This is a genomic window from Streptomyces antarcticus (assembly GCF_026627255.1).
In the GTDB taxonomy this organism is placed as follows: Bacteria; Actinomycetota; Actinomycetes; order Streptomycetales; family Streptomycetaceae; genus Streptomyces; species Streptomyces antarcticus.
This window is the reverse complement of record NZ_JAPNLM010000011.1, coordinates 1-57671: the sequence shown is the minus strand read 5'-3', so window position 1 is coordinate 57671 and position 57671 is coordinate 1. Positions and strand designations below refer to the sequence as shown.

Below are 57671 nucleotides of genomic sequence, written 5' to 3'. Positions count from 1 at the left end.
TGAAACAGGCGGCGATCTCGCCGAGCAGCACGTTGCGCGAGACGAGGCAGGACTGGCCCTCCTTCCCCGCAACCGAGCCGGCGGTCCAATCGACGCCCCGGTGCGTACCAGCGGCCACCTTGTACACAGTTCCGTCCGGCACCGCGTCGTATCCGGGTAGCGGGGTGCCTGCGTCGATGGCTGCCGGCGGTGCGGCCACGCCGGACGCGCCCGTACCGTCCGGCGCCCGGGCGGGAAGCAGCAACGGGAGGGACACGGCCAGGGCGGCCACGACCGCCCCGGCCCCGGCGGCCGACAGCCGCCTACGGTTGCGGCGTCGCCGTACCCCCTCGGCGACCCTCTGGTATGGGTCGTGGGGCGGGAGGTATGTGGTGGGGAGGTTCCCCACGGCGTCCTTCAGAAGGTCTTCGGTGCTGGGCATCAGGCGGTCGCTCCTAGCGTGGAGGTTGCCGGAACCGGCAGGGCGGAATCGTTGAACAGGGGGAGTTCGCGGAGCCGGGCCAGTCCCCGGGACGCCTGTGATTTGACCGTGCCGGTCGAGCAGCCGAGGATCTCGGCGACCTCCCGCTCCGGCAGGTCCTCGACGTACCGGAGAACCACGATCACGCGTTGCTTCGCCGGGAGCCGGCCGAGCGCCCGACGCAGCAGGTCGCGGTCACCGATGGCGGCGCCGGGGCCCGCCACTGCGTTCTCCGGCAGGTCGGGCACGTACGCGGTGGCCTTCTCACCCCACCACCGGCGGCGGCGGGAGGAGATCGCGAGATTGACGAGAATCCGCCGGGCATAGGCATCGGGCTGTTCCTGGCGCAGCCGTGGCCACACCTTCCACAAACGGACCAGGCTCTCCTGTACCAGGTCCTCGGCCCTGCCCTCGTCCAGCGTGAGGCTGTGGGCGAACCGGATCAGCGGCACCCATCGCCCCCGCACGAAATCGGCGAACTCCTTCTGCGTGGCTGGATCCATGTTTCCTCCGGTAGTTGTCCGTCTCCCTCCTGACAACGCGGTGGAGAGGCAGTCACGTTGACACCGATTCATGCGCCGTTGTCCAACTTCCGCACGCCACACCGCCTGGGCAGGAGCGGCGACCGCATCACGGCGCCGTTCCGTTCAACAGAAGGGCCGCACTTACGTAGACGTCATCTCATTTGGCGAGTCTGCGGTGGCAGATGAGGGTGCAGGCGAGGAAGCGTTCGGCTTTACGGCGCAGGCGCGGCACCGGCGTCGTCGTCCGCAGGCACGCGCACGCCGACCCGACCCACGGCCCCAGCCCCGGCTCCGGCGCCCGCCCCGGTGGTGGTTTCCGAGGACGCGCGCCGTTACTGGGGTCCGCTGACCGAGGGCCTGCCCTCCCGTAACCGCAACCTCGACCTCGGTGTCCGGGACAGGGCTCTGGAGCAGCTCGGTGTCCGCCCGGCGGACCACGCGCGGATCGTTGCGATGGTCAACGGTGTCCCGGGCGAGCGGAACGGCGGCCTGCTGGTGGGATCCCGCCCGTGGCCGCCGCTGGCCACCCGGCCGCAGCAGTTTGGCGAGAGCGAAGGCCCGGCCGGCCGTCGGCGTACACCTGGCCCGACTGAACCGTGACGCCTCCTGGCGCTTGGGCACACCCGGCGAGTTCGCCCGCCGCATGGTCCTGACCACCCACCTGGCCCTCACCACCCCCCTCGACGTAGCCTTGACGACCACGCCGATGGTGTCGCCGGCCGCCCCCGCCGCACTGGCGGTCCCTGCGCACCGGCAGCAGGCCGCGCCGAGACGGAGGGAGGTCGGGCCGGAGCAGGTAACCGCTCCCGCTCCCGTCCCGGATCTGGGAACGCCGGGGTCCGGGGTGATACATCGTTCCCGTATAGGGGAATCGCGTGGTGGAAGGGACAAGTGGGGGGCCCCGGCCACACCTCCCGACGTTCCACCGCCAACCATGCACGAGCTCGTTAGGAGCGCGTTGCCTTCCCGCACTCGTCTACGGGGGACTCGCCTTGCCCGACTGGTGCGCTGCGGTCGTACGGATCGATCTTCGTGCCGGTCTCGTTCGCCTGGCGGTCCGCGCCGAAGGGCGGGGTGAGGTAACCCGTGGGGGTGCCGCAGCCGCCATTGGTCATGTCGTACTTGTACGAGATGATCGAGAAGGTGCCCGGCTCCGTGATCACCTTGTCAGGGTCGTCCCAGCTCAGGACCAGCTCGCGGCGCACAATCGTGCGAACGATCTCGTCCTCGCCGCCCGCGTCCGCGCGGGTGACCGGGTAGACGAAGGTGACGTCGGCGGTCACCTGGAGTGCGCCACGCTCGCCCTCCTGGTAGGTGAGCCTGCCCCGGGTCTTCACGACGTCGCCGACCAGCTGGGAGCGGGAAGTCTGGAAGCGGCTGAACAGGAGGAGGGGATCGTTCTTCTCGCTCGGGGTTCGGAATGCGATGTCCAGAAGCTCTCGGACGTCCCTTTGGTGCGGGTTGATCAGTGCGATCGCCTTCTCGGGGCGCTCGCCCCGCAACACCCCGTGGTCCAGGCTGGACGCGACGAGGAAGTCCCGGCTGCGGGCGAGAGCCCGCTCGACCTGGGCCGCACTCATCCAACCGACCGCCCCGGCATCCGGCACGGTGATCCCCGCCTCTCCGGCCGCCCAGCCCGCCGCCGGTGAGCCGCGGAACGGCTCGTCCATGGTGGGGCGTTGGGCCGCATCCGCCGGGGGTACCCGGGTCGGGCGGGACGTCTCGGCCGTCAGCGGCGCGGAGTCAGGCCCCTCGCCGGCGAACAGGTCCACGATCCGCCCCGGCGCCAGCGCCACCACCAGCAGCACCAGCGAGGCCAGCAGCCCGACCACGTACCAGCCGGGGTGCCGCCTGGGCCGCACGGGCGTATAGCTGCGCCAGCCCTCCGGGCCAACGCCGGGCTCGGCAGGCAGTCGCTTCGCCACGTCGCGGGCCCGCGCCGACGGCTCCTTCGGCGCGTCGGCAGCACCTGCCACTGACTCACGCAGAAACCGCTCCCACTCCTCGTCGGACCTCGACGAACCGTTCGGCTCCATGCCCGCACCCATCCCCAACCCCCTGGCAATCAGCAGACCGCGGCCCACTCCCCTGGGACACGTCCGAATAGTGACACAAGGGACTCACAGCGAGGTCGGCCGGGTGGAGGGTGTGGGCGCACACCCTCCACAACTGGCCAACTGAATGGTTCCGGTTGTTCAGCAGCAACCAGCGCGGCCAGCGAGCCCTCAGCCACGCCCAGAAGCTGACCGAACGCACCAGCCTCATTCATCGGAATCCAGTGGCAGGAACTCGCCGAGGTCCAGGAAGCTCTTGCTGCACCGTTCTCGACCGTACGGGGTAGGCCTCAGAGGACGTCTTCGACGGTCGAACATTGTGATCTTGGAGCTCAAGTCGGCGGCGTTGCGCGGAGACGTCTTGCGGACGTAGAGGCTGCCCCTGTTGGGTAGTTGGCGCATCCGCAGGCCGCTCGTGGGGAGTACCGTCCGGGGGAGGAGTCCAGAACGGAGAGGTGCCCGTCATGACCCAATCCCCGATACCGGCATCGGGGAGCGCGTGCGGCGCGCGGCGGAGCTTGTGAGCTCGGGCCGATGATGACGGCGGTGTCGAGCGTGCCGACCTCGTTGAGGAGTTGGCCCTTGCCGGGGGCGAGCGGTAGTTGCTCTCTTGACGGGTGGAGGCCGCGTACGTGGCCGGCGTGTGCGGCGAACCGCGGTGGGCCGTCACGGAGAGGTCTCCGGAGTCGTGGGACAGGCATCGATCCAGGAGGTGAGTTGCCCGGAGCGATGCGGCGTGATCGGTGTCGGTGAGAGCTGCTGCCGTTCCGGGAGCGCCATCCCCCTTCGTGATGTCGGAGATGAAAGGAGTCGCAGGTGTCAGCAACTGCAGGACGAGCGCCATCCGAGCGGAGCCCTGCGGAACGGCTCGGCTTCAAGCCGGGTCAAGTCGTCCAGAAGATCGGCTGGGACGAGGACACCGACGAGGAGCTGCGCTCGTCGATCGAAGCGGTCACCAATGCGGCGGTGGATTTCGAAGAGGACCAGGACCTGGCTCCAGTACTCGGGAAGGCCGTGGGTGCGCGGATCGGCGGCGAGCTGGTGCCGGCCGGTGCGCAGTTGCTCCTCCACGGCCAGGACCTCTCGTACGTACGGCCAGTTGTCGCCCTCCGGCATGGACGGGAAGGCCCATGCGGCGGGCTCGTAAGAGGCCGGGTCGGCGAGGACTTCCAGGGCCCGGGCGTGGTCGGGGTCGTAGAGGTGGAGGGAGCCGACCTGGTGGACGTACGAGCCGAGGGGGACGCCGAGTTCGCGGGCGAGCATCCCCTGAAGGAAGGTGAAGGAGAAGACGTCGCTGGTCATGCCGCGGTAGACGTCGTTGGCCCGCATGAACCCGACCCCGTGCAGTGCGCCTTCGCACAGCAGGAACTGCAGGCCGAGGGTGCAGGACACGTCCGGGTTGCCGGGGACTTGGAGTTCCTCGCCGCGGAAGATCTGGATGACGGCCCGCTTGGAGTCCGGATCCACGCGGAGGGTCTCCACGACAGCCGGCCACTGGTCGGGGCGACCCGCGGAGGCCCCGAAGAGGGCGCGGCCATAGGTGGTGCCGGTCAGGCGGTGTCCGTCGCCGGAGTACTTGCGGATGCTGGGGGCGTAGTACGCGACGTGATCCTGGCCTCCCCGGCCTGGCCGGACATGGCGGCCGCGATGGGCCGGCTCGACGCCTGCGGTATCGACGGCGCCCGGTTCCTCCTCGGCGCGCACGCGGCCGAAGCAGGCGTGACCAGGCCGTCGCTGCCGTCATCACCGCGGCCGCCGCACCCGCGGCCGGCCCGGTGGCGACCGCCGCCCCCGCTCCGGGGACCGCAGGCGCCGCCCGCGAGTGCGGACGCGGGGCGTTCCTGGGGTCCGCTGACCGAGGTGTTGAGCGTGCCCCGGGACCTGGACCTCGGCGACCGGGCGAAGGCGCTGGAACAGCTCGGCGTCAACCGGCGCTCCAGGGACGGAAACGGTGGAACGGGGCCCGTGAGGCCCGCCTCGCGGCCTTCCGATGGGCGACCCGCTACAACACCCGCCGCCGGCACTCCCGCCTCGGCCAGATCAGCCCGATCGCCTACGAGCAGCGATCAACTACGCTGGCCACCGCCACATAGCCACCGGTGTCCACGATCAAGGGGAAGCCCCCGACAGCAGTCGCGGTAAGCAGTGCTGCGGCTCGCTTGCGCATCATGAATTCCACTTGTGTCTCCAGTTCCAGCACGGCCGCTTGACCGTGTGCGCCGACGGCTGGGGCGCCGCACGCGTGCGGTCGGCACCCGCAGCCCGGGCTTGCTGTGCCCCGGCTACGGTGCCGCGCCGCCCGGCCGGCGTGGGGGCGGCCCCGCCTTGCTATGCCGCCGGTGCCGCCCGGGCTGATCGCGGTTCCCATGATTCCCGGCGCCGTCATAGCGCCCCGGGACGCGCCGGGTCTGCAGGAGCAGCCGGCCGCCGGGGCCGGCTGGGGTGAAGAGGATCGCGCGGTGGCCGTCGAACTTCTGCTCCTCCGCGAGGCCGCTCGTTGCTCCGCGCGCGGGACGCGGCGCCCCGTCACCGGACCGTCGGCGGGCCGGCGGGGGCCGGATGGGGCAGCGTGGGCCCATGGCTTCCGGAACGCGTCCTCTCGCCGTGGTGGCCTGCCTCTTCACGGCGGTGCAGCTCCTGCTCGTGGTACCCGGGTCCGGTATCGGATGGGACGAGGCGGTCTACGCCAGCCAAGTCAGCCCGTACGTGCCGGCCGCCTTCTTCAGCGCCCCGCGTGCCCGCGGGATCACCTTCCTGGCCGCCCCCGCCGCCGCGCTCAGCCAGGACCCGATCGCCCTGCGGGTGTGGTTCGCGCTGCTCTCCGGGGGCGCGCTCTTCGGGTCGTTCCGGGTCTGGCTGACGATCCTGCGGCCCGCGGTCGTGGTGACGGCGGCCGGGCTGTTCGCGAGCCTGTGGATCACCCTGCTCTACGGCTCGCAGGCCATGCCCAACCTCTGGGTGGCCTACGGGGCCGTCGTGGCGGTCGCCTGCTTCCTGCTGCCGCCCTCGCGCCGCACGCACACGGGCCTCGCCGCCGCCCTGGCCCTGGTCGCGCTCATGCGCCCCTCCGACGCGTTCTGGCTGGCCCTGCCCCTCGCGGCGGCTGCGCTCGCCGTCCGCACACCGGTCCGGCTGCTCCCGCTCGCCGCCGGGGTCGGGCTGGGCGCGCTGCCGTGGGTGGTGGAGGCGTACCTGCGCTACGGCGGGCTCGCGGCCCGGCTGCACCGGGCAGGGGAGATCCAGGGCGGTTTCAGCGGGCAGTTCGCCTTCGGCGCCCAGCTGCGGGCCATGTCCGGCCGTACGCTGTGCCGCCCGTGCAGCGACGTGGCGTGGGGCCGTCCCGAGCTCGCCCTGTGGTGGTTCGCGCTGCCGGTGGCCGTCGCGGCCGGGATCGCCGTCGCACGCGGCCGCCGCCGGCCGCTGGTGCTGGCCACCGCGGCGGCCGTCTCCGTATCGGTGCCGTACCTGTTCCTCATCGGGTACGCGGCGCCCCGCTTCCTGCTGCCGGCGTACGCGCTGCTCGCCCTGCCCGCGGCGCAGGTCCTCGTGCACGCCACCCGGACGTGGCCCCGGCCCGCCGCGGCCGCTCTCGCCGTCGCCCTGGCCGGGCACCTCGCCGTCCAGTACGCGGTGCTCCACCGGGCAGCGGACCGCTACCGGGACGTGCGCACGGCGTACGCGCGCACCGCCGCGGAACTGCACCGGCACGGCGTACGCCCGCCCTGCACGGTCAGCGGCCACGAGGCGGTCCGCGTGGCGTACGCGCTGGGCTGCTCCTCGCGGCAGGTCGCCGGCCACGACGGGAGCATCGACGCCGACGGACTCCGGGCGATGGCCTGCGGCCGGCCGGTGGTGCTGCTGATGTCCGGCGGCGCACCGCCTCCGGCGTTCGCCCGCGCTTGGCGTCCCCATGGCCTGAGCCCGCTCCCGGGAACCCGCTCCCTGCACGCCTACCTGCCCCCGGCCTGCGCCGGCCCGGGCGACCGGGGCGACCCGGCCCTGATCCGCCAGGACGAGCCTTAGCTACTACTGATCCTTTCGTAAGTTCGGTGGGTGTGGTGGGTGGATGGTCAGGCCAGCGTGGGTGAGGAAGGACCAGGGCAGTTGGGGGTTGTTGTTGATGCGGCGGATGCCTTGTTCGGTCGCGTCGGCGACATCGGCGAGGTGGTCGCCGGCGAGGTTGGCGAGTTCACGCTTCTTGAGCGAGGACCACAGCAGTTCCACCGGGTTCAGCTCGGGAGCGTAGGCGGGTAATCGTTCCAGGGTGAGCCAGTCCTGCTCGGCGACCCAGGCCCGCATTGCCCTGCACCAGCTGCTTCCCCTGGAGCTGCCCGCCATTCCCGGGCGCGACGCCGCCGGTGTGGTCGACGAGATCGGCGACGGGGTGCAGGGGGTGAGCATCGGCGACCGCGTCTTCGGGCTGGGCGGCGTCACCGGCGCGACCGCGGAGCTGCTCATCCTCTCGGCCTGGGCGCACACCCCCGCCACGTGGAACGACGAGCAGGCCGCGGGCGCCGGTCTCGCGTCCGTGACCGCGATGCGTGGGCTCGACGCGCTCGGCCCCCTCGCGGGGCGCACCCTCCTCGTCGAGGGCGCCGCCGGAGGCGTGGGCAGCGCGGCAGCCGAGATCGCCGTGGCACTGGGTGTCGGCACCGTGATCGGGACAGCCAGCGAACGCAACCACGAGTTCCTCACCTCTCTCGTCGCCGTTCCCACCACCTACGGCCCCGGCCTCGCACAGCGCCTCACCACCCTCGCTCCGCACGGCGTCGACATCGTGCTCGACACTGCGGCCTCCGCTCCCTGGACGACCTCGTCGCGATCGCGGGCGATCCGAAGCGCGTCGCGACGGTCGCCGACCACGCGGGCGGGCACCGCCTGGGCACGCATGTGGCCGACGCGGTGAACGACTCCACTCTCCTGTCCGCGGCGGCGGAACTGGGCGGGCAAGGCCGCTACACACCCCGTATCGAACAGGCCTACCCCCTGGAGCGGATCGCCGATGCCCACGCGCACGCCGAGCGCGGACGCACCCGGGGAAAGATCGTGATCTGCATCTGAACAGGCCGATCTGTATCTGAACAGGCCCACGAGGTAGGTAACTCGCAACGTGCGGGCCTGCGTGGCGAGCGTGCCCTCGATCGGTGCCGGCGAGCGGGCGGTCCGATGCGGGCCGATCTCCATGGCGCCTCGTCAAGCAGGCCGCCCCCACTCGGGCACCGCACTCCACCACGGTCGGGCGTCTCGTGGACGCGACCCTGCACTCCCTGACGACACCGCCCTCCACCCCGCCCTCCACCCCGGCCGCACCCGCGTCCTGCGTCCGCGTCTCCCCGACGGCGGCCCGCTCCCGCTCCACCACGACACCCGCCGCCGCGGCCCGACCCCAGGCCAGCCGGCCCCGGCGGAAGCCGCCGTCCCCGCCCACCGGCAGCAGGCGGCACCGGCCAGGGGCACGGGGCGTACCCGCTGACGGCGTCACCGGCACCCGGCCGCTGACGCCGCGAGCGGGGTGTCCGGGCGCGGACCGGGCCCGCGTCACCTACGGGCGGAACCCCGGGCATGGCCTTTCCGCCCCTCGTCAGGGGAAGCGGCCGCCCGCGCCGGCCGCCCGCGCCGGCCGCCCGCGAAGGGCCGGCGCTGAGGCGGTGTCCAGGGCGTTGGGCCGGGTGCAGCAAGGCGCCCCGGCCGGCTCGCCGCGCAGCCCGTGTCCATCCCGGCGGTGGATCCTCCTGTGTGGTTGAAAGTGACCAGTGAGTGGAATGGCGTAAAGCGCGACTGCGGGGCGTTCGGGTTCGTGACTCAGGTTTCTACAGTGTTGTAGATTTTCTTTCGAGTCGACGGGCCGGTCGAAAGCCGTCCCGCGGACAATGTGAAAGGGATGTCGCATGGGTGTGAGTCTGTCCAAGGGTGGCAATGTTTCGCTGAGCAAGGAGGCCCCGGGCCTGACGGCCGTACTGGTCGGCCTGGGCTGGGATATTCGGACGACGACCGGGGTCGACTTCGACCTCGACGCCAGCGCCCTGCTGGTGAACGCGTCCGGGAAGGTCCCCTCCGACCAGCACTTCGTCTTCTACAACAACCTCAAGAGCCCCGACGGCTCCGTCGAGCACACCGGAGACAACCTCACGGGTGAGGGCGAGGGGGACGACGAGGTCGTCAAGGTCGACCTCGCCACCGTGCCCGCAGACGTCGACAAGATCGTCTTCCCGGTTTCCATCCACGACGCCGAAACCCGCAACCAGAGCTTCGGCCAGGTGAGGGGCGCGTTCATCCGCGTCGTCAACCAGGCCGGCGGGGCGGAAATCGCCCGCTACGACCTCTCCGAGGACGCCTCTACCGAGACCGCGATGGTCTTCGGTGAGCTCTACCGCAGCGGCGCCGAGTGGAAGTTCCGCGCGGTTGGCCAGGGCTACGCCTCGGGCCTCTCAGGGATTGCCGCCGACTTCGGCGTCGGCGTCTGACCGATCAGAGAACGCCTGTGGGCGGGCCCTGCCGTGGCCTGCCCACAGGACGTGACGATGCCCCATTCACTCATCCGGTGGTCTTCATGAAGGCACCGGTCCCTCTCGGCAATATGAGCCGGTACTGCGGACTCGCAGCGATCCGCGCACCGCAGGTTCCGGACAATCATGCGGGCCCCCGGTCCGGGGGGCCGACGTCCCTCACGAGTGCCCTCTGCCATCAGATTCTACAGTGCTGTAGATTCGGCTTGGGTGAGCCAACGCGGTACCGGGCCGAAGCGTTTCGGCCCCGAGAACCAGGAGGACACCAGTGGGAATCAATCTCAGCAAGGGCCAGCAGATCAGCCTGGAGAAGTCCGGCGGCGGCACACTCAGCGTGGTCCGGATGGGGCTGGGATGGCAGGCCGCCCCACGCAAGGGCTTCATCGCCCGCATGACCGCCCGGGAGATCGACCTGGACGCCTCCGCGGTGCTCTTCGCAGGCCAGGAGCCGGTGGACGTGGTCTTCTTCCAGCAGCTGGTCAGCAAGGACGGGTCGGTGCGTCACACCGGCGACAACCTCGTGGGCGGCGCCGGACAGGGTGGGGACGACGAGTCGATCCTCGTGGACCTGGCGCGGGTACCGGTGCACGTCGACCAGATCGTCTTCACCGTCAACTCCTTCACCGGGCAGACCTTCGCCGAGGTGGAGAACGCATTCTGCCGCCTCATCGACGAGAGCAACGGTCAGGAGCTGGCCCGCTACACGCTCTCCGGCGGCGGCAAGTACACCGCGCAGGTGATGGCCAAGGTGCACCGCTCCGGTGCGGGGTGGAGCATGTCCGCGATCGGGGAGCCGGCCTCCGGTCGCACCTTCAAGGACCTCCTGCCCGCCATCGCCTCCCACCTCTGACCACACTCCCGGCGCAGGCCGAGGCAAGGCTGTCCGCCGCTGCCGCCGGATTGGGCGACGGCCCGTCGCGTCCCTCTTCCGGAGGGAAGGACCTCATGTTCGGCATCGGGGCGAAGAGGCTTCCCGAACTCGCACGTTCCATGGGCATGGGCCGGTGGTCGTATTCACGGGTCAGGCGCCGGTGCAGCATCAGCGTGCCGTTCGTCTGCTCGACCACCCACCGCTTCGGCTGCGGGACAAACCCTTTGCCCTGGTCAGCGGGGTTGCGGCGGACGATCTCGACGTCGATGTCCAGCAGGGCGCCGTGGATGCTGACTTCATCCCTGAAGCCCTGGTCCACCAGGGCCTTCTCCAGGCGCATCCCGCACCGCTCGGCGGCCTGGTCGAGCAGGGCGGTGCCGGCGGCGTTGTCGTGCTCGCGGAGGCGGCCATGACGACGACGCCGATGATCAGCCCCAGAACGTCGACGGCCAGTCCCCGCTTGCGCCCCGAGACCTTCTTGTTCGCGTCCAGCCCCGTCGTGGTCTTCGGGACACCCGCCGCGGCGCGGACGGACTGGGTGTCGATGATCACGAGGGACGGGTCCTCTAATCGACCGGGCCTCTCCCGAACCTGGCAGCGCGGGAGTTCCTGGATCCGCTGGTCAAGCCCGTCCTCACGCCGCAGCCTGAAGTAGTAGAAGACCGCCGACCAGGCCGGGAAGTCATGCGGCAGGAAGCGCCACTGACAGCCCGTCCGGTTCTGATAGCAGATCGCGTTCACGACCTCACGGAGGTCGCAGGACCCGGGATCCCCAGTCGCCGACCGTGCCACCCTGTCCTGCTTCCAGGCCGTGATCATCGGCTCGATCAACGCTCACTGCCCGTCCGACACGTCGCTGAGATACGGCTCTCTCTTCCCGCCCGCATTTCGACATGTACATGCCCACCGGACGGCCCGAACGGCGATCAGTCCCACGATCGAGCGACCACGAACCGAGGAAGACCGGACTTAAGGCCCACTGATGTCGCGTCATAACAATGCGCCGCATCGAATCGGCCTCCGGTCCGGGGCCACTGTCGTTGTGCGCCGATTCTGTCGGAGACCTTGACCCGCCGGGTGTGAGCGTTAACAATCTGCTAACACCGTGGCAACGTGGCCTCGATTGTCGTTGTGCTCCAGCACGTCGGGTCGCGTTCCATGTGTATCCGCCGCGAGCGTTCTCGGGCTACCCCGTCGTCCGGCCGGTGCGCCCAGCAGTGCCGGCCTGCGCGGAACGCCGCCGCCCTGAAGGGACAACCGTGACCCGCTATTCCCCCCGTTCCCGCTCCCCCCGCCCCGGCGCTTGGCTCGCTTTGACGCTCGCGCTCCTAGGACTGCTGTCCACCGCTCTCACGGCCGGCGGTATCGCCGCGGCGGCCCCGCAGGCCGCAGTTACGACGTTCACCAACCCGGTGAAGACGCAGAAGGGTGCCGACCCGTGGATCGAGTACCACGACGGTAACTACTACCTGGCCGCCAGCTCGTTCACCGGTGAGCTGACCATGCGCAAGTCACCGACGCTGGCCGGGCTGTCGAGCGCGCCGAGCGTGCAGTTGTGGGCCGACAGCACGCCCTCGCGCGGCACCAACATGTGGGCCCCCGAGATGCACTTCGTGGACGGCCGCTGGTACCTGTACTACTCCGCCGGAAAGACCGGTGACCCGTGCTGCGACTCCCAGCGCACCCACGTGCTCCAGAGCGCCGGCAGCGACCCCTTGGGCCCGTACACCCACAAGAACACCCTGACCGGCCCCGGACTGGACCCCGGGGGGTGGCTGATCGACGCGAGTCTGCTGCGCGTGGGCGGCCGCCTCTACCTGCTCGGCAGCGGGTTCATGAACGGCAGCCGGCAGAGCCTGGTCATCGCCCCGCTCAGCAGCCCCTACACCCTCAGCGGCGGCTTCCGGATCATCTCCTCTCCCACCCACGGCTGGGAGACGCAGAGCGGCAACCACGTCAACGAGGGTCCCGCGCCGCTGTACCGGGGCGGCCGGACCTTCCTCACCTTCTCGGCCTCCGGATGCCAGACCCCCGACTACAAGCTGGGTCTGCTGGAACTGACCGGGAGCGACCCGCTGAGCGCGTCATCGTGGACGAAGAAGCCGACGCCGGTCTTCCAGCGCAATGACGCGGCAGGCGTGTTCGGGCCCGGCCACAACGGCTTCTTCACCTCGCCGGACGGCACCGAGAGCTGGATCGTCTACCACGCCAACGACAGCGCCGCGGGCGGCTGCGACAACCGCCGTACCACCCGCGCGCAGAAGTTCACGTGGAACGCGGACGGTACGCCCAATTTCGGCACCCCGGTGGCCACCGGCACCCGGCTCCCCGCCCCCTCCGGTGAGTCCGGGACGGCGTCCGACTCCTTCACCCTGGTCAACCGCGACAGCGGCAAGTGCCTGGACCTCGCCAACGGGTCGGCAGCCGACGGGGCCAACGTACGCCAGTGGGCCTGCAACGGCGCCACCGCGCAGAAGTGGCGCATTGAGGACCAGGCCGACGACACGAGCCGACTGGTCAGCGTGGCGACCGGCAAGGTCCTCGACGTCGCGGACTGCTCCACCGCCGACGGCGCCGACCTGCGCCAGTGGCAGTGGCTGAACAACGCCTGCCAGCGGTTCCGTCTGATCGCCGGCGACAGCGGCTGGATCCGCCTCGCCAACGCCCACACCGGCAACGTCGCCGACGTCGCCAACTGCTCGAAGGAGGACGGCGCAGACGTACGGCTGTGGAAGTGGCTGGGCAATGCCTGCCAGCAGTGGCAGCTCCGGGCCGGCTGACCCCGCCCGCCCCGCAACTCCGTCAGAGAAGAGGAAGAACCATGCACATACCGCGCACACTCCCGGGTGTCCTTACCGCCGGTGTCGCCCTCATGGCCGGTTTCCTGCTCCCGCTGCCTGCCCAGGCCGCCGCCCCCGCCGCTCCGGCCGTCTCGTACACCAACCCACTGGCCAACCAGCGCGCCGACGGACAAATCCACAAACACACCGACGGCTACTACTACTTCACCGCGACCGCCCCCGAGTACGACCGCATCATCCTGCGCCGGGCCACCACCATCCAGGGCCTGTCCACCGCCCCCGAGGCCGTCATCTGGACCAAGCACGCGGCCGGCGAGATGGGCGCGCACATCTGGGCACCGGAGATCCACTTCATCGACGGCAAGTGGTACGTGTACTTCGCCGCCGGCCGGGCCGACGACATCTGGAAGATCCGGATGTACGCCCTGGAAAGCTCCGCCGCCAACCCGATGACGGGCAGCTGGGCCGAGAAGGGCAGGATCGCCACCCCGATGGACAGCTTCGCGCTGGATGCCACCACCTTCACAGTGGGCGGCACCCGGTACCTCAGCTGGGCCCAGCACGACCCGGCCATCGCGACCAACTCCAACGTCTACATCGCCAAGATGGCAAGCCCCACGACGATCTCCGGCACACCGGTCCGGCTGACGGTCCCCACGTACAGCTGGGAGACGGTCGGCTTCAAGGTCAACGAGGGCCCGGCTTTCATCCGGCGCGGCGACAAGGTCTTCCTCAGCTACTCCGCGTCCGCGACCGACAGCAACTACTGCCTCGGCCTGCTCTCCGCGTCCGCCTCCGCCAACCTGCTGGACCCGGCGGCCTGGACGAAGAGCCCGACCCCGGTGTTCAAAAGCAACGAGGCCACCGGCCAGTACGGGCCGGGACACAACTTCTTCACCAAGTCCGAGGACGGCCGGAGCGACATCCTCGTCTACCACGACCGCGGCTACAAGGACATCAGCGGCGACCCGCTCAACGACCCCAACCGCCGTACCCGCGTGCAGAAGCTGTACTGGAACGCCGACGGCACGCCCAACTTCGGTCTCCCGGTCGCCGACGGTGTCACCCCCACACGGCTGGCCTCGCACAACTACCCCGACCGCTACATCCGTCACTGGGAGTTCCGGGGCAAGCTGGAGCCGAACGTCACCAACCTCGCCGACTCGCAGTTCCGGACGGTGCCGGGCCTGTCCGGTAGCGGCGCCGTCTCGCTGGAGTCCGCGAACTACCCCGGCCACTTCCTCCGCGACAAGAACGGCGAGGTGTGGGTCGAGAAGAACGACGGCAGCGCGGCCTTCAAGGAAAGCGCCACCTTCCACCAGCGGCCCGGCCTGGCCGACTCCGCAGGCGTTTCCTACGAGTCCTACAGTCGGACGGGGCACTTCGTGCGCCACCTCGACTTCCGGCTCTACGTCCAGCCGGTCGGCTCCACGCTCGCCCGAGCGGACGCCACCTTCCACCTGCAGTGACCGCCGGGCCGCGTCCCCGAACCCGGAGCGCGGCCCTCGGCTTCATGTCAGGTCGACATCCAGGTCAAGGTCGCCGAAATCGAGCTCCACGCCTTCGAGCAACTGCTCGGTCCAGATGGTCTTTCCCGTCCCGGTGTAACGGCTGCCCCAGCGGTGAGTCACCTGCGCCACCAGGAACAGGCCCCGCCCGCCCTCGTCGGTGAGCTGGGCACGCCGCAGATGCGGCTGGGTCTGGCTGGGATCGGACACCTCGCAGATAAGCCGGCTGTCCTTGATCAGGCGCAGCCCCACCGGAGCCCCGGAACGTACCGCGCCCGAAAGGACCTGACCGTCGATCTCACGGCCGGCGCCCACACCCTCACCCTTGCCAGGGACACCGGCGAGGCCACCCTCGACCGTATCGACCTGGCCGAACACCTCACCGCCGTCACCACCTACGAGGCTACGCTCGCCGACATCAGCGGCCGTCCCGCCTTCGACTACACCAGGACGGGCGCCAACGGCACCGGCACGCTGACACTCCGTGGGGGCGACCGCGCGGTCTTCGACGTGTACGCGCCGCGCGACGGCTACGACACGGTGCGGCCGAGCGCCGGCCGGGCGGTCGACCTTTCGCTGCACGGGGCGTCGGTGACCGTCAGCCACAACATCTCCGCGCGGCTGTTCCTCATCCAGGGCAACAACCGGATCGCCGTGACCGCGGCTGCCGAGGTAGAGGTTCCGCTGCGCTCCCTGGACGTGTCGGGGACCGGAGACACGGACGGTGTCGCCGTCCACGAGGGAGCGAGCGCCGCGCTGACTGGCGCGGCCAGGCTGGTGAACTCCCGCACGCCAGCGAGGGCAGCTACGTCGGCTGGCTGGGCAACGGGGCCGGTAACACCGCGACCTTCACCGTCCGCGCCGCCGAGGCGGGCCGCCACCTGCTGACCCCGCACTACTCCAACAACGAGCGGCGCGACAACGGCCACGCGTACAACACCGACATCATGTCCCGCACGGCCGACCTCACCGTCGGCGGCGGCTCGGCCCGGAGATGGCTCGCGAGAACGGCGGCGGCCCCTTCGGAGGAGGGGAGCGTCGCCTTTCTCGGAGCGAGGGACAGGGTCAGGAGCCGATCTTGCGCTTGTTGTAGACGTCGAAGCCGACCGCCGCGAGGAGCACCAGGCCCTTGATGACCTGCTGGAAGTCGGTGCCGATGCCGACCAGCGACATGCCGTTGTTCAGCACACCGAGCACCAGACCGCCGATGATCGCGCCGAATACGGTGCCCACGCCCCCGGAGGCCGAGGCGCCCCCGATGAAGGCCGCCGCGATCGCCTCCAGTTCGAAGTTGATACCGGCCTGCGGTGTGCCCGCGTTGAGCCGGGCGGCGAATACCAGACCGGCCAGCGCGGCCAGGACACCCATGTTGACGAAGGCCAGGAAGACGACCCGCTTGCTCTTGACGCCCGACAGCCGGGCCGCGCCGGCGTTCCCGCCGACCGCGTAGGTGTGCCGGCCGAGGATGGAGTTGCGCATGACGTAGCCGAAGGCGACCAGCAGGCCGCCGAGGATGAGCAGCACGATCGGGAAACCGTGGTAGCTCGCCAGCAGCAGCGTGAAGACCGTCACGGCTGCCGCTATCGCGGCGAGCTTGACGACAAAGAGGCCCCTGGGCAGCAGCTCCAGCCCGAACTTCGCGGCCTGCCGACGGCCCCGGAACTCCTGGAAGACGGCCACGGCGAGCACGGCGGCGCCCAGCAGCAGCGTCAGATTGTGGTAGTTCGTCTCAGGTTCGGCCTCGGGCAGGAAGCCGCTGCTGAGCTGCCGGAATCCCTTGGGGAACGGTGCCACCGACTGGCCCTGCAGCAGAATCTGGGTGCCACCGCGGAAGAGCAGCATGCCGGCCAGCGTCACGATGAACGAGGGGATGCCGACGTACGCGATCCAAAAGCCCTGCCACGCCCCCGCCGCCGCCCCGATGAGCAGCGCGACCGCGAGCGCCATGGGCCAGGAGATGCCGTGCTGCACCATCATCACCGCCCCGGCCGCGCCCACGAAGGCGGCCAGCGAACCGACCGACAGGTCGATGTGGCCCGATATGATGACGATCATCATGCCGATGGCCAGGATGAGGATGTAGCCGTTCTGCTGGATCAGGTTGGTGACGTTGAGCGGCTTGAGCAGCGTCCCGTCGGTCCATACCTGGAACAGCACGATGATCAGTCCCAGCGCGACGAGCATGCCGTACTGCCGTATGTTGCTGCGCATCGCATCGGCCAGCATCCGGCCCAGGCGGCCGCCGGCGCCGCCGCCGTATCCGGGCTTCTTCTCAGGGCGGTGCCCGTCTCGGCATGGGAAGTCTGGGTCTGGGCCATGCGTCACACCTGCTCGTTGTCGGTTGCCGCGCTCACGGTCATGAGGCGCATGAGGGATTCCTGGGTGGCGTCCACACGGCTCGCCATGGACCTGTTCCAGCAGGACTCCTATGGAGTGGTGGAGCAACTCGTAGTGGTATGCGATAAGTTGGGCGTAAACATCCCTAGCGAGCCCTCGTCTGCGCGGGCACGGAGGCGCCTGGGGCCACTGGCCTCGCGGGGGACGGGTTCGTGCTGGACGCGCCGGACACTTCGGCCAACCGGGCCGCGTTCGCGGGTCAGAATGGGTCAATGGGACCTGGCTCGGGTCCAGTTCGTCAAGGTCCTCAAGCATGCGTGGCGAGTGTGCTCCGCCAAGGCGCGGGCAGCCCGACGAGGGCCAAGAAGTTCCCTGGCCGTGCTGGCGGCGAAGGTGCGTCGGAAGCCCGACCGCGGCGCGCCAGGTACCTGCATGACGCGATCCACTACGACCGGCCGTCGGCCGCGCCGCCTTTCCGTAGCGGCATGAGGCCCACGTGCCGCGAGCCACGCCCTAACGTCGCAGGTCCTACGCTGACGCTGGCCAGGATCGCAGTCGATCGGCGATGTCGTACGCGTTCAGGCGCAGCGCCCGGATGTTGATGATCAACAACTCGTATGTGGTGTCGATTCGCCGGAGGCTTCCAGGTACGCGACGGCAACACCGTAGCCGTACGCCTCGTTGCGGGTGGGGAGGCGGAGCAGCAGTACGCACTCTTCCAGGAACACGGTACCCGTCAGACGAGGTCCGAATCGGCCTGGTCCAGGCGGGGGTGTTCACCCGGTGCCGGGCCGCCATGCCCACGAGGACGGAGAGATCGTTGACGGTGAGGTCGGCGCGCAGGATGTCTTCCTGGCGGGCCAGGCGATGATCGAGCGGGCGGCGATGAAGGACGGGCGGCCGGTCTCGGCCTTGGCTGCCTGGAGCGCGGCGAACAGTGCCTTCGGGTCGAGGTCGCCGTTCTCCTGCTGCTCGACGCGCTGCACGTGCCAGCCGTACGCCTCGTAACGCTTGAGGGTGTCCTCGGAGACGGCCGTCTCGGTGTCGCCCTCGATGGAGATGTGGTTGTCGTCCCACAGCAGCACCAGGTTGCCGAGCTTCTGGTGGCCGGCCAGCGCGGACGCCTCGTGGGAGAGGCCCTCCTGGAGGCAGCCGTCGCCCGCGACCGCGTAGATCATGTGGTCGAACGGGGAGGAGCCCTGCGGGGCTTGCGGGTCGAACAGGCCGCGCTCGTAGCGGGCGGCCATGGCCATGCCCACCGCGTTGGCGATGCCCTGGCCCAGCGGGCCGGTGGTGGTCTCGACGCCCTTGGTGTGCCCGTACTCCGGGTGGCCGGGGGTCTTGGAGCCCCAGGTGCGGAACGCCTCGAGGTCCTCCAGCTCCAGCCCGAACCCGCCGAGGTACAGCTGGGTGTACAGGGTGAGGGACGAGTGCCCCGCGGAGAGCACGAAGCGGTCGCGGCCGACCCACTCGGGGTCCGACGGGTCGTGCCGCATCACCTTCTGGAAGAGGGTGTACGCGGCGGGGGCCAGGCTCATCGCCGTACCGGGGTGTCCGTTCCCGACCTTCTGGACCGCGTCAGCGGCCAGGATCCGGGCGGTGTCGACAGCACGCTGGGCGGCAGTCCCTGTGGGACCGCCGCCCAGTCGTTTCCGCGCCGTCCATCCGGCATGAGCGCAGCACTGTGTGAATCCTGATCAGAACCCTCGAGCAAGCCGGTAATACGCCTGGTTCCAGCGCAGGCGGTCGTCGAAGTCTTCCGGGCTGGTGCGATCGCCGATCGTCACGAGTTCGGTGCCGGTCATGCGTGCGAAGTCGCGCAGAGCTCCCGTTCCGGCCGTCGTGAGGACCGTGTGATGAGGGCCTCCGGCGATCAGCCAGCACTCCGCCGAGGCCGAAAGCGACGGTCGCGGCTGCCAGACCGCCCGTGCGACAGGGAGATGCGGAAGCGGCTCGTCGGGCACCACGACATCGATCTCGTTGGCCACCAGGCGGAACCGATCGCCGAGGTCCGCCAGTCCGATGACCGTCGCCGGCCCCGCAGCGGCGTCGAAGACGAGCCGTACGGGGTCCTCGCGGCCGCCGATGGACAGGGGATGGATCTCGCACGAGGGGCGGTCTGCGGCTATGGAGGGGCAGACCTCCAGCATGTGCGCGCCGAGGACCTTCGCCTCGCCGGGGCCGAAGTGGTAGGTGTAGTCCTCCATGAAGGACGACCGGGGGTTGATCGCCTTGACCGCGGCGAGCAGGGCGGCGGTCTTCCAGTCCCCCTCGCCGCCGAAACCGTATCCGTCCGCCATGAGGCGCTGGACGGCCAGTCCGGGCAGCTGGCGCAATCCGCCCAGGTCCTGGAAGTTGGTGGTGAAGGCCCCGAATCCGTTGGCGTCGAGGAACTGGCGCAAGCCGGCTTCGATACGGGCGGCGTAGCGGAGGGATGCGTGGCGGGCGCCTCCGTGGGCCAGTTCGGGTGTCAGGTGATAGATGTCGGCGTACTCGACGACGAGCTGGTCCACGTCCTTGTCCGACACGGCATCGACGACTTCGACCAGGTCGTTGACGCCGTAGGTGTTGACGCTGACCCCGAAGCGCAGCTCGGCTTCGACCTTGTCGCCCTCGGTCACCGCGACCTCGCGCATGTTGTCACCGAAGCGGGCCAGCCGCAGGTGGCGCATGCGGTGGTGGCCCATCGCCGCTCGGGCCCAGTCATCGATCCGCTGGACCACGGCGGGGTCGGACACGTGCCCTACGACTGTTTTCCGGGCGAGGCCCATGCGGGTCTGTATGTAGCCGAACTCCCTGTCCCCATGGGCTGCTTGATTGAGGTTCATGAAGTCCATGTCGATGGACGACCACGGGAGTTCCCGGTTGAGTTGGGTGTGCAGGTGCAGCAGGGGCTTGCGCAGCGAATCCAGACCCGTGATCCACATCTTGGCGGGGGAGAACGTGTGCATCCAGGCGATCACCCCCACGCACGCGGGATCCGTATTGGCCGCTTCCAGGGTCTGACGGATGGCCGAGGTGTCCGTCAGTACCGGTTGGCGCACGATGTCCGCACTGATACGGCCTGAGTCGGCGAGCATCTGCTGGATCTTGTGGGACTGGTCCGCCACCTGCGCCAGTGTCTGTGGACCGTAGAGATGTTGACTTCCCGTCAGGAACCAGATCTGCGACCTGGTGGTGGGAGTGGAAGCCGTGGAAGTCATGGATGTCCCCCCTCGTGGGCTCACTGCCCGTAGACGTTCTGGTAGCGCTCGTAGAGCCGGTCCACTGCGGAAGCCTCGATCGAGGACGGCGGGGTCCCGAGCTGGTGGGCGAAGTGGACGGTGCGGGCGACGTCCTCGACCATCACCGCGGCCTTCACGGCCGAGCGGGCGTCACGGCCGACGGTGAACGGGCCGTGGTTGCGCATGAGGACGGCCGGCGAGCGGCTGGTGCGCAAGGTTTCGACGATGCCCCGGCCGATGGAATCGTCGCCTATGAGAGCGAAGGGGCCGACGGGTATCTCACCGCCGAACTCGTCCGCGATCATGGTGAGGACACAGGGAATGGGTTCGCCCTTGGCGGCCCACGCCGTGGCGTAGGGGGAGTGGGTGTGCACCACTCCGCCCACTTCGGGCATGTGCCGGTACACGTAGGCGTGGGCGGCGGTGTCGGAGGACGGGGCGAGGTCTCCCTCGACGAGTTCGCCGTGGAGATCGGTGACCACCATCGACTCTGGTCCCAGGTCGTCGTAGGAGACCCCCGAAGGCTTGATGACCATGAGGTCTTCTCCGGGAACCCGTGCGGAGACGTTGCCCGCGGTCCAGATCACCAGTTCGTAGCGCGTGAGTTCGCGGTGCAGATCGGCCACGGTGCGCCGGAGCCGCGCGACCGTCTCGCTGAGCGCCATCTACTTGTCCTTTCTGTCGGAGGCGATGCGGCGCATCGCGCGAAGACGGTGCATGACGTTCGTGCCGCCTCGGCCGAAGTGGTCGTGAAGTGCCGAGTACTCGGCGAACAGGAGGTCGTACGCCTCCACGCCGCGAGGGTCCGGTCGGTACACGGCGCGATCGACGGAGCCCATCGCCGCGGCCGCGGCACGGATGTCTTCGTACGCCCCGGCCGCGACCGCCGCGTGCAGTGCCGATCCCAGCGCCGGGCCCTGCCGGGAACCGATCACGGACAGCGGCAGGTTCAGGACGTCCGCGTAGATCTGCATCAGCAGCGGATTGCGCATCAGGCCGCCGGCGATGATCAGTTCGGTGACGGGAACACCAGCTGTGGTGAACGCGTCCACGATGACGCGGGTGCCGAAGGCGGTGGCCTCCAGCAGTGCGCGGTAGACGTCTTCAGCGCGGGTCGACAACGTCTGGCCCACGACCAGGCCGGACAGCTCGTGGTCGACGAGGACCGACCGGTTGCCGCTGTGCCAGTCCAGTGCGACCAGACCGTGTTCGCCGACAGCCTGGGCGGAAGCCAGATCGGTCAGCAGCTCGTGGACGGACAGACCGCGTTCACGAGCGCGTTCGTGGTAGGCGGGCGGGACCTGGTTGTCGACGTACCAGGCGAAGATGTCACCGACTCCGCTCTGGCCGGCCTCGTAGCCCCACAGTCCCGGCACGATGCCCCCGTCGACCACCCCGCACATGCCGGGCACCTCGCGCAGCTCGTCACTGCTCATCACGTGGCAGGTCGAGGTGCCCATGATGGCCACCATCTGGCCCGGCTCGACGGCGCCTGCCGCAGGCGCCGTCACGTGGGCGTCCACGTTGCCGACCGAGACGGCTATTCCCTCGGGAAGCCCGGTCCAGGCCGCGGCCTCGGCGCTCAAGGTGCCGGCCTTGTCGCCCAGGGCGCCGATGGGCTGATCGAGCTTGGTCGCCACGAAGTCGGCGAACGCCGGGTTGAGCTCCGCCAGGAAGTCTTCCGCGGGGTAGCCGCCCTGCTGGTGGATGCCCTTGTAGCCGGCGCTGCAGGCGTTGCGTACGTACTGACCGGTGAGCTGCCAGACGATCCAGTCCGCCGCCTCGACCCATCGGTCCATGGCGGCGTACACATCGGGTGCTTCCTCCAGCATGTGCAGGGCCTTCGCGAACTCCCATTCCGAGGAGATCAGGCCTCCGTAGCGCCGCAGCCACTTCTCGCCGCGACGGCGCGCCAACTCGTTGATCCGGTCAGCCTGTGGCTGGGCCGCGTGGTGTCGCCAGAGCTTCGCGTAGGCGTGAGGGGCATCGGCGAACGCGGGAAGCGCGCAGAGAGGGGTGCCTTCGTCCGTCGTCGGCACCATGGTGCAGGCGGTGAAGTCCGTGCCGATCCCGATCACACGTGCCGGATCCACGCCCGCGTCCGCGATCGCCGCCGGTACCGCGGTGCGCAGTGCGTCGATGTAGTCCTGGGGTACCTGCAGAGCCCAGTCCGGCGGGAGGGGAGCGCCGGTCGTCGGCAGTACCCGGTCGAGTACGCCGTGCTCGTAGGCGTGCGTTCCCGTCCCCAACTCCGCACCGTCACGCACGCGCACCACGATGGCGCGGCCGGAGAGGGTGCCGAAGTCCACGCCGACGACGAGCGCCTCTGATTCGTCTTGCATTGGGCTCCACCTCTTGAGATCAGCGCTCCGGTGACCGTCTAAGTGAGCGCTAACAATCCAGATTATGCTTGACCTAACTCTGTTCCTGGTTAAGCCAGTGCGAGCGTGAACAATTTCGGATCCACATCCAGCCGGGGGTCCCGTCCGGGACCTCAGTTCGCCGGGGGTGCCACGCTCTGCCTCTGAATGAGGGTCGGTGTGAGGATCCGCTGCGCGGGGTCCGTGTCGCCCGTCGAGATGCGGGAGAGCAGCAGGCTCAGCGTTTCGGTGGCCACGGCGTCGAAGTCGGGGCGCACGGTGGTCAGTGGGGTCGAGAAGTAGGCGGATTCGGGAACGTCGTCGAAGCCGACGAGGCTCACCTCGTGCGGGACCGACCGGCCGCGTTCCGTCATGGCGCGCAGGATGCCGAGGGCGAGATGGTCGTTCGCCGCGAAGATTGCTGTCACATCGGGCATCCGGGACAGCATCTGCCCCGCGCGGTATCCCGAAGCGGCGCTCCAGTCGGCCGGGCTGACCGGGGGCACTTCGGCATCGGCCTCCTGCAGGGCCTTCTGCCACCCGCGGATTCGCCCGGCCGCATCGAACCAGTCGACCGGGCCGGAGACGTGCCACACGGTGTCGTGCCCGGCGTCGAGCAGGTGGCGGGTGGCGGCGAAGGCGCCGGCTTCCTGGTCCACCGTCACCAGTGCGCCGCCCCGCTTCGGGTCGCCGTCCACGGTGACCAGAGGAAGGTCGGCCGGCACCTCGGCGAGTGCTTCGTCGGCGGATGCGGTGGGAGCGATGACGACGATGCCGGCCACGCGCTGGTCCCGGTGGTGCTCCACCGCCGCCGCGATCGACGACCGGTCCAGCACGCGCACGCGGCGCACGCTCACCGTGAAGCCCTGTGCCGCAGCCGCCAGTTCGAAGGCGGCGAGCAGCGATGTGGGTCCGTAAAGCGTGGAGTTCTGCGCCACCACGCCGATCAGCTGTGAGCGTCCGGTCACGAGCGCCCGGGCAGCGCGGTTGGGCCGGTAGCCGAGCTCCTCGATGGCGGCGCGCACGCGCAGCCGTGTCTGCTCCCGAACGTTCGGGTGTCCGTTGAGGACGCGGGAGACCGTTTGATGGGACACGCCGGCGAGGCGAGCGACGTCCGTCATCGCCGGATCGCGCGTCGCACCGACGGTCGCTGAGGTGTCCTCCACCCGCATCTCCTTGACTTCGTATGGCGGCCTGTCTCGTCACCTGCCGGTGATCACCAGGCTGGGTCGGTAGACGATATCCAGGCTACGCGGCGAACGGACGAGGTGACCCCGGGTGGCAGGTGTGCAGCCCGGGAATCGGGCGGGTCAATCCTGGTGGGCGGGGTTGATATTAGCGCTAACATAGCTCACTTCCTCTGGCGCCACAACGGTACTAAATCACTGTGTTCCAAGGGTTGACGGGCATGTTGTTAGCGCTCACTCTGAACGCCCAGTAGGACCTGTCACGCGACCTCGCCGCACCGAGCGGGCGCAGTTGACCACCGGAGGAGTACCAGTGCTCAAGAAGATCACCACGACCGCCACCGCGCTCCTGCTGGCCACCTTGACCGCGTGTGGTTCGGCGGATTCGGGAGCGTCGGGAGACGCCGGAGGCAAGACGGACAAGATCACGATGGGCTTCGCGCAGGTGGGCGCCGAGAGTGGCTGGCGGACCGCCAACACCACGTCCGTCCAGCGGTCGGCGGCGACCGCGGGCGTAGAGCTGAAGTTCTCCGATGCTCAGCAGAAGCAGGAGAACCAGATCAAGGCCATCCGCTCGTACATCCAGCAGAAGGTCGACGTCATCGCCTTCAGCCCCGTGGTGGAGACCGGCTGGGACGCGGTCCTCCTGGAAGCCAAGCGCGCCAAGATCCCCGTGATCCTGACCGACCGCGCCGTCGACTCCAAGGACGACTCGCTCTACGAGACCTTCCTCGGATCCGACTTCGTCCTGGAGGGCGAGAAGGCCGGCAAGTGGCTCACGGAGAACAGCCAGGGCCCGGTCAACGTCGTCGAACTGCAGGGCACGACCGGCGCGGCGCCCGCCATCGACAGGAAGAAGGGGTTCGAGAAGGCGGTGGCCGCCCGGCAGGACATCAAGATCGTGGCCACCCAGAGCGGAGACTTCACGCGCGCGGGCGGCAAGCAGGTCATGGAGGCCTTGCTCCGCTCCACGGCCGACGTCGATGTCGTCTACGCACACAACGACGACATGGGACTCGGCGCCATAGAAGCGATCAAGGCCGCCGGTAAGACGCCCGGCAAGGACATCAAGATCATCACCGTCGACGCGGTCAAGGCCGGCATGGAGGCCCTCGCCGTGGGCGAGATCAACTACATCGTCGAGTGCAACCCGCTGCTCGGCGACCAGCTGATGGACTTGGCGAAGAAGGTCATCGCGGGCGAAGAGGTGCCGAAGCGCGTCGTCACCGAGGAGACCACCTTCACGCCCGAGCAGGCGAAGGCCGCCCTGCCCACGCGTCAGTACTGATCCGTACTGACGCGAGCCGCACCCCCCGCCCCGTCCGTCTTGCGACCCCTCCGGGGCGGGGGTTGTACCTCCACCGACGAAAGCACTGGTCATGACCGATCCCACAGCGTGCCACAGCAGCCCAGTGGTACAGATGCGCGGCATCAGCGTCGAATTCCCTGGTGTCAAAGCGCTTTCCGATGTCGACTTCCGCCTCCTGCCCGGCGAAGTCCACGCACTCATGGGCGAGAACGGCGCGGGTAAGTCCACGCTCATCAAGGCTCTCACCGGCGTTCACTCCCCGACCACGGGCGTCATCCACCTGAGCGGCGAACGCGTGACCTTCACGGCTCCCGGGCAGGCCCAAGCGGCAGGCATCAGCACCGTCTACCAAGAAGTGAACCTCTGCACCAATCTCTCCGTGGCGGAAAACATCATGCTGGGCCGCGAGCCGCGCCGCCTGGGCGGGATCGACGGCCGCGCCACCCGCGCCGAGGCTGCCGGACTGCTCGCCCGCATCGGCCTGACCATCGACCCCGCCTCGATCCTCGCCAGCCACCCGATCGCCGTCCAGCAGCTGGTCGCGATCGCCCGCGCCCTCGCGGTGGAAGCGCAGGTCCTGGTTCTGGACGAGCCGACCTCCAGCCTCGACGCAGAGGAGGTCGAGGAACTCTTCAGGATCATGCGCGTGCTCCGCGCCGAGGGCGTCGCCATCCTGTTCGTGTCCCACTTCCTCGACCAGGTCTACGAGATCGCCGACCGCATGACCGTGCTGCGCAACGGCGCTCTCATCGGCGAGTACCTGCCCGCCGAGCTTTCCCGGATCGAGCTCGTCTCCGCCATGCTGGGCCGCGAACTCGGCACCCTGCACGAAGTCCAGCGCCGGTCCGACGCACGTCACCCCCGTGCGGAACCCGTCCTGGTGGCCAGCGGCCTGGGCCGCACCGGAGCCATCGAACCCTTCGATCTGGACATACGGGCCGGCGAGGTCGTGGGTCTGGCCGGACTGCTCGGTTCGGGACGCACGGAACTCGCGCGCCTGCTGTTCGGGGCAGACCGAGCCGACACCGGAACCCTCACCGTCAACGGTCAATCCGGCCGCCCCCGAGGACCGCGGTCGGCGATCGCCCAGGGAATCGCCTTCTGTTCCGAGGACCGCAAGGCCGAGGGAGTGGTCGCCGACCTGACCGTGCGAGACAACCTGGTGCTGGCCATGCAGGCCGCGCGGGGCTGGGCACGCCCCGTTCCGCGGCGCACGGCCGAGGCGGTGGTCGCCGAGTACATCGAGAAGCTCGACATCCGCCCCGCCGACCCGGAGGCGATCATGAGCACCCTGTCCGGCGGCAACCAGCAGAAGGTGCTGCTCGCACGGTGGCTGATCACGCGCCCCCGGCTGCTCATCCTCGACGAGCCCACCCGCGGCATCGACGTCGGAGCCAAGGCGCAGATCCAGAAAGTGGTGGCCGATCTGGCCGCCGAAGGCATGGCGGTGCTGTTCATCTCCGCCGAACTGGAGGAGGTGGTGCGCGTGTCCGACCGGGTCGTCGTCCTGCGCGACCGGCGCAAGGTGGCAGAACTCACCGGTGACGACGTGTCCGTCGATCACGTGATGTCCGTCTTCGCCGCCCCCCACGCCCACACCGGCGCGGTGGCCTCATGATGCGCTCACGCCTGCTCTGGCCCCTGGTCGCGCTGGCCGCCCTCCTCGTACTGAACGTCGCCGTCACCCCCTCGTTCCTGGAACTGCGCATCCAGGACGGGCACCTCTTCGGCAGCACCGTCGACATCCTCCGCAACGGAGCACCGACGGTACTCATCGCCGTCGGCATGACCCTGGTCGTCGCCACCCGCGGCATCGACCTGTCGGTGGGAGCCGTGGCCGCGATCGCAGGCTCCATCGCGTGCACCTACATCGCGGGCGGCGGCAGCGCCGTCACCGCGGTCCTGCTGGCCCTGAGCGTGTGCGTCCTCCTCGGCCTGTGGAACGGATTCCTCGTCTCCGTCCTCGGCATCCAGCCGATCATCGCGACCCTGGTGCTGATGACGGCCGGCCGCGGCGGCGCCATGCTCCTGACCGAGGGCCAGATCATCACCGTCAAGAGCTCGCTGTACCGCGAGATCGGCGCCGGCTTCCTGATCCTGCCCATCGCCATTCTGATCAGCCTCGCCGTTCTGGTCGCAGTCGCGCTGCTGACCCGCCGCACCGCCCTCGGCATGCTCATCGAGGCGGTGGGCGTGAACCCCATGGCGAGCAGGCTCGCCGGCGTGCACTCCCGCACCATCATCTGGACGGTGTACGTCTTCGCCGCCCTGTGCGCCGGCGTGGCCGGCCTGATGATCAGTTCCAACGTCAGCGCCGCCGACGCGAACAACGCCGGCCTGTGGATCGAGATGGACGCGATCCTCGCGGTGGTCATTGGCGGAACGTCACTGGCCGGGGGACGCTACTCCCTGGCGGGAACTCTCCTCGGAGCGCTGGTGATCCAGACGCTGACCACCACCGTATACACCATCGGAGTTCCGGCCAACGTCACTCTGGTGTTCAAGGCGCTCGTAGTGATCGCCGTATGCCTGCTCCAGTCACCTCGGACAGCGCAACTCCTTCAGAAGCGGCGCAAGTCCCCCCGTTCCACGTCCCGTTCCCCGGAGGTGGCCGCCGGATGAGCACCTTGGCTCTTTCGCCCACACGTCTTCCCCAGCGGTTCCTTCCCGTGATGGCCACCTTCGTGGTCTTCGTGATCACTTTCGGAGTCGGTTCGTTCCGCTACGAGGGCTTCGCATCCGGGCAGGTCGTCGCGAACCTCTTCGTCGACAACTCGTTCCTGATCGTCCTCGCGGTCGGAATGACCTTCGTGATCCTCACGGGGGGCATCGATCTGTCCGTGGGCGCCGTGGCCGCACTGTCGACGATGATCGCGGCAGCCGCTCTGGACGCCGGATGGCCGCCCTTGCTCGCAGTCCTCGCGGTGCTGGCCACCGGCACCGGCCTCGGCCTGCTCATGGGCCTGGTCATCCACCACTTCGACGTCCAGCCCTTCATCGTCACGCTGGCCGGCATGTTCCTGGCCCGCGGACTGTGCTTCCTCATCAGCGTGGAGTCGGTGTCGATCGACGATCCCTCCTTCCGCGACCTCGCGACCGGAACCATCGCGCTGCCCGGCGGCGTCACCCTCACCTACAGCGTGCTCATCGCCCTGGCCGTCGTACTGGCGGCCGTGTACGTCCTCCACCTGACCCGCTTCGGCCGAACGGTCTACGCGATCGGCGGCAGCGAGTCCTCGGCGCGTCTGATGGGCCTGGCCACGACCAGGGCCAAGGTGGGCGTCTACATGGTCAGCGGCTTCTGCTCCGCGCTGGGCGGCTTGCTGTTCAGCCTGTACATGCTCTCCGGCTACGGCCTGCACGGCGTCGGCATGGAACTGGACGTCATCGCTGCCGTCGTGATCGGCGGAACCCTCCTCGCAGGGGGATCCGGCTACGTTGCCGGCTCGGTCGCCGGAGTACTCGTCCTCGGCACGGTGCAGACGCTCATCTCCTTCGAGGGCACGCTCAGCTCGTGGTGGACCAAGATCGTCATCGGTGTGCTCCTGCTCGCCTTCATCGCGCTCCAGCGACTCGTCGTACGACGACGGCCATGAGCCGCCAACCGCTCCCCGTCCGAGAGGCGCGCCGATCCCGAGAGCCTGCCTCCCGAGCGCCTGCCTCCTGACCGCCTGCCTCCCGAGTGCCCGCCTCCCGATGGCCGGCCTGCTCCTCGCCCGAGGAGCGGGCCGGGGCCGGATAGTGGCATTCGGGCCAACCCCAACCGCGAGTGTCGCCGCCGTCGACGAAGACGCCCCCGCGGCCCGCGGGCCTCCTCGTCATGCCTTCGGTAGGAGAAGACACAGTGACTCCCCGCATGCAACCGGCGCCCGTGGCGGACGACGCTCCCCGCGCCACCCCCCGCTCGGAGCCCTTCGGCACCCTGCCCGACGGCACCGTGGTAGACCGCTGGACGCTGTCATCGGGTGGAATGCCGGATCCGCACGGCGTCCTCGGCCGCGGCCCGGTGCAGGGCGCGGTACGCCGTGGCCGTGGGCCCCTGCCAGCCCGCCGCGATGCTGTCGACCACCCGGTCCATGTCCCGGATCTGCCGCTCCAGATGACCCTGCATCTGGTCCAGATCGTCAGCGATCTTGGTGAGGCCGTCCTCTGAGACCTCGAGATCGCCGTCCCACATGTCCACCCCTCTTCGGCGCTGTCGCATTAAATACGTACGTGGGCCTAAGAGTTTCGCAGGTCAGCAAGGAGGTCACATGCGTACGCGCACTCATGTTCCAGCTCTTCCCTCGGAGTGCACTGGATCCATGATCCCGGACCCCGCCCGCAGCCCCGGCGCGTTCGTCGCGCCGCTCGTCTCCGCCTTATTGACGTTGCCGGCCGTCGCGTTCTCCTTCGTCGGACTGTCCCCGATGACCTGCGACTCCTGAGGGGACACGGCGAGCGACCGGTTCAACGCCTCCTACGACCTCGCCTTCCCGGTGCGCGCATGCACCGCTTCGTGGCGCCGTGGCTGCCCCACGACCGCACGCCGCGCGAAATACAGCAGGCCTACTACGCGATCGCCTCGATGATCGCGGCCCAGCCCCGACCCACGCCGGGCAGCCGGACCGCCGGCGACGAGGACGATGATGCGACGGGAGAAGGTGTCGACGACGAAGGCGACGTACACGGTGCCGGCCCAAGCAGCCACGTGCGTGAAGTCGGCCCTCCAGGTCCGGTTCGGCGCCGGGGCGACGAAGTCGCGGTCGAGGCGGTCCGGAGCCCGTGCCACGGACGGATCCGGGATCGTGGTGATCACCTTCTTGCCGCGGACGGCGCCGGTGATGCCGGTCTCGCGGATGAGGCGTTCGATGGTGCAGCGGGCCACCTCATGGCCTTGCCGGTTCAGCGCCCGCCAGATCTTCCTCGCCCCGTAGACGCGGTAGTTGTCCTTGAACACCTGGTGGATCAGAGGCTTGAGTTCCTCGTCGCGCACGGCCTGAGTCGACCTGGTCCTGCCAGACCCACTTGTGCAGCGTCTCGGTCGAGCCGATGCCGAGCTTCTCGGCCACGCCTCTGATCGCGGCCGACTCGTTCGGATAGTCACTGCGGAGCTCGGCGACCATGCGGATCGCTCGTTTACGCAGCTCAGGGGATAGGGGGAAGGGCGAGCCATAACTCGATCCTTTCACTGAATCGAGTCTCCAACGAACCCGGAACGGTTCAGCCACCCGTCCTCCCGACCCTCGTGTCACTCGGTCCCCGAAGGGGCAGAACCCCTCTCCACACCAGGTCGTCGGCTGAGCGGCCCACCATGATCTGGTAGGTCCCGGGCTCCGTGATCCAGGCCTTCTCGGCTTCGGACCAGTACCGCAGCGCGTGCGCCGGGACCTCCACGACGGCGGTCACCGAAGCGCCGGGTTCCGCGTGTACCGCGGCGTAGCCGGCGAACCAGCGGACGGGCCGCTCGATGGTGGATTCCGGACGGGCGAGGTACACCTGCACGACCTCACGGCCGGGCCGGCTGCCCGTGTTGCGTACCTGTACGCGGACCGTGAACGGGGAGCCTTCCACCGCTTCGTCCGGGGCCTGGACCGTCTCGTACTCCCAGCTGGTGTAGCCGAGGCCGTGGCCGAACCAGTAGGCGGGTTCCTTTCCGGTGAGGAGCCAGCCCCGGTGCCCGATGTGGATGCCATCGTCGTAGGTGAGCCGGCCGCCGACAGGCTGTGCGTGGGTGACGGGTGCGTCGGCCAAGGCGGCTGCCCAGGTGGTGGGGAGGCGGCCGCCGGGCTCGGCATCTCCGAACAGGACGTCGGCGAGCCCGGATCCGGCCTCCTGTCCGGGGAACCAGGTGAGCAGTACCGCGCCCACCTCCTCGCGCCAGGGCAGCTCGACCGGGCCGCCGCTGTTGACCACGGCGATCGTCCGCCGGTTGACAGCTGCCACGGCGCGGACCAGCGCGTCCTGGTGGCCGCCCAGGGAGAGGTCGATGCGGTCGTGGCCCTCGGCCTCGGTGTGCTCGGTGGTACCGACGACCACGATCACGGCGTCCGCGTCGCGGGCGGCCCGTACCGCTTCCGCGAGCGCGGCCCCCGCCTCGGGCTCCGGCGGCGCCGCCGCGACGATCGTGGCGCGCCCGGCTCCGGGGACCAGCTCACGCCGAGCCGTCAGAAGAACGGGCTCCGTCGTGTCAACCGTCGCCCGCACCGTGTGGCGGGGCGGGTTCACATGGACGATGGCCGGGTCGTCCGTGGTGCACGGGAACTCGCCGTCCCACACGGTCCGGTCGCCGAGGGTGAGGCTCATGCGGCCGAAGCCGGCGATGGCGAAGGTCCATTCCCCTGTCGTCGGCGGCCGCATGAGCGCGCTGATCTCCACGGTCCGTGCGGAGGGACCCACGGGCGGCTCAAGCTGTGTCCCCGACAGCCGGTGCTCCGCGTGGAGTTCCTGGCCCGCCTCGTCCAGCAAGCGCAGCAGCACACCCGGCTCCCCTGACCGCGGGTCGCTGCACCAGCGGGTGCCGAGAGGCGCAGGGGGAATGCCCAGTCCCGGACCCGGTACGTGCACGACCTGGGCCAGGCCGTTCAGCCGGGCGCGGATCCCTTCGAGGGGGGTGACCACGCGCGAGGGGAAGACGCCCGCGCTGCCGCCGCCCTGCACCCGGGGGGAGTGGGCGTGCACGCCGATGACGGCGACCTTGGACAAGGAGGACGGGGCGAGCGGGAGCACCTCGTGGTTGCTCAGCAGTACGGATCCTGCGGCCACGGTGCGGCGCAGTAGCGTCCGCGTCTCCTCCGGCCTGACCGCCGGGATCCGCGGGCCCGGGTTCGATCCGAGTGCCCCCACGCGTCCGGCCAGCCGGAGCAGGCGCCGCACCTTCTCGTCGATGCCCGACTCGGGGACGTGGCCGTCCTTCACGGCTTGGACGAGGGACTCTCCCCACGGGCCCTGCGGTCCCGGCATCGCCAGGTCGAGTGCGGCGAGCGCCGGTTCCCGGGTCGAACGCAGGGCGCCCCAGTCGGACACCACCACCCCGTCGAAGCCCCAATCACCTGTGAGCGGTTCGGCGAGCAGTGGGTTGGCGGTCATGGTCGTGCCGTTCACGCCGTTGTAGCCGGCCATCACCAGCCACACGCCCGCCTCGACAGCGGCCTCGAACGGTGCCAGGTAGACCTCCCGCAGCACCCGCTCGGAAGCTCGCACGTCCACGTGCATTCGCCCCGTCTCGGAGTCGTTGGCCACGTAGTGCTTGGCCGTGGCCGCTACCCCCGCCGCCTGAATGCCCCGGATCAGCGCAGCGCCCGTACGGCCCGTCAGTACGGGGTCCTCCGAGAAGCATTCGAAGTGCCGGCCGCCCAGGGGAGTGCGATGCAGGTTGAGCGTGGGCGCCAGGACGACGTCCACGCCCTTGCGGACCGCTTCGGAAGCGAGCAGACCCCCCAGCTCCTCGGTCAAGTCCTCGTCCCACAGCGCGCCGATCGCGGAGGCGGAGGGAAGCAGCGCCGAGGTGTGCCGCTCATCCCAGGCCTCGCCTCGCACCCCGGCTGGCCCGTCGGAGGTCACCATCTCGCCTAGGCCGATGGCCGGTTCGCCGGCCGTCCGCCACGTCGTGGCTCCGGACAGCAGTCGTACCTTCCGTACGAGATCGATCTTCTCCAGCAGTCGATCGAGCATGTCCTCGCCCATCCCCGCCCCCTTCACGTCATCCGCTCCTCACATACGGGAGAGCGCTCTCCCTAGCTTTGGTGTGTGCCGTCCCCAGCGTCAAGCCCCCCTGAGGGCGCGTCTTCGACCAAGAGAGAAGGCCCCGCCCGCCCCGTTGTTCAGACGGGGCGGGCCGGGCCGGTACGGAGGGCCGACTGGGTCAGGGCAGCCGGTACTCCGCGTTCAGTACCGCGCCGCGGTCGGGGTGGTTCTGGTCGTAGCCGCGCGGGTCGCATTGCAAGCCGCCCACGATGCAGTGGTCGACCATGGCCTTGAGAGTGCGTTCTTCCCAGGCGTTGAAGAAGTCGTAGTGGAAGGAGTAGCCGCGGCCGCTGGCGAGGCGGACCTGGCTCATGTCGCCGTTGACGGGGAAGGCCATCTTGAACTCGACCATCGGCAGGGCGACGGGATGGGAGGCCGGGCACATGTTGTCGTTGGTGCCGGGTTTGACGACCGGGTAGGCCATGTGGCTCTGGTGGTCGGGGGTGTCGAGGTACTTGCCGTCCCAGCAACTGGGAGCCTGAAACCGGATGTTGAGCTGGACGTCAGGTCGGCTGGGGCAGCTCGTCGGGATGTCGCTGTTGAAGAAGCTGTCGCCGCATTCCCAGCCCTCGACGAAGCCCTTGTGGTTGCGGAACTGCTGGGCGGTCTGCAGCGGGTTGCCGACCACGAACCGCAGACCCTTGGGGAAGGGACGCACGCTGGTGTAGTCGGTGACGCCGGCCTTGTAGTAGATCACCTGCGGTCCGATGGGCAGGATCTTCTGGTCGCCCTTGTACAGCGAGGGCATCCAGTACGCGGAGGCGTCGGCGGGCGCCTTGCACGCGGTCGCGCCTCCGTACAGCGAATCGGTGGTGCTGTTCGCGTTGGTGGAGGCGTTGCCCATGAACGTGTGATCGTGGGACCGGCCGGGCTGGCCCGGGTAGACGATCGGGTCGTCCGGCGCGGTGTGCGTGACCGAACAGTTGGCCTGGAACTCGTGGAAGTAGGCGGGCGGCGGTGTCCTGTCGGACGGGGTGACGCCGGTGACCTGCGGGACTGCGGGGATGTAGCCGTCCCCGTCGGCGTCGTCACCCGACGCCTGGGTGGATGCGGCCATGGAATGACCGGTGTGGATGCTCGCGGCCGACGAGGGGGAGGTGCTGCCCGGATCCGCCGCCGTGGCGATCGCGCCGACGCCCAGGACGCTGGTGACGAGGGCGGAGCCGATGAGAAGCCCGCTGAGCCGTTTGGAAGTCAGTCTCATGAAGATCTCCTGCCGGATGGGAGAAGAGGAGTGGCGGGAGGGGCTCCCTCCCGCCACCCATGCGACCGGCCGCTCGGCGCGGCCGGCGCAGCACCGCGGTGGCACGCCCGCCGCGGTCAGCGGACCGGTCTCGGTCACGCCGTCATGGGGTGGTGGATCAGCTGTAGATCCCGAACTCGTGGAGGGAGTAGCCCCAGCCGGTGCCTCGGGCGGTCAGGTTCAGCCGTACGTGCCGGGCCGTCGCCGACACGGCGACCGTGTCGATGTCACCGTTGCCGGTCGTCGTGGTGTGAACCGTGCGCCAACTGGTGCCGTCATCGGAGACCTGCACTGCGTAGGACTTGGCGTAGGCGGGGTCCCAGACCAGCTGCAGCTTGCGGATCGCGGTGGGAGCACCGAGGTCGACGCTGATCCACTGGGGGTCGCTCCAGTCGCTGGCCCAGCGGGTGCCGGTGTTGCCGTCGGTGGCGTTGCTTGCGGGGCAGGGGCAGTCGCCGTAGGACGCCTGCGAGGAGGAGGCGGTGGCGGGCTTGTTCAGGGCGATGTTGGTGCCGCTCACGGGCGGGGCGACGACCTTGACGGACTTGGTCTCGATGCCCGCGTTGCCACGGCCGTCCTCAGCCTGGATGTACACCTTCCAGACGCCGAGCTTCTCGGGAGCGGTGACCGCGAAGGTCCCGTTGCCCGTGGAGCGCCACTGCGCCTCGACCAGGCGCTTGTCGCCGTTGGCGTAGTTGCCGCTGAGGAAGATCTTGTACGTCAGCGGGTCGTTCTGCGGGTCGCTGACGTTGGCGCTGACGGTGAACTCGCCGCCGGCCGGAGCCTGCGAGGCCTGGTTGACGACCATGTTGCTGATGACCGGCGGAGTGTTGTCGCCCGCCGTCGATCCGGCGTAGGCCTTCTTCACCGCGTAGTACGACAGTCGCTTGAGGCCGTCGGGCAGCAGGTTGAACCAGATGCCGCCGAAGTCGTGCTCGATGCCGTAGTGGAACATGGTGGCACCCAGGGCCACGCCCTGGTGGCCGGTGATGCAGTTCCACGCCGTGGTGTAGCCCTCGGCGGTCTGGACGTCGGTCTTCTGCTCGGGGATGCCGTTGGCGTCGTTCGGCACCTCCCACTCGCCGGCCGGTCCCGTCTCGGTGATGATGTAGGGCTTGTTGTAACCGCCGTCGACCCAGTCCTGGCGCACGCCGCAGATGTCGCCGTAGGCGTTCATCGAGTACAGGTCGAGGTCCGGGGCGTTGCGCTTGTAATACGGCCACGCGCCCGTCCAGGCGTCGGTCGAGGTGACCGGGTGGTCCGGGTCGATGGTGTGGATCCGCTTGGCGACGTCGTTCACGAATGTGGTGTAGGCGTTGCGCTGTGCTTCCAGTTCGGTGCCGCTGTAGCAGTTCTGCAGGCCGAGGACGGATTCGTTGCCGACGTTCCACATGAGCGTGGCCGGGTGCGACTTGTAGGTGTCCACCCACTTCGCGAACTCCGTGAGCATGGTGCTCTTGTACGCGGTGTCGGTCACGTAGTTGACGCAGCCGCCGGAGCCGGGGCCGCCGCCGGGCTGCAGCCAGAACCCGTTGATGACCCGTACGCCGTTCGCCGCGGCCGTGTCGAGCAGGGACTTGCTCGAGGCGTCCGTGCCCCAGGTGCGGATGGTGTTGACGCCCATGGACTTCACGTCGGGCATGTACTTCGGGGCGTCGGCGAAGGACGGGCCCCAGGTCAGTCCCTTGACGGTGTACGGCTGTCCGCCGACGGTCAGCTGCCAGTTGCCCTGGGATCCGGCCACGCGCACGGCGCCGCCGGGGCCCGGGGGTTCGTCCTGGGCCGATCCGTAGACCTGGAACTCCCACAGCGAGTAGCCGTAGCCGCCGGAGCGGACCAGGCCGTTCATCCGCACGTGACGGCCGCTGCCGGAGATGGCGATCTCATCGGTGCCGCCGTCGCTTCCGGTGACGGATTTGGCGGTGCGCCAGTTCGTTCCGTCGTCCGAGACCTGGATCTCGTAGTTCTTGCCGAACGCGCCCTCCCAGGTGAGGACGACGCGGCTGAGGTTGCGGACGGCTCCGAGGTCGACCTGTATCCACTCGGCGTCGCGCCACTGGCTGGCCCAGCGGGTGCCGGTGAGGTTCCCGTCGACCGCGGCGGACGCGGCGTAGGCCTCACCCTCGCTCGAGGAGGCGGTGGCCGGCTTCCCCTGGGAGAGCAGGGACTCCGCGGCGACCGCGGTGGGTGCACCGGCCAGCGCGAGCGAAGACGCGAGCAGCGCTCCGAGCGTGAGGAGGGCCGCCGCGCCGCGTGTGCGGCGGGGTGGGGTGCTGGTGGAGGGGGGATGGAACATTGCGGCTCCTGGTGTCAATGACGGTGGGATGACCGGCCGTCCCGCGGGGGCGACTTCCCCGCGGGACGGCTCGGGCCTCGTTCGGGCCGGGGAGGCGGCCTGGTCGCGAGGTGTTGGTGGCCCCCGGGCGCGGCGGCAGGGCGGAAACCGGGCCCGGGGGAGTCGGGGCCGGCTCCGATGGGTGAGCGGAGCCGGTGGGGAGGGGGTGGACTCAGGGGAAGGAGACCACGGTGGACGGAACGGTCGAGGTGCCGGCCGGGACGGTGGACGGCCCGGTGTCGTTGATGACGTGGGCGTAGTGACCGTTGCCGCCGAGTGAGACGGTGAGCAGGCTGTGGAACTTCACTCCCGGCTTGACCGGGGCTCGGAATCCGTGGTCCTGGATGATCGTCGGATCGACGTTGTAGTTGCTGTAGGAACCCAGGCCCCAGGCTTCGTGGATGTTGACGGAGTCGTCCACCCGGTAGGCGGCGTATCCGCGGGTGCTGCCGTTCTGGATGGCTGCCTGGTTGGGGGCGTCGTACGCCTTCTCGTTCTGGTAGAAGACCGTGCGGCCGCGCTCGCCGTACCAGTCGACGTCGTACTTGTTGAAGTGCTCGACGAACAAGCCGGTGGCCAGGACGTCGTCGCCGTTGACGCGGACGCCGTAGTCGGCTCGGTTGGTCTCCCAGCCCACTCCCTCACCGTGGTCGGCGCGCCAGACCCAGGTGTGGTCGATGACGGTGTCGTCGCTGTTCACGACCATGCTGGTGGTGGCCTTGCCCGCGCCGGCGCCACCGACGCGGATGTAGACGTCCTGCACGGTGGTGGGGTTGGCGGCGTGGTCGGCGGAGGAGTTCTGCGGTCCGAGCTCCAGCAGGGTCGGGGAGTTGACCGGTCCGGCGTCGATCAGGAAGCCGGCGAGGCGGACGCCGTCGACGTCCGCGACCTTCATTGCGGTGACGCCGTTGTCCGGGATGATCGTGGCGAGGCCGAGGCCGAGCACGATGGTGTTCGCGCGGTTCACGTTGATGGTCTGGTCGACGTGGTAAACGCCGGGCGTGAACAGCAGGTGCAGGCCCTGAGCCAGCGCCTGGTTGATCGTGGCGGCGGTGGTGCCGGGCTTGACCACGTAGAACTGGCTGAGCGGGACGGACTCGCCCTGCGGGGTGCCGTTGGCCCAGCTGGTGCCGCGGGCGTTCACGCGCTTGGCCGGCGCGAACACCTTGTACTGGGTGCCGTCGATATAGAGATAGGGCTTCTCGCGGGAGATGGGCGTGGTGTCGAGCGTGGTGTAACGGGGCTCGGGGAAAGCGTTGGCCGGAGCGCCCTCGACGCCCGAGAAGGTCTGGTTCCACACGCTGTTGGACCAGCCGCCGATGGAGCTGTCCCGGGTGTACCACTGCTGCTGCGAGTAGTTGCCGACCTGGCCGTCGACCTTGGAGTCGGCGATATAGCCACCGCTGGCCCAGCCGTAGCCGTTCGGCGCCAGGTTGAGCCCGCCCTTGACGTGCATGCGGCGGAAGGAGGACGCCTGCGAGACCGCCCACCGGTTGGTGCCGCTGACTGGGTTGACGGTCAGACCCTCCGCACCGCGCCAGAAGTTCTGGGTCGCGTTGCCGTTGAACCAGCCCGCGTCGACCGTCACGTCACCGTTGATGGTGGTGTCGCCCGGGCGCAGGCCGAGACCGGCGATCTGGGTGTAGAAGCCGACCTGCGCGTTGAGGTTGTCGTACGTACCGGGCTTGAAGAGGAAGGCGTGCCGGCCGGAACCGAACTGCGCCGACTCCTGCTCCCGGAAGACCCGGTCCAGCTCGGCCTGGATGCCGGGGGTGGACGGATCCACGACGTGCACGTTCGGGCCGAGGTCGCCGCCGCCCGGCAGAACGGGGCCCGTGCCTCCGCCGTTGGCGCCGAACACCTGGAATTCCCACAGCGAGTAGCCGTATCCGGTGGCGCGGGTGACGCCCTGCATCCGGACGTAGCGGGCGCTGCCCGTCACGTTCACGGTCTCGGTGCCGCCGGCGCCGGTGGTCGTGGAGTGGGCCGTGGTCCAGTTGGTGCCGTCGGTCGACAGTTCGATCCGGTAGGCCTTGGCGTATGCGGCCTCCCAGCGCAGGACGACCTTGCCGAGTTCGGCCGTGGCTCCGAGGTCGACCTGCAGCCACTGGGCGTCGGAGGCGGCGCTGGCCCACCGGGAGCCGGTGTCGCCGTCCACGGCGTCGGTGGCCGGGGTGCCGTAGTGCTCCTGGCTGGAGGCCGTGACCCCCTTGCCCTGGGAGAGCAGTTCCGGCTCGGCCGGTGCGGCGGGGGCCGGAGGTGCCAGCGCGAGCAGGGTGCCGAAGAGGGCGGTGGTGACGACCCCGGCGATCCCCCTTCGGGTTACGGCCGGACGACGTCTGCGTGGCGATGCATCGACGGATATGCCAGTAGGCATGGGTGCTCCTTAACGAACCTGAAACGGGAGAGCGCTCTCCAGACCTTGCCCGTCAGTCGATCGACCGGTCAAGGACCTCGACACTCTTTTCTTTCATCTTTCATTAAGTTCCGAGGTGGGAGGGGGTGGACACGTGGGACACAGGCAGCGGGCCGCCCGAGGCCCGAGTGGTCCCCGTGTGTGTACCTCTCACGGCCCGTCACCGCCCCTCCACAGAGGGAGAGTTCGGGTCCGGGGTTGGTCCAGCGGAGGACGGCTGGTGATCCCGTACGGCGGACATCCGGTCATCCGGACACGGACACGGACCCGCTCCCGATGCCCGGGGTGGGCTCGGCCGCGGCGTCCCGCGGGGCCGGACCACCGTGACCAGGCGGCGCGTTAGGGTTCTGGGCATGAGCAAACGAGGCCCGACGCTGGAGGACGTGGCGCGCGAGGCGGGTGTGTCCCGGGCGACGGTGTCGCGGGTGGTCAACGGGACCCGCAACGTGGATCCCGACATTCAGGAACTCGTCCGTCACGCGGTCGAGCAGACGGGGTACAGGCCGAACCGGGCCGCCCGGTCCTTGGTGACCCAGCGGACCGAAACGGTTGCGCTGATCATCTCCGGCGCCGGGGACACCTTCGCCTCGCGCGTCTTCGCCGACCCGTTCTTCGGGCGGGTGGTCAGCGGGGCAGTGGGGTACCTGCGGGCGCACGCGATGCACCCGGTCATCCTGGTCGCCGAGTCCGAGGTCGCCAGAGAGCAGGCAGTGGACTACCTGGGTCAGGGTGCCGCAGACGGCGCGCTGGTGGTGTCGATCCAGGCCGGCGATCCCCTGCCCGCGATGCTCGTCGCCGCACGGATTCCCGTGGTGCTCTTCGCCCGTCCTGACCCCGAGCAGGCAGTCAGCTACGTCGATCTCGCCCACGCCGACGGAAGCCGGCTGGCCGCCGAACACCTCCTGGCCCGCGGCTGCCGGCGGATCGCGACGATCTCCGCACCCCAGTCGATCCCGGCCGCCAAGGACCGGCTCGACGGGTTCCGTGCGGCTCTGGCCTCGGCGGGGATTTCCGAGGTTCCGGTGGCCGAGGGAACGTTCACGGTGGACAGCGGCGCGGCGGCCATGACGCAGCTGCTGATCGAGCATCCGGACGTGGACGGAGTGTTCGCCGCGAACGACCTGATGGCCCAGGGCGCTTGCCAGGTCCTGCGCGAACAGGGCAAGCGAGTACCTCAGGACGTTGCTGTCATCGGCTTCGACGACTCGAGCGTCGCTGCGACGTGCCGCCCCGCGTTGACCACGGTTCGCCAGCCCGTCGAGAAGATGGCCGCGGAGATGGCACGCCTCTTGGCGGAACACATTCAGGGCACTCGCACGGAACCCGCCTCGATCGTCTTCGAGGCCGAACTGGTGATACGCGATTCGGCCTGAACCATTTCGCCTGGCCCGACGTCTCCTTACCTGATGTCCTTGAGCCGGGACACGAGTTCCGGCCACGCTTCGTAGTCCGAGTAGTCGCTGCCGCAACGGTGCAGCGAGAGTTCCTCTGCCGTGACGTCGATGCGTCCGCCGTTGGCCTCCCACCCCGCCGACAAACACTCCTGCAGGGCTTCGGGGTCGGCGAACGCATTGAACTCGGCGCACTCCGTGACGTTTCCGCTCCTGATGGATCCACCGGCGATCCACAGGCGGTGCCGCGCCACTCCCGAGGCCCCCAGTCCGCGCAGGGCCCGGGCGATGTTCGTGAGGGGGCCGATACCGAGGACGTCGGAGCCCTCGGACCGGGTCAGGGCTGCGGCGAGCACAGCGGGAGCCGACCCGTCCGCGACATCGGCGTCCCAGAAGCCGTCGTTGTCCGTACGCAGCGCCGCCACGTACGTGGCCGCGGGCAGAGCTGCCACGATCCCGCGCACCTCCTCTCGGACGGGGGTGTGCCACCACAGGGGCTTTTCGCATCCGTGGACGACGTCGACGTCGAGGAGGTGATCACGGGTCAGCGTGCGCGCGTGTTCCGTGGAGATGGCGGCGGTGGTGTTCCCGAACACTGTGGTGATCAGGTGAGGGACGCGTGGCAGGGCGAAGAGGTAGTGGAGCGCTAGGGCGTCGTCGTTGATTCCCAGCGTGTCGGTGTCGACGATCAGATCGCGTTCGGTGTCCTGCTCAGAACTCAACGGGGGCTCCCGAGATCATCCAGTGCCGGAGCGCTTGCGCGTAGCCCCGGCCTTCGTTTTCGAGGAGGGCTACGGCGTCCTGTGGTCGCAGCACGCTGACGGAGGTGACCTGCTCGGCGCCGGCGGGGTTCGTGGGGGGACCGGCGAGCTCCCCTTCGACCGCCCCCCACAGCCAGGCCTTCAAAGGGAAGGGGGCGTGGGGCCTGTAGGGGACGCGGTGGTAGGAGACGCCGCTGTGTGCGGCGAACCAGTGAGGTCGCCCCTTCATGAGGAACCCCGCTTCTTCGACTAGCTCGCGGCTCATGCACTCGTCGACCGACTCGCCTTCCTCCCTGGTTCCACCGGGGAGGAAGGCCGTGCCGTCGGCGAGCCGACAGACCACGACACCGTGCCCCGCAAGGGGGATGGCCCGAACGCTTTGGACCAGTTCGTCCGGTGGCCGTTGGTCGGTGAACCTGACGATGGCCGGGCGGCGAAGAAGGGAACCGTCGGAAAGGTGAACGCCCTCCGCGCCCACCTCCCCTTCGACCCGGTATGGGCTGACCAGATCTTCGAGTACCACCGCTTCGAGCACCCGGACTACAGCCGCCACGAGTCGGCACGCAACAACCCGAAGTGGCGCCCCTGAGCGGGTCAACGGGGCCCCGCGGCGCCCCGGGAAACGGCCGGACGCTCGGCTGGGTGTCCCAGCCGAGCGTTCTGCGTGGGTGGGGACGGCCAACCGTGCCTCGGGGTGAAAACCGGACCGGGTTCGGCCGCCGGTTACGCGTGGAGCTGACGGTGGCTGCGGACGATGTCCGCGTAGCGGCGGCCGCTGGTCTTCACGGTGCGGTGCTGGGTGGCGTAGTCGACGTGGACGAGGCCGAAGCGCTTGTCGTAGCCGTAGGCCCACTCGAAGTTGTCCAGCAGGGACCAGGCGTAGTAGCCGGCCAGCGGTGCGCCCTGGCGGACGGCGCGAGCACAGGCCGCCAGGTGCTGCTCGAGGTAGGCGGTGCGCTCGGGGTCGTCGACCGCGCCGTCGGGGCCGACGGTGTCGGGGAACGCGGAGCCGTTCTCGGTGACGTAGAGCTTGCGCACGCCGTAGTCGTTGGTGAGGCGCAGCAGCAGGGATTCGATGCCGGTGGCGTCGATCTGCCAGTCCAGTCCGGTGCGCGGTACGTCCGGGAGGCGGACTTCGCGGGCGAAGGGGACCGGGCCCGTGGCGTCGTTGGCGACGGTCGCGGGGAAGTAGTAGTTGAGGCCGTGCCAGTCGAGGGGGGCGGCGATAGTGTCCAGGTCGCCGGGGCGCTCGGGCAGTTCCACGCCGTACAGGGCCTGCATGTCGGTGGGGAAGCCGCGTCCGTAGACCGGGTCGAGCCACCAGCGGTTGGTGTGTCCGTCCATGCGGGCGGCGGCGGCAAGATCCTCGGGGTGGTTCGTGGCGGGCACCACCGTGGAGTGGTTGGTGACGAGGCCGATCTGCGCGCCGGGTGCTGCGGCACGGAGGGCCTGGGTGGCCAGGCCGTGGCCCAGCAGGAGGTGGTAGGAGGCGCGGACGGCGGCGGTCAGGTCGGTCAGGCCGGGGGCCATGCGTCCTTCGAGGTGGCCGATCCAGCCCGAGCAGAGCGGTTCGTTGAGGGTGGCCCAATGGGTGACGCGGTCGCCGAGCCGTTCCGCGACGGCGGAGGTGTAGGTGGCGAGGTGTTCGGCGGTCTCGCGGACGGTCCAGCCGCCGCGGTCCTGCAGGGCCTGGGGAAGGTCCCAGTGGTAGAGGGTCACAGAGGGGGTGATGCCGGCTTCCAGGAGCCCGTCGATCACCTTGTCATAGAAGTCGAGGCCGCGGGCGTTGACCGGCCCGGAACCGTCGGGAACGATGCGCGGCCAGGCGATCGACATGCGGTAGGCGTTGGTGCCGAGCTGCTTCATGAGGGCGATGTCCTGCGGCCAGCGGTGGTAGTGGTCGCAGGCTTCGTCACCGGTGTCGCCGTTGTCGACCTTGCCGGGGGTGTGGGAGAACGCGTCCCAGATGGAGGGGCCGCGGCCGTCCTCCTTGACGGCTCCTTCTATCTGGTAAGCGGAGGTGGCCGTGCCCCAGGCGAAGTCCTGGGGGAAGGCGCCGAGGTCGATGGAATCGGACACAGCAAGCCTTTCGAAGATCAATGGGAGGAGGGGGCTACTTGACGGCGCCGGCGGTCAGCCCGGTGACGAGGTAGCGCTGGAGAAGGAGGAAGCCGCCGACGACGGGCAGGCTCACGACGAGCGAGGCGGCCATGACCTGGTTCCAGTACACGTCGTTCTGGGTCGAGTAACCCTGCAGGCCCACGGCGAGGGTGCGGGTCGCGTCGTTGGTCATGACCGAGGCGAACAGCACTTCACCCCAGGCGGTCATGAAGGCGTAGACGGCGACGGCGACGATGCCGGGGATCGCGGCGGGCACGATGACGCGGAACAACGCGCCGATGGGGCCGCAGCCGTCGACCTTGGCAGCCTCGTCGAGGTCCCTGGGGACCGAGTCGAAGTAGCCGATCAGCATCCAGATCGAGAACGGCAGCGAGAACGTCAGGTAGGTGAGGATCAGCCCTGTGCGTGAGCCGAACAGCGCGATCCCGGTGGCGTTGCCGATGTTGACGTAGATGAGGAACAGCGGGAGCAGGAAGAGGATGCCGGGGAACATCTGCGTCGACAGCACCGTGACGGTGAAGAGCCGCTTGCCGCGGAAGGAGTAGCGGCTGACGGCGTAGGCCGCGAAGATCGCGATGACGACGGAGAAGACGGTCGCCGCCCCGGCCACGATCAGCGAGTTCATGAAGTAATCGGCGAGGGGGACGGTCTTCCAGATGTCGAAGTACGGCTGGACGGTCAGGCCCGAGGGGATCCACTGGAACTTCCCTGACACATCCTGCAGCGGCTTCAGCGAACTGGAGATCATGACGTATACCGGCAACAGGACGAAACCGGTGAGCAGGGTCAGGAACACCAGCCGGCTCACGAGGAACGACTTGGGGGGCGCCATCGGCGACCGGGACTGCACCACCTGACTGTGCTTAGGCATCGGTGGCGCTCCTTCCTCGGGAGGTGAACAGGAGGTAGACGCCCGTCACCACGAGCAGGAACAGCAGCAGCAGGACGGACATCGCGGAACCGGTTCCGAAGTTCCAGGTCTGGAACGAGGACTGGTAGATGTGGATGGAGATGAGGTCGGCCGCCGACGGCGCCGATTTTCCGAACAGGACGAACGGCGTGTTGAAGTCGTTGAACGTCCACAGGAACAACACCAGGATCAGGACCTGGTTGACCGGGCGCAGCGAGGGGAGCGTGATGCGGCGGATCTGCTGCCAGACGCCCGCCCCGTCCAGGGCCGCGGCCTCGTAGATCTCGCGGGGGATGTTCTGCAGGCCGGCCATCATGATGAGGAAGGCGAAGGGCCAGCCCTTCCAGACCGAGACGACCAGCAGGGTGATGAAGCTGTTTTCGCCGATGAGCCAGAACGGCGGGCTGTCGGTGAGCCCGAGCTGGTCGTGGATGACGTGGTTCACCAGGCCGTTGTCGCGCTGGAACATGAAGGCCCAGGTGATGACGGCGGCGTAGACGGGCAGCGCGTACGGCACCAGGAAGATGGTGCGCAGGATGCCCCGGCCCTTGAACGTCTCCTGCATGAAGATCGCGGCCGCCGTGCCGATCAGCCAGCACAGGCCCACGGAGAAGAAGGTGAACAGGCACGTGGTGAAGAAGGAGCTCAGCAGTGCCTCGCCGACCGGTGCGTCGAAGTCGACGGTCAGGGAGTAGTTGTCCAGGCCGGCCCAGGGCGCGCTGCCCCAGTCGCGGAGGTAGAACTGGGTGAGCTCCTTGAAGCTGACGACGATGCCGATGATCATCGGGATCAGGTGGACCAGGAGCTCCAGGACGAGTGCGGGGAGCAGGAGCAGGTACGGCAGGGAAATGCGCCGGAGCCGCCCGGAGCGGCGGGTGCGGGGCGCCGCTCCGGGGTGGTTCTTCCGTACCGTCCGCTTGCCCGTACGAGGGGGTGCGGTGGTCGTCATGAGGTATCCGTGCCTACTTCTTGGGCATCTGCTGCTGGGCCTTGTCGAGCTTGGCCTTCACCGACTCGAGCGTCACCGGCCGGCCGGCCGCGGCGTCGGCGAAGAGCTCCTTGACCGCGGTGCCCACCACCGTCTCGAACTGCGACTCCTCGGGGACCTGCGGGAGGGCGGCGGAGCTCTTGGCAAGGGTGTCGCGCAGGACGGCGAGACCGGGGGTGTTGAACGCGGGGTCCGTCTGCGCGGACTTCACGGGCGGGATGGAGCCGTAGGCCTTGTTGAGGATCTTCTGCTCCTCGTCACCGGTCATGAAGTTCACGAACTTCGTGGCACCGTCGATGTTCTTGGTGTTCTTGAAGACGGCCATGTTGATGCCGGCGACCATGGAGTTGGTGGAGGTGCCCTGCCCCGGCGCGCCGGACTGCACGGGCGCGGGGACCACGCCCCACTCGTCCTCCTTCATGCCCTGCGCGGCGAAGGTGGCCGACGCGGTCTGCCAGAGCACCATGGCGGTCTTGCCCTTGGCGAAGTCGCTCAGCGACTGGTTCTGGGAGTACTCGGCGTTGCCCTTGGCGACGATCTGCGCGTCGGCCATCAGGTCGACGTACTGCTTGACGGCCTTGACCGCGCCGTCGGAGGTGAAGTCGGCCTTGCCGTCCGCGGTGAAGAAGTCCGCGCCGTGCTGCTTGCCCAGGACGAAGACCTGGTGGATGTTGTTCGAAAGGTTGGAGCCCTCGACGCCGAACCCGGCCTTGCCGTCCTTGGTCAGCTGCTTGCCGGTGGCGATCAGCTCGTCCCAGGTGGTCGGCGGCTTGGTGACGCCCGCGTCGGCGAACGCCTTCTTGTTGTAGTAGAGCGCGTAGGCCATGGAGTACAGCGGGACGGCCGCCGGGTCCTGGCCCTGGACGCCGGTGGAGCCGAGCGCCGACTCGACGAACCGGTCCTTGCCGCCGATCTTCTCGAAGTTCTTGGCGTCCCACGGGAGCAGCGCGCCGCTGGCCTGCAGTGAGGCGCTCCAGGTGTTTCCGATGTTCAGGACGTCGGGGCCCTGACCGGAGGTGGTCGCGGTCAGGATGCGGTTGAGCAGGTCGCCCCACGGCACGACCTCGAGCTTGACCTTGATGCCCGTCTGCTTCTCGAACTTGTCGAGCTCCGGCTGGAGGACCTGCTTGTCGACCTCCAGGCTCGATCCCTGGTTGGAGGCCCAGTAGGTCAGCGTCTTCGGCTGCTTGTTGGACCCGGCACCGCTGGTGGAGCCGCCACCACAGGCGGCCGCCCCGAGGACGAGGGAGAGGGTGACTGCGCCGACCGCTGCGACTCTGATTCTGCGCATGGCTCCATGGGCCTTTCAGGAAGGAACGGGAAGCCGACTGCGGTGTGGGGGCGGACGTTCCGCGGTTCGCCCCCAAAACCGCATGGCTTAATTTAGGATGTGAGTTAAACCTCAAGCGAAGGCCTCGTCAAGAGCGTTCACGCAGGTATCTTGCAGGTATGGGCATCGAAGACAGGGGACAGAGTGCGAGTACGTAGCGGCCGAACAGTGCGTGACCTGCGGCGCGAGAACCGGACCGCCGTTCTGCAACGGTTGTATTTCGACGGCCCTCTGAGCCGCTTCTCCCTGGGTCCCGCCACGGGACTGAGTTCCGGATCCATCAGCAACGTGGTCGCGGAGCTGGTCACCGACGGCCTGGTGGAGGAAGCCGGGAGCGTCGAGTCGGCCGGCGGGCGCCCCAGGACCCTGCTCCGCGTCAGCCCGACCAGCGGCTACATGATCGGCGTCGACGTCGGAGAGACCCGTATCCGCATCGAGGTCTTCGACCTGACCCTGACCGAACTCGCACGTGTGGAGCGACCCCTGGAGACGGCGGGGCCCCGCCGCGTCGACCGCTACGACGTCGCCGTCGTGGTGCGACACCTCCGCGAGGGCATCACCGAGGTTCTGCACCGGGCCGGAATCGCACCCGAGCGGCTCCTCGGCGTCGGCATCGGCGTTCCCGGCATCGTCGCAAGAACCGAGGACGGAGCCGTCGTCCACGGCCAGACCATCGGCTGGGACGCCGTCCCCCTGGAACGGATGCTGCGCGACTCGCACCTGCTGCCCGAAACCGTCCCGTACTACATCGACAACGGGGCCAAGACCCTCGGCCAGGCCGAAATGTGGTTCGGCGCCGGCCGCGGAGCGCGCAACGCCGTCGTCGTGCTCTTCGGCTCAGGTGTCGGCGCCTGTGTGGTCAGCGAGGACACCCGGACCGGCCGCGCCATCGAGTGGGGCCACCTGACCGTGCGCGTCCGGGGCCGTCGCTGCCGCTGCGGCGCCCAGGGCTGCCTGGAGGCGTACGCGGGGGCCGAGGCCCTCCTGGAACGCTGGGCCGAGGCCGGCGGACGCCCGCCGGCCGACACCGACGAAGAGACCGCCCTGACGGCGATGCTCGCCGCCGCCTACCCGGCACCAGGCCCCGACGGCACCCCCGATGCCGACACGACGGCACTGGCCGTCCTGGAGGAGACCGCCGAGTACCTCGGCGCGGGATTCTCCGACCTGATCAACCTCTTCCAGCCCGAACGCATCCTCGTAGGCGGCTGGGCCGGCCTGCAGCTCGGCACTCGCTTCCTGGACTCCGTACGCTCCTACGCCACCTCCTACGCCCTGTCGTATCCGGCTGCCAACGTCCGCATCGACCTGGGCACCTTCGGCCCGGACGCCGTCACCGTCGGCGCGGGAATCCTGCCTCTCGCCGATTTCTTCGCGCGTGGCGGCCACGGCACGGAACCTGAACGCGAGGAGCCGCTTCCGGCCTGGCGAACCACGCTGCAGGAGCGTGCTGCGCACTGAGCCCCTGGCCCACCCCGCAGCTGCGAGGTGGGCCGGCCGGGACCAGGGCGCTACCTCTCCAGAGGGGCGAGCCCGTACCCGGCCGGAGACACCCGACGCCCCGCATGGTCGAAGACGTTACAACTGCCCAAGATCGACCAATAGCGGGATCTGTGCTCCCACCCTCACCCGGACATGCGGTCCCGTGCGCACCACGAGGTCGCTGCGCACCGCCCCCAGCCGCCGCGGAGCGATACCAGCGTCAGGCCCCTGAGCGGATTCCAGGGTGGATTCCGGGCGCGCGTCCAGGACCGCCACCGACCCCGACAGCCGTTCCACGGCCCGGTCCCTGAGCCGGCCGAAGCCGCTCTGCTGACGCCTGAGGCTGCGCCGGGGAGCGGCCGGGCGCCGCGCCGACTCCAGCTCAGCCCAGCCGCGCCGCCGGTGAGACGGCCACCACCGCGGGGCGTGAGCCGGTGTCCACGTGGACCGGTGCCTCGTGCCCCTGGTACTCCACGTGCTCGACGATGCCCGTCATCGCCACCTCGCCCGGTTGCGCCTGGCTGGGCGGGGCGATCCGGACCGCCTCCGAGCGCACGCCGACGATGACCGGACGTCGCTGCTGGATCCGGAGCAACTGGTTTTCGGTGCTGAGGGGTTGGGGAAGGGCGAGCCGGTGGCGTCCCAGATCGATCCACATAGCCGCGCCCAGCGGCGCGTGGACGACGGCCCGGAGTGGGCTGATGCGGGGGGTCCCGATGAACGCGGCGATGAACGCGTTAGCCGCAGCGCGTAGGTGTCCCGTGGTGAGCTGACCTGCTGCAGGACGCCGCCGCGCATGACCGCCACCCGGTGGCCGAGAGACACGGCCTCCGACTGGTCGTGCGTGACGTAGACCGTGGTGACGCCCAGCTCGGCGGTTGGCCGGGCGATCTCGGCCCGCAGGTGGCCGCGCACCTTCGAGTCCAGGCTGGAGAGCGGCTCGTCCATCAGGAACACCGACGGCCAACGGGAGATGGCCCGGCCCATCGCGACCCGCTGGCGTTCGCCGCCCTTTTGCCGTCCAGCGCCGTGCGAGTGTGCAAGCAGAGTCTCCGCCCGAGCCCAGCAGCCACGACGGGAGCATCTGACGACTTACAGGGGTCTGGTGCCTTCGTGCTGCGCGGAGAGCGCCGGCATGTGGCTGATTCTGGCGACTCCACCAGCACCAGCGCCGACCCGCTCGCCGTCACCGTCTTCAAGAAATCCTGACCCGCTAGACGCCGCAGCTGTGTGCCGACTTACGGGGTCGTCACGCAGCAAGCCCTCCTCCGGGGCTGCACCGGCCCCGGAGGAGGGCTCACCGGTTTCTCATCCCGTACACGGCCCACCGAGCCGGAACGCGATCCGGCCCGACACCTTCTCAAGGAGTTCCCATGCACCGTGTCCTAACGGTGGCCGTCACCGCGGCGACACTCGTCCTCTCCGCGGCAGCCTGCTCCGACGCCTCCGCAGGCGCTCCGGTCACGATCACCTGGTGGGACACCTCCGAAGCGGACAAGGAAGCACCGGCCTTCAAGGCGCTGGTCGAAGAGTTCGAGCACGCGAGCCCCCGCATCAAGGTCACCTACGTCAACGTGCCCTTCGTCGAGGCACAGACGAGATACGAGGAAGCCGAACTCCGGCCATAGCGCTTGGTCAGGTCCTTGGCCTCCAGACTGCCGTCGCTCATGACGCTCCTCTCTCGCCCATCTGCAACGCCGTCGGCTCTCGTCGTCGTTGTACCTGTCACGGTAGGAGGACCACCCCGGCTGCCGGGACGCCCAAACGACGCGACTCCCCACATCGACCGTCGCGATTCAACGCCTGCCGCATACGACTATTGGCGGACGGCCTGCTCCATCGATCGGCGACCATCACGGACTGTCACCGTCTCACGTGGCGAAGAGAAGGCGAGACGTGGAAGAAGACGGCCCAGCTGGCTCCGGCACGCCCGGAGACCTCTTCCTGGCCAGAGTCATGTCGGCTGCCGAGCTATGACCCACTGCTCGGGGCCGACTCACGCGCGCCCGGCTCCCCGCCCGCGACACCTCTCTTTCATGGGCCTCCGCCGGGGGGATTCCGGGGCGGCCGGGCCCGTGGTCGGCGGGGAGCTGGGTGCGTAGGAGCTTGGCGAGGCGGTCGGTGTGGCAGCTACCGGCGACGTCGCCGCCGCGCGACGGGCGTATCTTCTCCAACGGCCCCACCGTCGAGGCAACGACTTCGACTCGCCCAGTGCGCCGAGCCTGGCCACGTCCAGTTTCGCTCGGCACCCTGAGGGAGGTTGATGGTGGCCTTCGTGCCGAGCCTGGCCGTCTCGGGCTGTTCCCTCATCGGCACCCGTGGCGCGTCCAGTACCGCCACGAGCGCGGCTGGGTCGGTTCCGGCTGGCATGGAGTCGGCAGGGTCTATCAATACACGCACCAGCTCGTTACTGTAGAGGTCGTTTCATTTGGTGAGGCGACGGTGACAGATGAGGGCTGCGGCTATGCCGACGAAGGCCAGGAAGTGTTCTGCCTTGCGCTCGTAGCGGCGGTGGAGCCGACGGCAGCCGGCGAGCCAGGACACGGTCCGTTCGACGACCCACCGGTGGCGGCCGAGCCGTTGTGAGGATTCGATGCCCTTGCGGGCGATGCGGTGGCGGATGCCGCGTTTGCGGAGCCATCGACGCAGGTGGTCATAGCCGTAGCCCTTGTCTCCGTGGAGCTTGGCGGGGCGCCGTCGACGGGGTCCTCGCCGGGACCGGATCGGTGGGATGCCCCGCACGAGTGGTTCAAGACCGAGGCTGTCGTGCATGTTCGCGCCGGAAATGCCCAGCGAGAGCGGCAGTCCGTTCCGGTCGGCGATCAGGTGGATTTTCGATCCAGGCTTGCCACGATCGGTCGGATTCGGTCACGTCAGAGGCCCCCTTTTGCAGCCCGCATGCTGACCGAATCGATCGCGCAGCGCGACCAGTCCAGTTCCCCGCGGGCCCCGAGTTCGTCGAGGATGACGCGGTGGAGGCGGGCCCAGACCCGGACCCGGCTCCACTGGGCGAAGCGCCGGTAGACCGTCTGCCAGCTTGGGCCGAACACCGGCGGCAGCTGCCGCCAGGTGCAGCCCGAGGTCGCCACGAAGATGATCGCGGCCAATGCCGCGCGGTCGCCCGCTCGACGCCGGCCGCCACCCCTGCGGACGTATGACCTCCGTCGGCGGTACCACCCGCCGGAACAGCACCCACAACTCCTCCGGCACCAGCCGCTCAACCAGATCCGTCATGCACGGTTCAACGAACGATCACGCCATAAGAAACGACGTCTAAGAGGGCGTTTGATCTAGGCGGATTGCCGATTATGCCCTAGTAGGTTCCTCGCCAGGTTGGTGTGGTTTCGTCCGTTATGCGCTTGGCGAGGTTGTCGATGGAGGCGATGTGGATCATGGCTTCGGAGCTGGTGGTGAGGGTCTCGTAGTCGCGGGCCAGACGGCGGTGCATCATGATCCAGCCGATGCTCCGCTCTACCACCCAGCGTCTTTTCACCACGTGGAAGCCGCGCTTTTCGGGGTTGCGGTTGACGACTTCGACGTCGATTCCGAGGCGGGCGCCGTGCTCGATGACGGTGTTCTTGAAGCCGGTGTCGACCCAGCTTTTCGCAATGGTCGGGTAGGCGGCTTTCGCCTGATCGAGGAGGCGTATCCCCATGGCGTTCTCGGAGAGGCCGGCGCTGGCGACGGTCACGGCGAGAATGAGGCCGATTGTGTCGGTGAGGATGCCGCGTTTTCGTCCGACGATCTTCTTCGCGGCGTCGGCTCCTTGGCTGGTCAGGGGCACGTTGGTGGAGGTTTTGACGCTCTGGTGTCGATGACCGAGGCGGTCGGCTCGGCTTTGCGGCCTTCCTTGACGCGGGCGAGACCGGTGAGGTCGTAGTTGAGTTGAGCGAAGATTCCCTCGTCGCGCCAGGCTGCGTAGTAGGCGTAGACGGTGCCGTGGCTGGGGAAGTCGTGCGGGAGGTATTTCCAGGGGATTCCCGTGCGGTTGATGTAGAGGATCGCGTTGAACACGTCCCGTAACTCGACCCTGGCTGGCTTTCCTGTGGGACGGCGTTCGAGCCGGGCATTTCGCCAGGCCGTCAGCGTAGGCTCGATCAGGGCCCATCGGGCGTCGGACAGGTCGCTGGGGTAGGGCTTGCGCTCGCTCACGGCACAGCGTGTACATGACTGAGTCCGGAGGGTGTGGTTCCGCTGACTGTCCGGCGATTCTGGGGCGTCTTCAAACCAGACGGACTTCGAGACACGGAAGCGAACGAGACGGGCAGGCGGGTTCGTGATCCGGGTGGGGATGCACACCTCCTACCGGGCAAAGGCGATCAAACTGGGGCATGAACAAATCTCGCATACTAGAAAAGTGCTATGTAAACGCCCACTAAGAGGTCGTTTTCATCGGTAAAGCCTGTTTGATACCGATATGCCGCTGTGGCGTGAGATCACTCGAGGGTGTGGAGGAGTTCAAGCGTCTGCCGGAGAGTATGGGAGGCCCGAATTTCCCGTCTCATCCTGCAGAGTCTGTCTCGTTCCAAAAGATGGCGACCGTGGCGCTTCGTGCCGCTCAGACGCAACCAGATCCGAAACGCCGGAGGTTGGAGCGAACCACTGAGGCTCAGGGAGTGACATAAACCAGCAGAAAACGACCTCTAAGTCGCTCGTTGCAGCGGCGGAGCTTGCCGAAGCTGTTCATCCAGGAATTCGTGCGCTGGCCCACTGCGCTTCCCCGGCTGCGCTTCCCCCTCGCCGACGTCCGGGTTCGCCGAGGGCATGCAGCAGCGGCTGACCCGCCGCGGCCACGATGGTGCGTGCCGCTTGGACGGTGGCCGTAACCGGGCGGCTGCTGAATCGTTTATCCATATCGTCGCGTCAGATGCACAACCGCTCCCCCTTGCGGTGCCGCGGCTGACGGCCCCGGGGCACGCCGGAGCTCCAGGGCAGCGTCAGGCCGGCGGTGACGGCGGCGAGATCCCGTTCCGTCTTTTCGCAGAACCCCACTTGGGCCTTCGTCGTGCTGTAGGAGATCGGGGTTCCGGCGCAGATCTTGCTGGAGCGGTTCGAACCCCGCTCGACCGTTGAGGTGCCGTGTGGTCTCAAGACGCGGCGCCTGCCGTGTGATCCGCGTTGAAGGACAGGTCAACGCCTGTTCGCGTGGTCCGTCCGCCTGTGATGCGGGCGACGTCCGCTCCTGGCAGCAGCTGAAGGAACAGCCCGTAAACTCTGGCTTCGGACTCGGTTTGATCTTGGGGGCAGGGAAATGGTAAGCAGACGAAGTCTGTTGGGCGGGGCGGCCATTGCGGGGGCCGGGGCGCTTGTGGGTGTGGCGCGGACCGCGGGGGTGGCCGAGGCTGCGGAGACGCTGACTACTCCCTTCACGCCAGTCTCGGTACCGCATTTGGTGCAGGCCGAGCAGATGGTCCAGTACCAGCGCATGCTGGCCGCCGGATACCTGCCGGCCGGCCTGACGGGTCATTGGCCGCTGGACGGCAACGGCGCAGACCGGTCGGGTTTCGAGCGGTCCGTCGCGCTGGGTTCGGGCGCGAGCTGGACGAAGCTGCGCGCGGGTGGCGAGCTGAGTTTCGACGGCTCCTCCGCGGCGTATGCGTCTACGAACACCGTGCTCGACACCACGGCACCCTTCACCGTCGCCGCGTGGGTGCGACTGTCCGACGATCCCGCGAACCCGGCGCCGCTGGAAGCGAACCCCTACACGGCGGTCAGCCAGGACGGCGTTAAGACCAGCCGCTTCCTGCTGATGTACGACGACATCGCCCGGAAGTGGGCGTTCAAGGTGCGCAGCGAGGACCAGAAGGCCAAGGCAGAGGTGTTCGCGACGACCCCTGTCGTGCCCGGCCAGTGGGTTCACCTGACTGGCGTGTGGGACAAGGGCAACCTCCGGATCCACGTCAATGGCATCCAGGAGAGCAGCGGCACTGACGCGACGATCGCTTGGGCCGCTACCCAGGGGTTCAATATCGGACGGGCCAAGTGGGATGGTGCACCGGCGAACCGGTGGCACGGCAGCATCGATGACGTCCGCGCGTACAACCGGGCGCTGACGGCCGATGAGATATCCGTCATCAGCGGGAAGACGGCCCGGCACAACAACGACTATCTCATCGGCGAAACACCCGAGGTCGTCTGGGGCTCGCCCGCCGATCCCACGACGTGGATCGCCCGCGCCCGGTGTTCGTCGTTCATCACCAGGGTGCTCCGGCAGACGTACCCGGCGTGGGCCGCGACCACCGGAACGTACTTCAAGGACCACTTCGGTGACGCCGGCCCGGAGGCCGCAGACTACCGCGTCGGATTCGATGCCGACCCCGGCCCCCACTTCAAGAAGATCCGCAAGGTGGCCGACCTGCAGCCGGGCGATCTCATCGCGGTGGACTATCAGGGCGCCGTCCCGAACAACACCGGGCACATCGTCATGGTCCGGGAGGTCAAGGGCGTCTTCACAGGGTCGGTGAATCTCCCGAACCAGACGCAGTACGCGGTCGAGGTCATCGACAGCACAGCCGCACCCCATGGTGTCTTCGGCCTGTCCACCTACGAGCCCTACCCCGACTCGAGGATGGTCGACAATCTCGACGAATCCCGGTCGTTGAACTTCAAGGGCGTCGGCATCGGACACATGATGTTCTACGCCTCGAACGCGACCGGCGAGTTCTCAGCGTACCGCTGGAGCGTCAACTCCGGGTCGGACAAGACGTACGCCACCTCGGCCCGCCCGATCTCCGCCGCCCGCGTCGTCTGACCCTTCGCCACCCCCGGGATTTCGAGCGGCTCTCGCACAGAGCGAGCTGCCTAGAACGCCCGGATCATGGCTGCGGGGACCTCCGGGGCAGACACCCGGGGGCCCCGCAGCCGTAGGTCGAAGTCGACCTCTCATGTCCGCCGTGGACATGCACCAGACGCTAAACGTCGACTAGTTCGACGCAGTTTCCCACCGCAATACAGTTGATCAGGCCGCCCTTGCAGGCGAGACGGATGCAACCCCCCGGCGCCACTGGCCGTCGGGGTCGTCATGAACACAGAAGTGTCCGCATCTCGCGGTTTTCTGTGTCTCCACGACAAGCAACGCTGGGCGCCCTGCGCACCTATCAGGCAACGGAATCACATTCCACCATCCTCCTGGGTGCTCTCGGCCGGTAACAGCGAGCTGTCCGCCGCTGGCGCGTACCTGGCACACACAAAGAGAAATCCGGTAACCGTGTCCAAATCTTTGCTGCTCAAAGCCGTCCGGCGGATGCTGACCCTCACCGCTGCCGTCCTACTGACGGCTTTCGGCACGGCCGCGTCCGCGCAGGCCGACATCGTCTCGGGGTCGACTGCTCCCTCCGTGCGGATGCTGACCTACAACGCCTGCGGCGCTGCCTGCGACGACCGTGTCTCGAAGGATCAGTGGGGCGAGACGATCAAGACCTCCATGGACAACTGGTCCGCGGACTCCGTCATGCTCACCGAGATCTGCTACGACCAGTACGAAGCCCTGCGCGACAAGCTCACCGGATACGCGCCCGCTTGGTACGCGACGAGCAACGTCAAGGGGTGCGGCGAGTGGGACACGGACAACCCCGACCTGCGCATCGGGCTGGCGATCTTCGTCAAGACCGCCTCCGTGGAACGGCTGACCTTCGCACTGCCGGCCAACCCGGAGGACGGTAACCCTCGCGGTCTGCTCTGCGCCAAGGGTGCGATCGAGGGACGCACGACGCTGTCCTGCGTGACGCATCTGTCGCATGTCGGCGACGCCGGCCGCCTCGCGCAGGCCAAGGCGGTCCGCGCGAAGGTCGACGAGTGGGCGGGGAACCTGCCCGTGATCCTGGGGGGAGACTTCAACGCAGCCGCCACCAGCGCCGAGATGAGCGAGTTCTACGGATTCCAGGGAGGTACGGGCCGCTACGGGGAGGTCGACGAGAGCGACCAGGACTACTTCACCCCCAACTGCACCGGCATCTACTGCCGCTCCGGAGAGACCACGCACGCCAACGGGAAGCTGGACTACATCTTCGTCTCGGCGGACCACTTCCGGAACGTCCAGGGCGACGCCTTGGGCAAGAGTGCGAACATGTCTGACCACAACCTCCTTCGAGGGGCCGCAGAGTGGGAGTAAAGGGCGCGCCCTAAGCTTGGCGTTTATTGTCGCTCGTCACCCGACCTGCTGATCTGCGGTGTTTCCCGGGACAGCGGAGGCGGCCGTTCTCCACGCTTCGAGATGTCGAGTCACAAAGCATCAGAGAACGGCCGCTGTGTATGAGTCTGTCTGCCGACGTGTCCGGACGCGAGGCGTTGGATGTGTTGTCCCGCTTTCGTGTCGAGTTCTACGACTGCCTGTATGCTCGGGCTGACGCGCTCTTCGAGCTCACCGACGCGGTGCTGTGTGCGGACGGGCCGGTGAACACCCTGGTCGAACTGTCGCTGACGGCCGAGCACCGGCGCGGACACAGCGCCTTGTATTCGGGGCTGGACCGGGGCTGGATCGAACCGACGCGTCTGCGACGCGCTCTGGCCGGCCTACCGCTGCCGAAGACGGCCGACGGGCGGATCGTCCTGGCCGTGGACGTGAGCAACTGGCTCCGCCCCGACGCTCCCACCAGCGACGACCGGCTGTTCTGCCACGTCTACGGACGGGGCGACCGCAAAACGGACCAGTTCATCCCGGGCTGGCCGTACTCCTTCGTCGCCGCCCTGGAAACAGGCCGCACCTCCTGGTGCCGGCTACTGGACGCCCTGCGGCTCGGACCCACGGACGACGCGACACTCGCCACCGCCGCCCAGCTCCGCGAGGTCGTGGAACGCCTGACCGACGCGGCGCACTGGAAGCCGGGTGACCCCGAGATCCTGATCGTGATGGACGCCGGCTACGACGTCACCTACCTCTCCCACTCCCTGCGGGACCTGCCCGTCGTGCTGCTCGGACGACTGAGCTCGGACCGCCTCATGCTCCGCGACCCGGGCCCCGCCCGCTCCGGACCGAAAGGCGGACGGCCCCGCCGGCACGGCGGCGTCCTCACCTTCGCCAAGCCCGACACCTGGCACCAGCCCGACGTCACCACCGCCACGAACACCACCCGCTTACGGCACGGCCAAGACGATGGCCTGGAACCGTGTGCATCCCCGTCTCACCCACCGCGGCCCCTGGCTGGAGCACGCGGAAGAGGAACTACCCGTCCTGCACGGCACATTGATGCGCCTGACGGTGGAGTACCTGCCGGGCGACCGCGACCCGAAACCGGTCTGGCTGTGGTGCTCCGCAACCTCGGCCACATCGGCGGACGTGGACCGGTGGTGGCAGTCGTTCCTCCGCCGCTTCGACCTGGAGCACACCTTCCGGCTGATGAAACAGACCCTCGGATGGACTGCACCGAAGGTCCGCCGCGCCGACACCGCCGATCTGTGGACCTGGTTGATCATCGCCGCACATACCCAGCTCTGTCTCGCCCGGCCTCTCACGGAAGACCTCCGGCGGCCCTGGGAACGACGAACCGAACCTCGTCGCCTCACCCCTGCCCGGGTCAGGCGGGGGTTTCGCAACGTCCGTGCGACCGCGGCCCGTCCGGCAGCCGCACCGAAACCGTCCCGACCCGGCCCCGGACGACCCTCCGGATCGAAGAACAACCAGCGGGCCAGCCATCACAGCGTCGGCAAGACGATCAAACGCGCCGAGTCGATCAAGGAACACCAAGCCCGCAGAGGATAAACGCCAAGCGTACGTCCAGCAGTCCGGGCATCATCGCAGCTCAGAAGGGGTGTGGGTGCTGTAACCGGACGTCAAGCTCAGGATAGCCAGCCGGTGCAAGTCCGGTCCGGGGAGACGCCAGGGTCCCCGGT

Annotated in this window: 37 protein-coding genes and 11 pseudogenes (1 of these 48 running past the window's edge); 19 read left to right on the top strand and 29 right to left on the bottom strand. The window is 68.8% G+C overall.

Annotation, left to right across the window (positions count from 1 at the left end; all coding sequences use genetic code 11):
- From OTB16_RS18150 to OTB16_RS18140, 3 genes are all read right to left on the bottom strand, one after another.
- Window positions 1-421, bottom strand: the 5' portion of a protein-coding gene (locus OTB16_RS18150) for a hypothetical protein (RefSeq protein WP_267721265.1). 473 nt of this gene lie to the left of the window's left edge; 421 of the gene's 894 nt are visible here — the first part of the coding sequence; it begins with the start codon at window positions 419-421; its stop codon lies off the left edge, out of view.
- Window positions 421-963: a SigE family RNA polymerase sigma factor gene (locus tag OTB16_RS18145; RefSeq protein WP_267721264.1), complete on the bottom strand. Its 543-nt coding sequence runs from the start codon at window positions 961-963 to the stop codon at window positions 421-423. Before OTB16_RS18145 ends, OTB16_RS18150 begins: the two co-directional genes overlap by 1 nt.
- A 968-nt stretch (window positions 964-1931) precedes the next feature.
- Window positions 1932-3032 carry a hypothetical protein gene (locus OTB16_RS18140; protein ID WP_267721263.1) on the bottom strand — a complete coding sequence of 367 codons (1101 nt, stop codon included), beginning with the start codon at window positions 3030-3032 and terminating at the stop codon, window positions 1932-1934.
- A gap of 822 nt (window positions 3033-3854) precedes the next feature.
- Between OTB16_RS18140 and OTB16_RS18135 the strand changes: the two are divergent.
- Window positions 3855-3968: pseudogene (locus tag OTB16_RS18135) on the top strand (DUF3052 family protein); the annotation flags it as partial.
- Between the two features lie 243 nt (window positions 3969-4211).
- On the opposite strand, the pseudogene OTB16_RS18130 reads toward OTB16_RS18135, so the two are convergent.
- Window positions 4212-4742 (bottom strand): annotated as a pseudogene (locus tag OTB16_RS18130) (thymidylate synthase); the annotation flags it as partial.
- Window positions 4743-4969: 227 nt separating this feature from the next.
- On the opposite strand from OTB16_RS18130, the pseudogene OTB16_RS18125 reads away from it, so the two are divergent.
- Window positions 4970-5131, top strand: a pseudogene (locus OTB16_RS18125) (IS3-like element ISRhosp5 family transposase); the annotation flags it as partial.
- 484 nt (window positions 5132-5615) lie between these two features.
- On the top strand, window positions 5616-7061 hold the full coding sequence (locus OTB16_RS18120; RefSeq protein ID WP_267721262.1) for a hypothetical protein: 1446 nt from the start codon (window positions 5616-5618) through the stop codon (window positions 7059-7061).
- Between the two features lie 3 nt (window positions 7062-7064).
- Here the strand turns inward: OTB16_RS18120 and OTB16_RS18115 are convergent, their stop codons facing one another.
- The gene (locus OTB16_RS18115; protein WP_267721261.1) at window positions 7065-7337 is read right to left on the bottom strand and encodes a transposase; all 273 of its coding nucleotides are present in this window, start codon (window positions 7335-7337) and stop codon (window positions 7065-7067) included.
- Between the two features lie 16 nt (window positions 7338-7353).
- On the opposite strand from OTB16_RS18115, the pseudogene OTB16_RS18110 reads away from it, so the two are divergent.
- The 3 genes and pseudogenes from OTB16_RS18110 to OTB16_RS18100 all read left to right on the top strand — a co-directional run.
- Window positions 7354-8099 (top strand): annotated as a pseudogene (locus OTB16_RS18110) (zinc-binding dehydrogenase); the annotation flags it as partial.
- A gap of 827 nt (window positions 8100-8926) precedes the next feature.
- Window positions 8927-9502 (top strand): TerD family protein, encoded by a 576-nt coding sequence (locus OTB16_RS18105; protein WP_267721260.1) that lies wholly within the window; start codon window positions 8927-8929, stop codon window positions 9500-9502.
- Window positions 9503-9812: 310 nt separating this feature from the next.
- Complete coding sequence (locus OTB16_RS18100; RefSeq protein WP_267721259.1) at window positions 9813-10394, top strand: TerD family protein; 582 nt, start codon at window positions 9813-9815, stop codon at window positions 10392-10394.
- Between the two features lie 148 nt (window positions 10395-10542).
- On the opposite strand, the pseudogene OTB16_RS39285 reads toward OTB16_RS18100, so the two are convergent.
- A pseudogene (locus tag OTB16_RS39285) lies at window positions 10543-11234 on the bottom strand (IS5 family transposase); the annotation flags it as partial.
- A gap of 494 nt (window positions 11235-11728) precedes the next feature.
- On the opposite strand from OTB16_RS39285, the gene OTB16_RS18085 reads away from it, so the two are divergent.
- The gene (locus tag OTB16_RS18085) at window positions 11729-13195 is read left to right on the top strand and encodes a family 43 glycosylhydrolase (RefSeq protein ID WP_267721258.1); all 1467 of its coding nucleotides are present in this window, start codon (window positions 11729-11731) and stop codon (window positions 13193-13195) included.
- A 41-nt stretch (window positions 13196-13236) separates the two neighbouring features.
- Entirely contained in the window at window positions 13237-14685 is a 1449-nt protein-coding gene (locus OTB16_RS18080; RefSeq protein WP_420717726.1) for a family 43 glycosylhydrolase, read from the top strand.
- Window positions 14686-14727: 42 nt separating this feature from the next.
- Here OTB16_RS18080 and OTB16_RS18075 read toward each other — a convergent pair.
- The 7 genes and pseudogenes from OTB16_RS18075 to OTB16_RS18045 form a co-directional block, all read right to left on the bottom strand.
- Window positions 14728-14991: pseudogene (locus OTB16_RS18075) on the bottom strand (ATP-binding protein); the annotation flags it as partial.
- 798 nt (window positions 14992-15789) lie between these two features.
- Window positions 15790-16959, bottom strand: coding sequence for a multiple monosaccharide ABC transporter permease (mmsB, locus tag OTB16_RS18070; RefSeq protein WP_324290855.1), 1170 nt, complete (start codon window positions 16957-16959; stop codon window positions 15790-15792).
- Between the two features lie 956 nt (window positions 16960-17915).
- Window positions 17916-18707: pseudogene (locus OTB16_RS18065) on the bottom strand (transketolase family protein); the annotation flags it as partial.
- A 51-nt stretch (window positions 18708-18758) separates the two neighbouring features.
- A complete protein-coding gene (gene araA / locus OTB16_RS18060; RefSeq protein ID WP_267721256.1) occupies window positions 18759-20264 on the bottom strand; it encodes an L-arabinose isomerase in 1506 nt (501 codons plus the stop codon).
- Window positions 20265-20284: 20 nt separating this feature from the next.
- The gene (locus tag OTB16_RS18055) at window positions 20285-20950 is read right to left on the bottom strand and encodes an L-ribulose-5-phosphate 4-epimerase (protein WP_267721255.1); all 666 of its coding nucleotides are present in this window, start codon (window positions 20948-20950) and stop codon (window positions 20285-20287) included.
- Window positions 20951-22627, bottom strand: a complete 1677-nt coding sequence (araB, locus tag OTB16_RS18050) for a ribulokinase (RefSeq protein ID WP_267721254.1) — start codon at window positions 22625-22627, stop codon at window positions 20951-20953. It abuts the gene before it with no gap.
- Window positions 22628-22779: 152 nt separating this feature from the next.
- Complete coding sequence (locus OTB16_RS18045) at window positions 22780-23817, bottom strand: LacI family DNA-binding transcriptional regulator (protein ID WP_267721253.1); 1038 nt, start codon at window positions 23815-23817, stop codon at window positions 22780-22782.
- Window positions 23818-24145: 328 nt separating this feature from the next.
- On the opposite strand from OTB16_RS18045, the gene OTB16_RS18040 reads away from it, so the two are divergent.
- The 4 genes from OTB16_RS18040 to yjfF all read left to right on the top strand — a co-directional run bounded on the left by OTB16_RS18040 (window position 24146) and on the right by yjfF (window position 28737).
- Window positions 24146-25120, top strand: coding sequence for an ABC transporter substrate-binding protein (locus OTB16_RS18040; RefSeq protein ID WP_267721252.1), 975 nt, complete (start codon window positions 24146-24148; stop codon window positions 25118-25120).
- Window positions 25121-25211: 91 nt separating this feature from the next.
- Window positions 25212-26759: a sugar ABC transporter ATP-binding protein gene (locus tag OTB16_RS18035; RefSeq protein WP_267721251.1), complete on the top strand. Its 1548-nt coding sequence runs from the start codon at window positions 25212-25214 to the stop codon at window positions 26757-26759.
- Window positions 26756-27763 carry an ABC transporter permease gene (locus OTB16_RS18030; protein WP_267721250.1) on the top strand — a complete coding sequence of 336 codons (1008 nt, stop codon included), beginning with the start codon at window positions 26756-26758 and terminating at the stop codon, window positions 27761-27763. The genes OTB16_RS18035 and OTB16_RS18030 overlap by 4 nt, the downstream gene beginning before the upstream one ends.
- Window positions 27760-28737, top strand: a complete 978-nt coding sequence (gene yjfF / locus OTB16_RS18025; RefSeq protein WP_267721249.1) for a galactofuranose ABC transporter, permease protein YjfF — start codon at window positions 27760-27762, stop codon at window positions 28735-28737. Before OTB16_RS18030 ends, yjfF begins: the two co-directional genes overlap by 4 nt.
- A 362-nt stretch (window positions 28738-29099) precedes the next feature.
- Here yjfF and OTB16_RS18020 read toward each other — a convergent pair whose 3' ends face one another.
- The gene (locus OTB16_RS18020; RefSeq protein ID WP_324290848.1) at window positions 29100-29318 is read right to left on the bottom strand and encodes a WXG100 family type VII secretion target; all 219 of its coding nucleotides are present in this window, start codon (window positions 29316-29318) and stop codon (window positions 29100-29102) included.
- A 127-nt stretch (window positions 29319-29445) separates the two neighbouring features.
- Between OTB16_RS18020 and OTB16_RS18015 the strand changes: the two genes are divergently transcribed.
- Entirely contained in the window at window positions 29446-29568 is a 123-nt protein-coding gene (locus tag OTB16_RS18015) for a hypothetical protein (RefSeq protein ID WP_267721248.1), read from the top strand.
- Window positions 29569-29600: 32 nt separating this feature from the next.
- Here the strand turns inward: OTB16_RS18015 and OTB16_RS18010 are convergent, their stop codons facing one another.
- The 5 genes from OTB16_RS18010 to OTB16_RS17990 all read right to left on the bottom strand — a co-directional run bounded on the left by OTB16_RS18010 (window position 29601) and on the right by OTB16_RS17990 (window position 38821).
- Window positions 29601-30116, bottom strand: coding sequence for an IS3 family transposase (locus tag OTB16_RS18010; protein ID WP_267721247.1), 516 nt, complete (start codon window positions 30114-30116; stop codon window positions 29601-29603).
- A 227-nt stretch (window positions 30117-30343) separates the two neighbouring features.
- Window positions 30344-32806, bottom strand: coding sequence for a glycoside hydrolase family 3 C-terminal domain-containing protein (locus OTB16_RS18005; RefSeq protein ID WP_267721427.1), 2463 nt, complete (start codon window positions 32804-32806; stop codon window positions 30344-30346).
- A gap of 178 nt (window positions 32807-32984) precedes the next feature.
- On the bottom strand, window positions 32985-34070 hold the full coding sequence (locus OTB16_RS18000) for a DUF1996 domain-containing protein (protein ID WP_267721246.1): 1086 nt from the start codon (window positions 34068-34070) through the stop codon (window positions 32985-32987).
- 157 nt (window positions 34071-34227) lie between these two features.
- Window positions 34228-36405, bottom strand: coding sequence for a discoidin domain-containing protein (locus tag OTB16_RS17995; protein ID WP_267721245.1), 2178 nt, complete (start codon window positions 36403-36405; stop codon window positions 34228-34230).
- 211 nt (window positions 36406-36616) lie between these two features.
- Window positions 36617-38821 (bottom strand): discoidin domain-containing protein, encoded by a 2205-nt coding sequence (locus OTB16_RS17990; RefSeq protein WP_267721244.1) that lies wholly within the window; start codon window positions 38819-38821, stop codon window positions 36617-36619.
- A gap of 392 nt (window positions 38822-39213) precedes the next feature.
- Between OTB16_RS17990 and OTB16_RS17985 the strand changes: the two genes are divergently transcribed.
- Window positions 39214-40233: a LacI family DNA-binding transcriptional regulator gene (locus tag OTB16_RS17985; protein ID WP_267721426.1), complete on the top strand. Its 1020-nt coding sequence runs from the start codon at window positions 39214-39216 to the stop codon at window positions 40231-40233.
- A gap of 26 nt (window positions 40234-40259) precedes the next feature.
- Here the strand turns inward: OTB16_RS17985 and OTB16_RS17980 are convergent, their stop codons facing one another.
- From OTB16_RS17980 to OTB16_RS17955, 6 genes are all read right to left on the bottom strand, one after another.
- Complete coding sequence (locus OTB16_RS17980; RefSeq protein ID WP_267721243.1) at window positions 40260-40973, bottom strand: nucleoside hydrolase; 714 nt, start codon at window positions 40971-40973, stop codon at window positions 40260-40262.
- Complete coding sequence (locus OTB16_RS17975; RefSeq protein WP_267721242.1) at window positions 40963-41565, bottom strand: NUDIX domain-containing protein; 603 nt, start codon at window positions 41563-41565, stop codon at window positions 40963-40965. The genes OTB16_RS17980 and OTB16_RS17975 overlap by 11 nt, the downstream gene beginning before the upstream one ends.
- A gap of 170 nt (window positions 41566-41735) precedes the next feature.
- Complete coding sequence (locus OTB16_RS17970; RefSeq protein WP_267721241.1) at window positions 41736-43091, bottom strand: GH1 family beta-glucosidase; 1356 nt, start codon at window positions 43089-43091, stop codon at window positions 41736-41738.
- Between the two features lie 34 nt (window positions 43092-43125).
- On the bottom strand, window positions 43126-43965 hold the full coding sequence (locus tag OTB16_RS17965; protein ID WP_267721425.1) for a carbohydrate ABC transporter permease: 840 nt from the start codon (window positions 43963-43965) through the stop codon (window positions 43126-43128).
- 31 nt (window positions 43966-43996) lie between these two features.
- Window positions 43997-44992, bottom strand: a complete 996-nt coding sequence (locus tag OTB16_RS17960) for a carbohydrate ABC transporter permease (protein WP_267721240.1) — start codon at window positions 44990-44992, stop codon at window positions 43997-43999.
- Between the two features lie 13 nt (window positions 44993-45005).
- Complete coding sequence (locus OTB16_RS17955; RefSeq protein WP_267721239.1) at window positions 45006-46322, bottom strand: ABC transporter substrate-binding protein; 1317 nt, start codon at window positions 46320-46322, stop codon at window positions 45006-45008.
- 183 nt (window positions 46323-46505) lie between these two features.
- Here OTB16_RS17955 and OTB16_RS17950 point away from each other — a divergent pair, with 183 nt between their 5' ends.
- Window positions 46506-47822, top strand: coding sequence for an ROK family protein (locus tag OTB16_RS17950; protein ID WP_267721238.1), 1317 nt, complete (start codon window positions 46506-46508; stop codon window positions 47820-47822).
- Between the two features lie 50 nt (window positions 47823-47872).
- On the opposite strand, the pseudogene OTB16_RS39280 reads toward OTB16_RS17950, so the two are convergent.
- Window positions 47873-48866: pseudogene (locus OTB16_RS39280) on the bottom strand (TOBE domain-containing protein); the annotation flags it as partial.
- A 350-nt stretch (window positions 48867-49216) separates the two neighbouring features.
- Here OTB16_RS39280 and OTB16_RS17935 point away from each other — a divergent pair.
- Window positions 49217-49471 carry a hypothetical protein gene (locus OTB16_RS17935; RefSeq protein ID WP_420717725.1) on the top strand — a complete coding sequence of 85 codons (255 nt, stop codon included), beginning with the start codon at window positions 49217-49219 and terminating at the stop codon, window positions 49469-49471.
- Window positions 49472-50267: 796 nt separating this feature from the next.
- Here OTB16_RS17935 and OTB16_RS17930 read toward each other — a convergent pair.
- The 3 genes and pseudogenes from OTB16_RS17930 to OTB16_RS17920 all read right to left on the bottom strand — a co-directional run bounded on the left by OTB16_RS17930 (window position 50268) and on the right by OTB16_RS17920 (window position 52934).
- Window positions 50268-51068: pseudogene (locus OTB16_RS17930) on the bottom strand (IS5 family transposase).
- An 88-nt stretch (window positions 51069-51156) separates the two neighbouring features.
- Window positions 51157-51995, bottom strand: a pseudogene (locus OTB16_RS17925) (IS5 family transposase).
- Window positions 51996-52706: 711 nt separating this feature from the next.
- Complete coding sequence (locus OTB16_RS17920) at window positions 52707-52934, bottom strand: hypothetical protein (protein WP_267721237.1); 228 nt, start codon at window positions 52932-52934, stop codon at window positions 52707-52709.
- Between the two features lie 241 nt (window positions 52935-53175).
- On the opposite strand from OTB16_RS17920, the gene OTB16_RS17915 reads away from it, so the two are divergent.
- The 3 genes and pseudogenes from OTB16_RS17915 to OTB16_RS17905 all read left to right on the top strand — a co-directional run bounded on the left by OTB16_RS17915 (window position 53176) and on the right by OTB16_RS17905 (window position 57540).
- Entirely contained in the window at window positions 53176-54594 is a 1419-nt protein-coding gene (locus tag OTB16_RS17915; protein ID WP_267721236.1) for a LamG domain-containing protein, read from the top strand.
- 456 nt (window positions 54595-55050) lie between these two features.
- Window positions 55051-55953 carry an endonuclease/exonuclease/phosphatase family protein gene (locus tag OTB16_RS17910; protein WP_267721235.1) on the top strand — a complete coding sequence of 301 codons (903 nt, stop codon included), beginning with the start codon at window positions 55051-55053 and terminating at the stop codon, window positions 55951-55953.
- 140 nt (window positions 55954-56093) lie between these two features.
- Window positions 56094-57540 (top strand): annotated as a pseudogene (locus OTB16_RS17905) (NF041680 family putative transposase).
- The last annotated feature ends 131 nt before the right edge of the window (window positions 57541-57671 follow it).

Bases quoted from the DNA above. Each gene is read 5' to 3' on its own strand.
- OTB16_RS18145 (WP_267721264.1), bottom strand. From the start codon at position 963: ATGGATCCAGCCACGCAGAAGGAGTTCGCCGATTTCGTGCGGGGGCGA.
- OTB16_RS18140 (WP_267721263.1), bottom strand. From the start codon at position 3,032: ATGGGTGCGGGCATGGAGCCGAACGGTTCGTCGAGGTCCGACGAGGAG.
- OTB16_RS18120 (WP_267721262.1), top strand. From the start codon at position 5,616: ATGGCTTCCGGAACGCGTCCTCTCGCCGTGGTGGCCTGCCTCTTCACG.
- OTB16_RS18115 (WP_267721261.1), bottom strand. From the start codon at position 7,337: ATGCGGGCCTGGGTCGCCGAGCAGGACTGGCTCACCCTGGAACGATTA.
- OTB16_RS18105 (WP_267721260.1), top strand. From the start codon at position 8,927: ATGGGTGTGAGTCTGTCCAAGGGTGGCAATGTTTCGCTGAGCAAGGAG.
- OTB16_RS18080 (WP_420717726.1), top strand. From the start codon at position 13,237: ATGCACATACCGCGCACACTCCCGGGTGTCCTTACCGCCGGTGTCGCC.
- araA (WP_267721256.1), bottom strand. From the start codon at position 20,264: ATGACTTCCACGGCTTCCACTCCCACCACCAGGTCGCAGATCTGGTTC.
- OTB16_RS18055 (WP_267721255.1), bottom strand. From the start codon at position 20,950: ATGGCGCTCAGCGAGACGGTCGCGCGGCTCCGGCGCACCGTGGCCGAT.
- araB (WP_267721254.1), bottom strand. From the start codon at position 22,627: ATGCAAGACGAATCAGAGGCGCTCGTCGTCGGCGTGGACTTCGGCACC.
- OTB16_RS18045 (WP_267721253.1), bottom strand. From the start codon at position 23,817: ATGCGGGTGGAGGACACCTCAGCGACCGTCGGTGCGACGCGCGATCCG.
- OTB16_RS18035 (WP_267721251.1), top strand. From the start codon at position 25,212: ATGACCGATCCCACAGCGTGCCACAGCAGCCCAGTGGTACAGATGCGC.
- OTB16_RS18030 (WP_267721250.1), top strand. From the start codon at position 26,756: ATGATGCGCTCACGCCTGCTCTGGCCCCTGGTCGCGCTGGCCGCCCTC.
- yjfF (WP_267721249.1), top strand. From the start codon at position 27,760: ATGAGCACCTTGGCTCTTTCGCCCACACGTCTTCCCCAGCGGTTCCTT.
- OTB16_RS18020 (WP_324290848.1), bottom strand. From the start codon at position 29,318: ATGTGGGACGGCGATCTCGAGGTCTCAGAGGACGGCCTCACCAAGATC.
- OTB16_RS18015 (WP_267721248.1), top strand. From the start codon at position 29,446: ATGATCCCGGACCCCGCCCGCAGCCCCGGCGCGTTCGTCGCGCCGCTC.
- OTB16_RS18005 (WP_267721427.1), bottom strand. From the start codon at position 32,806: ATGGGCGAGGACATGCTCGATCGACTGCTGGAGAAGATCGATCTCGTA.
- OTB16_RS18000 (WP_267721246.1), bottom strand. From the start codon at position 34,070: ATGAGACTGACTTCCAAACGGCTCAGCGGGCTTCTCATCGGCTCCGCC.
- OTB16_RS17995 (WP_267721245.1), bottom strand. From the start codon at position 36,405: ATGTTCCATCCCCCCTCCACCAGCACCCCACCCCGCCGCACACGCGGC.
- OTB16_RS17990 (WP_267721244.1), bottom strand. From the start codon at position 38,821: ATGCCTACTGGCATATCCGTCGATGCATCGCCACGCAGACGTCGTCCG.
- OTB16_RS17985 (WP_267721426.1), top strand. From the start codon at position 39,214: ATGAGCAAACGAGGCCCGACGCTGGAGGACGTGGCGCGCGAGGCGGGT.
- OTB16_RS17965 (WP_267721425.1), bottom strand. From the start codon at position 43,965: ATGGCGCCCCCCAAGTCGTTCCTCGTGAGCCGGCTGGTGTTCCTGACC.
- OTB16_RS17960 (WP_267721240.1), bottom strand. From the start codon at position 44,992: ATGACGACCACCGCACCCCCTCGTACGGGCAAGCGGACGGTACGGAAG.
- OTB16_RS17955 (WP_267721239.1), bottom strand. From the start codon at position 46,322: ATGCGCAGAATCAGAGTCGCAGCGGTCGGCGCAGTCACCCTCTCCCTC.
- OTB16_RS17935 (WP_420717725.1), top strand. From the start codon at position 49,217: ATGCACCGTGTCCTAACGGTGGCCGTCACCGCGGCGACACTCGTCCTC.